Annotated in this window: 48 protein-coding genes, 1 tRNA gene and 1 pseudogene (2 of these 50 running past the window's edge); 25 read left to right on the top strand and 25 right to left on the bottom strand. The window is 71.2% G+C overall.

The features are described 5' to 3' along the window. From ABZ855_RS06125 to ABZ855_RS06135, 3 genes are all read left to right on the top strand, one after another. Positions 1-716, top strand: partial view of an MMPL family transporter gene (locus ABZ855_RS06125; protein WP_360801671.1) — the end only. It extends 1636 nt beyond the left edge of the window; the window shows 716 of its 2352 coding nt (coding positions 1637-2352); the start codon falls outside the window, past its left edge; it ends in the stop codon at positions 714-716. Positions 717-1017: 301 nt separating this feature from the next. Further along, positions 1018-1722, top strand: coding sequence for a DUF4232 domain-containing protein (locus tag ABZ855_RS06130; protein ID WP_360801674.1), 705 nt, complete (start codon positions 1018-1020; stop codon positions 1720-1722). Between the two features lie 89 nt (positions 1723-1811). Further along, positions 1812-4055 (top strand): PQQ-binding-like beta-propeller repeat protein, encoded by a 2244-nt coding sequence (locus tag ABZ855_RS06135; RefSeq protein WP_360801677.1) that lies wholly within the window; start codon positions 1812-1814, stop codon positions 4053-4055. 3 nt (positions 4056-4058) lie between these two features. On the opposite strand, the gene ABZ855_RS06140 is transcribed toward ABZ855_RS06135, so the two are convergent. Continuing rightward, complete coding sequence (locus ABZ855_RS06140) at positions 4059-4919, bottom strand: helix-turn-helix transcriptional regulator (protein ID WP_360801680.1); 861 nt, start codon at positions 4917-4919, stop codon at positions 4059-4061. 172 nt (positions 4920-5091) lie between these two features. Here ABZ855_RS06140 and ABZ855_RS06145 point away from each other — a divergent pair, with 172 nt between their 5' ends. The 5 genes and pseudogenes from ABZ855_RS06145 (at position 5092) to ABZ855_RS06165 (ending at position 8384) form a co-directional block, all read left to right on the top strand. Further along, positions 5092-5880, top strand: coding sequence for an SDR family oxidoreductase (locus tag ABZ855_RS06145; RefSeq protein ID WP_360801683.1), 789 nt, complete (start codon positions 5092-5094; stop codon positions 5878-5880). Between the two features lie 85 nt (positions 5881-5965). Further along, the gene (locus ABZ855_RS06150; protein ID WP_360801686.1) at positions 5966-6181 is read left to right on the top strand and encodes a 4-oxalocrotonate tautomerase family protein; all 216 of its coding nucleotides are present in this window, start codon (positions 5966-5968) and stop codon (positions 6179-6181) included. 330 nt (positions 6182-6511) lie between these two features. Then, positions 6512-7688, top strand: a pseudogene (locus tag ABZ855_RS06155) (RNA-guided endonuclease TnpB family protein). Between the two features lie 145 nt (positions 7689-7833). Beyond that, on the top strand, positions 7834-8148 hold the full coding sequence (locus ABZ855_RS06160) for a hypothetical protein (RefSeq protein WP_360801689.1): 315 nt from the start codon (positions 7834-7836) through the stop codon (positions 8146-8148). Beyond that, positions 8061-8384: a hypothetical protein gene (locus tag ABZ855_RS06165; RefSeq protein WP_360801692.1), complete on the top strand. Its 324-nt coding sequence runs from the start codon at positions 8061-8063 to the stop codon at positions 8382-8384. The genes ABZ855_RS06160 and ABZ855_RS06165 overlap by 88 nt, the downstream gene beginning before the upstream one ends. 68 nt (positions 8385-8452) lie before the next feature. On the opposite strand, the gene ABZ855_RS06170 is transcribed toward ABZ855_RS06165, so the two are convergent. After that, positions 8453-10381, bottom strand: a complete 1929-nt coding sequence (locus ABZ855_RS06170; protein WP_360801881.1) for an ABC transporter ATP-binding protein — start codon at positions 10379-10381, stop codon at positions 8453-8455. A gap of 176 nt (positions 10382-10557) precedes the next feature. On the opposite strand from ABZ855_RS06170, the gene ABZ855_RS06175 reads away from it, so the two are divergent. The 3 genes from ABZ855_RS06175 (at position 10558) to ABZ855_RS06185 (ending at position 14123) form a co-directional block, all read left to right on the top strand. Then, on the top strand, positions 10558-11520 hold the full coding sequence (locus ABZ855_RS06175) for a lysylphosphatidylglycerol synthase transmembrane domain-containing protein (RefSeq protein ID WP_360801695.1): 963 nt from the start codon (positions 10558-10560) through the stop codon (positions 11518-11520). 71 nt (positions 11521-11591) lie between these two features. Beyond that, positions 11592-12809: a GTP-binding protein gene (locus tag ABZ855_RS06180; protein WP_360801698.1), complete on the top strand. Its 1218-nt coding sequence runs from the start codon at positions 11592-11594 to the stop codon at positions 12807-12809. Between the two features lie 210 nt (positions 12810-13019). After that, on the top strand, positions 13020-14123 hold the full coding sequence (locus ABZ855_RS06185) for a mechanosensitive ion channel family protein (RefSeq protein ID WP_360801701.1): 1104 nt from the start codon (positions 13020-13022) through the stop codon (positions 14121-14123). Positions 14124-14130: 7 nt separating this feature from the next. Here ABZ855_RS06185 and ABZ855_RS06190 read toward each other — a convergent pair whose 3' ends face one another. Further along, positions 14131-15705 carry a M1 family metallopeptidase gene (locus ABZ855_RS06190; RefSeq protein ID WP_360801704.1) on the bottom strand — a complete coding sequence of 525 codons (1575 nt, stop codon included), beginning with the start codon at positions 15703-15705 and terminating at the stop codon, positions 14131-14133. A gap of 226 nt (positions 15706-15931) precedes the next feature. Between ABZ855_RS06190 and ABZ855_RS06195 the strand changes: the two genes are divergently transcribed. After that, positions 15932-18151: an NADP-dependent isocitrate dehydrogenase gene (locus tag ABZ855_RS06195; RefSeq protein WP_360801707.1), complete on the top strand. Its 2220-nt coding sequence runs from the start codon at positions 15932-15934 to the stop codon at positions 18149-18151. Positions 18152-18281: 130 nt separating this feature from the next. Here ABZ855_RS06195 and ABZ855_RS06200 read toward each other — a convergent pair whose 3' ends face one another. Then, positions 18282-19070: an FCD domain-containing protein gene (locus ABZ855_RS06200; RefSeq protein ID WP_360801710.1), complete on the bottom strand. Its 789-nt coding sequence runs from the start codon at positions 19068-19070 to the stop codon at positions 18282-18284. 248 nt (positions 19071-19318) lie between these two features. Here ABZ855_RS06200 and ABZ855_RS06205 point away from each other — a divergent pair, with 248 nt between their 5' ends. The 6 genes from ABZ855_RS06205 to ABZ855_RS06230 are packed head-to-tail and all read left to right on the top strand — an operon-like array spanning position 19319 to position 26039. Beyond that, positions 19319-20215, top strand: a complete 897-nt coding sequence (locus ABZ855_RS06205; protein ID WP_360801713.1) for a proline iminopeptidase-family hydrolase — start codon at positions 19319-19321, stop codon at positions 20213-20215. 55 nt (positions 20216-20270) lie between these two features. Next, positions 20271-22004 carry an ABC transporter substrate-binding protein gene (locus tag ABZ855_RS06210; RefSeq protein ID WP_360801716.1) on the top strand — a complete coding sequence of 578 codons (1734 nt, stop codon included), beginning with the start codon at positions 20271-20273 and terminating at the stop codon, positions 22002-22004. Then, positions 22001-23032, top strand: coding sequence for an ABC transporter permease (locus ABZ855_RS06215; protein ID WP_360801719.1), 1032 nt, complete (start codon positions 22001-22003; stop codon positions 23030-23032). Before ABZ855_RS06210 ends, ABZ855_RS06215 begins: the two co-directional genes overlap by 4 nt. A 4-nt stretch (positions 23033-23036) precedes the next feature. Next, positions 23037-24005 carry an ABC transporter permease gene (locus ABZ855_RS06220; RefSeq protein WP_360801722.1) on the top strand — a complete coding sequence of 323 codons (969 nt, stop codon included), beginning with the start codon at positions 23037-23039 and terminating at the stop codon, positions 24003-24005. Further along, on the top strand, positions 23998-25014 hold the full coding sequence (locus ABZ855_RS06225) for an ABC transporter ATP-binding protein (RefSeq protein ID WP_360801725.1): 1017 nt from the start codon (positions 23998-24000) through the stop codon (positions 25012-25014). Before ABZ855_RS06220 ends, ABZ855_RS06225 begins: the two co-directional genes overlap by 8 nt. A 2-nt stretch (positions 25015-25016) precedes the next feature. Continuing rightward, the gene (locus tag ABZ855_RS06230; RefSeq protein ID WP_360801884.1) at positions 25017-26039 is read left to right on the top strand and encodes an oligopeptide/dipeptide ABC transporter ATP-binding protein; all 1023 of its coding nucleotides are present in this window, start codon (positions 25017-25019) and stop codon (positions 26037-26039) included. Between the two features lie 155 nt (positions 26040-26194). Here the strand turns inward: ABZ855_RS06230 and ABZ855_RS06235 are convergent, their stop codons facing one another. Genes ABZ855_RS06235 through ABZ855_RS06245 form a run of 3 tightly spaced genes read right to left on the bottom strand, consistent with a single transcriptional unit; the run spans position 26195 to position 28933 of the window. Further along, entirely contained in the window at positions 26195-26794 is a 600-nt protein-coding gene (locus tag ABZ855_RS06235; protein ID WP_360801727.1) for a hypothetical protein, read from the bottom strand. Further along, positions 26791-27435 (bottom strand): sigma-70 family RNA polymerase sigma factor, encoded by a 645-nt coding sequence (locus tag ABZ855_RS06240; protein ID WP_360801729.1) that lies wholly within the window; start codon positions 27433-27435, stop codon positions 26791-26793. The genes ABZ855_RS06235 and ABZ855_RS06240 overlap by 4 nt, the downstream gene beginning before the upstream one ends. A 55-nt stretch (positions 27436-27490) precedes the next feature. Next, positions 27491-28933 carry a S8/S53 family peptidase gene (locus ABZ855_RS06245; protein WP_360801732.1) on the bottom strand — a complete coding sequence of 481 codons (1443 nt, stop codon included), beginning with the start codon at positions 28931-28933 and terminating at the stop codon, positions 27491-27493. Positions 28934-29147: 214 nt separating this feature from the next. Between ABZ855_RS06245 and ABZ855_RS06250 the strand changes: the two genes are divergently transcribed. Continuing rightward, the gene (locus tag ABZ855_RS06250; RefSeq protein ID WP_360801887.1) at positions 29148-31715 is read left to right on the top strand and encodes a CHAT domain-containing tetratricopeptide repeat protein; all 2568 of its coding nucleotides are present in this window, start codon (positions 29148-29150) and stop codon (positions 31713-31715) included. A gap of 651 nt (positions 31716-32366) precedes the next feature. Here the strand turns inward: ABZ855_RS06250 and ABZ855_RS06255 are convergent. Beyond that, positions 32367-34223, bottom strand: a complete 1857-nt coding sequence (locus ABZ855_RS06255; protein ID WP_360801735.1) for a LuxR family transcriptional regulator — start codon at positions 34221-34223, stop codon at positions 32367-32369. A 99-nt stretch (positions 34224-34322) separates the two neighbouring features. Between ABZ855_RS06255 and ABZ855_RS06260 the strand changes: the two genes are divergently transcribed. After that, positions 34323-35408: a M12 family metallopeptidase gene (locus ABZ855_RS06260; protein WP_360801738.1), complete on the top strand. Its 1086-nt coding sequence runs from the start codon at positions 34323-34325 to the stop codon at positions 35406-35408. Between the two features lie 136 nt (positions 35409-35544). Here the strand turns inward: ABZ855_RS06260 and ABZ855_RS06265 are convergent, their stop codons facing one another. The 5 genes from ABZ855_RS06265 to ABZ855_RS06285 form a co-directional block, all read right to left on the bottom strand. Next, a complete protein-coding gene (locus ABZ855_RS06265) occupies positions 35545-36921 on the bottom strand; it encodes an NtaA/DmoA family FMN-dependent monooxygenase (RefSeq protein WP_360801741.1) in 1377 nt (458 codons plus the stop codon). A gap of 20 nt (positions 36922-36941) precedes the next feature. Beyond that, positions 36942-38180 (bottom strand): LLM class flavin-dependent oxidoreductase, encoded by a 1239-nt coding sequence (locus tag ABZ855_RS06270; RefSeq protein ID WP_360801744.1) that lies wholly within the window; start codon positions 38178-38180, stop codon positions 36942-36944. A gap of 49 nt (positions 38181-38229) precedes the next feature. Continuing rightward, positions 38230-38484: a putative leader peptide gene (locus ABZ855_RS06275; protein WP_360801747.1), complete on the bottom strand. Its 255-nt coding sequence runs from the start codon at positions 38482-38484 to the stop codon at positions 38230-38232. Then, on the bottom strand, positions 38462-39340 hold the full coding sequence (locus ABZ855_RS06280; RefSeq protein ID WP_360801750.1) for a glutathione S-transferase C-terminal domain-containing protein: 879 nt from the start codon (positions 39338-39340) through the stop codon (positions 38462-38464). The genes ABZ855_RS06275 and ABZ855_RS06280 overlap by 23 nt, the downstream gene beginning before the upstream one ends. Positions 39341-39429: 89 nt before the next feature. After that, complete coding sequence (locus tag ABZ855_RS06285; RefSeq protein WP_319201754.1) at positions 39430-39549, bottom strand: putative leader peptide; 120 nt, start codon at positions 39547-39549, stop codon at positions 39430-39432. Positions 39550-39763: 214 nt separating this feature from the next. Between ABZ855_RS06285 and ABZ855_RS06290 the strand changes: the two genes are divergently transcribed. The 3 genes from ABZ855_RS06290 to ABZ855_RS06300 all read left to right on the top strand — a co-directional run bounded on the left by ABZ855_RS06290 (position 39764) and on the right by ABZ855_RS06300 (position 43430). Then, positions 39764-40903, top strand: coding sequence for an acyl-CoA dehydrogenase family protein (locus ABZ855_RS06290; protein ID WP_360801754.1), 1140 nt, complete (start codon positions 39764-39766; stop codon positions 40901-40903). 83 nt (positions 40904-40986) lie between these two features. Then, complete coding sequence (locus ABZ855_RS06295; RefSeq protein WP_360801757.1) at positions 40987-42135, top strand: SDR family oxidoreductase; 1149 nt, start codon at positions 40987-40989, stop codon at positions 42133-42135. Then, a complete protein-coding gene (locus tag ABZ855_RS06300; RefSeq protein ID WP_360801760.1) occupies positions 42132-43430 on the top strand; it encodes an aminotransferase class III-fold pyridoxal phosphate-dependent enzyme in 1299 nt (432 codons plus the stop codon). Before ABZ855_RS06295 ends, ABZ855_RS06300 begins: the two co-directional genes overlap by 4 nt. Positions 43431-43452: 22 nt before the next feature. On the opposite strand, the gene ABZ855_RS06305 is transcribed toward ABZ855_RS06300, so the two are convergent. The 7 genes from ABZ855_RS06305 to ABZ855_RS06335 form a co-directional block, all read right to left on the bottom strand. Further along, entirely contained in the window at positions 43453-45015 is a 1563-nt protein-coding gene (locus ABZ855_RS06305) for an AarF/UbiB family protein (protein WP_360801763.1), read from the bottom strand. Between the two features lie 193 nt (positions 45016-45208). After that, entirely contained in the window at positions 45209-45931 is a 723-nt protein-coding gene (locus tag ABZ855_RS06310) for a hypothetical protein (RefSeq protein ID WP_360801766.1), read from the bottom strand. Positions 45932-46021: 90 nt separating this feature from the next. Further along, positions 46022-46579 (bottom strand): sigma-70 family RNA polymerase sigma factor, encoded by a 558-nt coding sequence (locus tag ABZ855_RS06315; RefSeq protein WP_360801769.1) that lies wholly within the window; start codon positions 46577-46579, stop codon positions 46022-46024. A gap of 329 nt (positions 46580-46908) precedes the next feature. Further along, positions 46909-47370: a (2Fe-2S)-binding protein gene (locus tag ABZ855_RS06320; protein WP_360801772.1), complete on the bottom strand. Its 462-nt coding sequence runs from the start codon at positions 47368-47370 to the stop codon at positions 46909-46911. Between the two features lie 145 nt (positions 47371-47515). Then, the gene (locus ABZ855_RS06325; RefSeq protein WP_360801775.1) at positions 47516-49630 is read right to left on the bottom strand and encodes a molybdopterin cofactor-binding domain-containing protein; all 2115 of its coding nucleotides are present in this window, start codon (positions 49628-49630) and stop codon (positions 47516-47518) included. Positions 49631-49891: 261 nt separating this feature from the next. Further along, positions 49892-50206: a glyoxalase/bleomycin resistance/dioxygenase family protein gene (locus ABZ855_RS06330; RefSeq protein ID WP_360801778.1), complete on the bottom strand. Its 315-nt coding sequence runs from the start codon at positions 50204-50206 to the stop codon at positions 49892-49894. Between the two features lie 95 nt (positions 50207-50301). Then, positions 50302-50375, bottom strand: a tRNA-Pro gene (locus ABZ855_RS06335). A 168-nt stretch (positions 50376-50543) separates the two neighbouring features. Between ABZ855_RS06335 and ABZ855_RS06340 the strand changes: the two genes are divergently transcribed. Further along, complete coding sequence (locus tag ABZ855_RS06340; RefSeq protein ID WP_360801781.1) at positions 50544-51086, top strand: excalibur calcium-binding domain-containing protein; 543 nt, start codon at positions 50544-50546, stop codon at positions 51084-51086. A gap of 20 nt (positions 51087-51106) precedes the next feature. Here the strand turns inward: ABZ855_RS06340 and ABZ855_RS06345 are convergent, their stop codons facing one another. The 5 genes from ABZ855_RS06345 to ABZ855_RS06365 all read right to left on the bottom strand — a co-directional run bounded on the left by ABZ855_RS06345 (position 51107) and on the right by ABZ855_RS06365 (position 56785). After that, the gene (locus ABZ855_RS06345) at positions 51107-51892 is read right to left on the bottom strand and encodes an NPP1 family protein (RefSeq protein ID WP_360801784.1); all 786 of its coding nucleotides are present in this window, start codon (positions 51890-51892) and stop codon (positions 51107-51109) included. A gap of 72 nt (positions 51893-51964) precedes the next feature. After that, a complete protein-coding gene (locus ABZ855_RS06350; protein ID WP_360801787.1) occupies positions 51965-52876 on the bottom strand; it encodes a YceI family protein in 912 nt (303 codons plus the stop codon). An 80-nt stretch (positions 52877-52956) separates the two neighbouring features. After that, positions 52957-54042, bottom strand: coding sequence for a maleylacetate reductase (locus tag ABZ855_RS06355; protein ID WP_360801790.1), 1086 nt, complete (start codon positions 54040-54042; stop codon positions 52957-52959). After that, complete coding sequence (locus ABZ855_RS06360) at positions 54039-54878, bottom strand: intradiol ring-cleavage dioxygenase (protein ID WP_360801890.1); 840 nt, start codon at positions 54876-54878, stop codon at positions 54039-54041. Before ABZ855_RS06360 ends, ABZ855_RS06355 begins: the two co-directional genes overlap by 4 nt. Before the next feature lie 167 nt (positions 54879-55045). Further along, positions 55046-56785: an FAD-dependent monooxygenase gene (locus ABZ855_RS06365; RefSeq protein WP_360801793.1), complete on the bottom strand. Its 1740-nt coding sequence runs from the start codon at positions 56783-56785 to the stop codon at positions 55046-55048. A gap of 186 nt (positions 56786-56971) precedes the next feature. Here ABZ855_RS06365 and ABZ855_RS06370 point away from each other — a divergent pair, with 186 nt between their 5' ends. Next, positions 56972-57671: the start of a helix-turn-helix domain-containing protein gene (locus ABZ855_RS06370; protein ID WP_360801796.1), read on the top strand. The gene runs 1058 nt beyond the window's last position; only the first 700 of its 1758 coding nucleotides appear in the window; it begins with the start codon at positions 56972-56974; its stop codon lies off the right edge, out of view.

The raw sequence follows: 57671 nt of genomic DNA on the forward strand, positions 1-57671 counted from the left end.
TCGGCATCACCGGCTTCACCGCGCTCGCCATCGACGTCTCCGACCGGCTCGCCGACGTCCTGCCCCTCTATGTCGCGACCGTGCTCGGGCTCTCCCTGATCGTCCTGCTCCTGGTGTTCCGCTCCCTCATGGTCCCGGCGATGGCCACCCTCGGCTTCCTGCTGAGCATCGCGGCCACCTTCGGTCTCACCACGGCCGTGTTCCAGTGGGGCTGGCTGCAGGACCTGATCGGCCTCGACGCCACCGCACCCGTGGTGAGTCTGCTCCCGATCATCATCACCGGCGTTCTCTACGGGCTCGCCATGGACTACCAGATGTTCCTGGTCACCTCCATGCGCGAGGCACATGTGCACGGCGCCTCCGCACGGGATGCCACCACGACCGGTTTCGCCCGTGCCAGTTCCGTCGTCGTCGCGGCCGCGACCATCATGGTGTCCGTCTTCGCCGGCTTCGTCTTCAATCCCCAGCCCATGATCAAGCAGGCCGGCTTCGCGCTGGCGGCGGGCATCCTCATCGACGCCTTCGTCATCCGCATGACACTCATCCCGGCCACCATGGCGATCGCGCGGGAGAAGGCCTGGTGGATCCCCGCCTGGCTGGACCGGCTGCTTCCCGACCTCGATGTCGAGGGCGACAAGCTGACGCAGTCGATCCCGCTGTCCCACCCTGCGGCTTCCCGGGCGCGCGCCGACCAGGAGGCGGAGACCAAGGCCTGACCGTCGTCGCGGTCTCGTCCCGCCCCGCCCACAGGTACCGGCGCGGGACGAGGCCGCGACGGCAGAGCCGGACCACGGAAGCAACGGAAGCAACGGAAGCAACGGAAGCAACGAACGGTGCCTGAGCAGCAATTGAGCACGCGGTGAGCGGTTCCTCGATCCACTATGGTCTGGTGTGGTCCGCCCCCGGCGGTCAAGAACCTCCTGTCATGCGGTTGCGCATCTCCTTCCAGAGGCTTCCCGCAGGTGAACGGGATCCCTTCAGAAAGAGGTAACCAGCGTGCGCGCGCCCCGACTTGCCATGGCCGCAGCCAGTTCCGCCGTTCTGGCCCTGGCCCTCACCGCCTGCGGTGGAGGCGACGGAGAGTCGGAGTCCGGCGCGTCGGCGACGCCGGAGTCCACGGGCGTGACCGCTACGGCGTCCTCCACTCCCGCGTCGCCATCGGCCTCGGCATCGGCCACCGGCACGGAGGAAGCCACGCCGGACACGAGCTCAGAAGGGTCCGGCGAGGGTGGCGGCGCCGGAGCGGAGGCCACCAAGTCCTCGTCCACCGGCAAGGGCACCAGCACCGTCAAGCCCGTGGACTGCGCCACCAGTTCACTGAGGTTCGCCGTCAAGGCGGTGAGGAATCCCGTCAACCACGTGCTCATCACGGCGACCAACAACGGCACGAAGGCCTGCCACCTCTACAGCTACCCGGCACTGCGGATCAGCGAGAACTCGCAGTCCGTCACCGCCGTGATCGGCGAGAGCAAGCCGCAGGCGGTCGTCACCCTCGACCGCGGCGCCACCGCGTACGCGGGACTGATCACCGCGTCCTCCGACCGCAACAGTGAGATCAAGGTCACCACCCCCTCGATCGGGCTGAGCCTGTTCGGCCCCGACGAGGAAGGCACCGACGCCGAGGTGGAGGTCCCCGTCCCGGGCGGCTCCCTGTACGTCGAGGAGGACAACGCCCAGGTCACGTACTGGCAGGACACCCCGAACGACGCACTCACCTGGTGACCGGCGACCGGGGCCCAACCGGCTTGCGCGGCAATGGCCTTGGCCTAAGCTGAGCCGCTGATCCACGTACGAAGAGGGTGTGACCGTCCATGCCGTTGCGAGATGGTGATCCTGAGTCCGTCGGGGGCTACGCCCTGCTCGACAGGATCGGCGCCGGCGGTATGGGCACCGTGTTCCTGGGCCGCTCGGCCGCCGGACGCAGGGTCGCGGTGAAGCTGGTGCACCCCCAACTGTGCGAGGACGAAGAGTTCCGGGCGCGTTTCCGGCAGGAGGTCGCGGCGGTCCGCCGGGTCAGCGGCGCGTTCACGGCACCCGTCGTGGACGCCGACCCGGACGCCGAACAGCCGTGGATGGCCACGCTGTACGTACCGGGCCGGAGTCTGGCGGAGTGTGTGGACCGCGACGGCCCGCTGCCGGCGCCGGAGTTGCGGATCCTGGCCCTGGGACTCATCGAGGCGTTGCGCGAGATCCACCGGGCCGGGGTGGTGCACCGCGACCTGAAGCCGGGCAACGTACTGATGGCCGAAGACGGCCCACGTGTCATCGACTTCGGCATCTCCCGCGCCGCCGACAACCAGCAACTGACCGTCACCGGGCGGGTGATCGGCACACCGCCGTTCATGTCGCCGGAGCAACTGCGCTCACCGCGCGATGTCACCTCGGCCTCGGACGTGTTCTCGCTGGGCTCGTTGCTTGCCTACGCGGCGACGGGGAACGGCCCGTTCGACGCGGACACGCCCTACATGGCGGGCTATCAGGTGATGTACGAGCCGCCGGCGTTGGACGGGGTTCCGCAGCCACTGCGGGACATCGCCGCCCGCTGTCTGGACAAGGACCCGGCGGCGCGCCCCGGACTGACCGAACTGCACGACTGGTTCCGCGCGTTGCCCAAGACAGCGACCGTCGGCGTCGGCACCGATCTCATCACCGCTTCCCGAGAAGAGCAGGGTCGCCCAGACGATCCCGGACCCGCCGCCCCTGTCCCGGAAGGGTTCCCCGACGCCACCGCCGACGCCGACGCGGTTCTCACCGCAGGGAGCACAGCCCTCGGGGACCTCACCGCTCCCGTTCGCGCCCCCGTCGCCGACCGGCGCCCGCGTGGGAAGGGTCGCGCCCGACGGCTCCGGCTGCTCACGGCCGTCGCCACGGCGGTCGCCGTCACCGGGGTGAGTCTCGCGGCGGTCAACGCCTTCGACGGTGACGGGGCAAGCACCGGGCACACTGCCTCGCTGCCCGCGGGCTGGCGGCCCTGGCAGACGCCGCTGCGCTTCGGTGCCGCGTCCGACGCCACCATGGACTCCGGTCCGCCGGGATGCGTGCCCGCGGGCAGTGTCCTCTACTGCGGGGGCGAGGGATTCACCGTCGCCAAGGTCGACGCCGCCACGGGCCACGTCATCTGGCGCTCGGGTGACTCCGTACAGAATTCGACACCGTACGGCGTACGGGACGGGATCGTGTACGTGGCCGAGCAGACCCAGGGTGAGTTCCGGACCGCTGCCGTGGACACCGCGACCGGGAAGCGGCGGTGGGCCCGGGAGACCCCGAACGACGACTCGGTGGTCTTCAGCGGCGGGCTGCTGACCTCGACGGGTGACATCCAGGGCTTCAAGGCGTACGACAGGTCGGGCAGGCAGCTGTGGCAGTCGCCGAAGGCCGCGTTCTGCGAACCGCTCGCCCTGGCGGGTGTTCCGTACGGCGAGTGCACGATCGCCGGCGAGCCCGGTCACGTCCCCGTCACCCTGTTGCGGCTCGACCCCGCCGACGGCACGGCACGCAGACTCGCGACCCTGCCGATCGGGGCGAAGAACCTCGGGCTGTCCCGGGGTGAGCCGGTCTACACGCAGCCCGCGGCGGCCGCGAACCAGGACGGGCAGATCGACAGCGAGCGTCAGTACACCACGCTGCTGCGGGTCGACCCGCGCACCGGCACCGTCCGCCCCCTCCCGCTGCCCCGAACCCTGCGCGGCGCGCCTGCCCTGCTCGGCGACGTCGTGGTCTTCGCCCAGACCAACGGGACGGTCACCGCGGTGTCCGCCACCGACGGCAGGCAGTTGTGGCAACGAGCCACGGGCATGGAGGGCCTTTCGCAGCCGGTCCTGTCGGCGGCGTACGGGCGGATCTACTTCACCAACCGGATCGGCCGCGTGCTGGCCCTGGAGCTGAGCACCGGCACGGAACTCTGGCGCACCTCCGCCGTCGACATCCTCGGGGACGCGTCCCAGGACTGGGTCCCGAGCCTGACCCTCGTCCGGGACGAGATCGTGGCGATGGCGGGCAACACCCTTTTCTCCGTGGGCCCGCAGGGCCCCGAGAAGCAGACCGCCGAGAACTGAACCTCAGCGATGCGTGCTCTCGTCCGTGGACATGTCCTGGGTGCCGATGACCGAGAGCAGTTCCAGCTGGGCGGCGCCTTCCGTGCCGGGCGGGGCGCTGAACCACAGCAGTCGCTGGCGTCCGTCCTCGCTGAACAGGGTGTGGCAGTCGAGTTCGACGACGCCCAGCGTGGGATGGACGATGCGCTTGTGGTCGGTCCGCCGCAGGGCGACGTCGCGCGTGTCCCACAGGGCGGCGAACTCCTCGCTGCGGCGCCGTAGTTCGGCCACCACCGCGGCGACCTCCGTATCACGGCCGCGCCGGGCGGCGACGGCCTGGAGGTCGGCGACGAAGGCCCGGGAGTGCTGCGGGTGGTCGTCGGCGGGATAGATCTCCCGGGAGGCGGGGTCGGTGAACCACCGGTACACGAAGCTCGCCGCGACACCGCGCCGCTCGGGGGCACGGCCCACCAGGGCGGCGGCGAGCTCGTTCTGTACGAGGGTCTCGTGGAGGTCGGTGATGATCTGCGCGGGTGTCCTGGTGAGCCGGTCGAGCAGGCCGAGGAGGGCCGGCTGGGCGTGGGCGTTCGGGCTGTGGGCCGCCGAGGGGACGGGCCGGTCGGCGAGGTGAAACAGGTGGTCGCGTTCGTCGCCGCCCAGCCGTAGCGCCCGTGCCAGCGCGGCCAGCACCTGTGACGAGGGCTGGACGTCGCCTCCGCGTTCGAGCTCGGTGTAGTAGTCCGCCGACAGTCCGGCCAGCTGGGCGACCTCCTCGCGGCGCAGGCCCGGGACCCGGCGGCGGGGTCCGGTGGGCAGTCCGACGTCGGAGGGCCGCACGCGGTCGCGCCGGGACCTCAGGAACGCGGCGAGCTCAGGAAGGTTCACCTTCCCATCATCACTTGCGCCGAGGAGGCGCAGCCAGGGGACGCCAACCCCAGGGTGGGCGCAGCCCTGGCTGCGCCTCGCCGACCGGGCGACTGTGGTGTGGACGGCGGCCGAGCTGAGGGTTTCGATCCGCAGCCCCCGCCGGCCCTTCCTTCCTGCACCGGAGTTCTCCATGCCAAGTTCGAATGTCCTGGCCAGTGACACCGCGTCCGGCCTCGCCCCCGACCCCGACCGTCCGCGCGTCGCCGTCGTCACCGGCGGCTCCCGGGGAATCGGGCGCCGGACCGTGCACCGGCTGGCCGCCGACGGATTCGCGGTGGTGGTCGGCTACGCGGGCAGCAAGGACCTCGCCGAGTCGGCCGTCGAGGAGGTCATCGCCTCGGGCGGCCGGGCCGTCGCCGTACGCGCCGATGTCGCCGACGAGCAGGCGGTGGCCGAACTGTTCGCCGTCGCCGCGTCCGAGTACGGCGGTGTCGACGTCGTCGTCCACGCGGCCGGCCGCGCCCATACGGCGCTCATCGCCGACCTGGACATGACGGAACTGGACGCGCTGCACCGCACCAACATCCGCGGCACCTTCGTCGTCGCCCAGCAGGCCGCCCGTACGGTGCGCCGGGGCGGGGCGATCGTCACGTTCTCCACGTCCGTGGTGGGCCTGGCCTTCCCGGGTTACGGCGCCTACAGCGCGAGCAAGGGCGCGGTGGAGGCCGTGACACTCATCCTGGCTCGCGAACTGCGCGGCCGGGACGTGACCGTCAATGCCGTCGCGCCCGGTCCCACGGCCACCGACCTGTTCCTCGACGGCAAGGACGAGGAGACGGTGGCCCGGCTGGCGGCCCAGCCGCCGCTGGAACGGCTCGGCACCCCTGACGACATCGCCGAGACGGTCGCCTTCCTGGTGTCCCCGGCCGGTCACTGGATCAACGGCCAGGTCGTCCGCGCCAACGGCGGCATCGTCTGACCGGTCGGCCTCGTCCCTTCAGCAATCCCTTCAGCAATCCCCTCAGCATTCCCTTCGGCACCACACGCACAGAGAGAGAACCGAAATGCCGTTCGCGAACTTCAAGGTCCCCGCAGGCACCCTCACCGAGGAGCAGAAGGAACAGATCATCACCCGCGCCACCGAGCTCTACGTCGACGTGTACGGCGAACGCGCCCGCGCCACCACCCTCGTCCTGGTCGAGGAGGTCGCCGACGGCGGCTGGGGCATCGGCGGCAACGTGCTGACCCTTGCCAAACTCCAGCAGACCCCGGAGAGCTGACGGAAACGCAGTCCGGTGCCGGGGGCGGCCCGGGCCGGCCCGGCCGGTCAGGGATCAACGTACGGCCCACTGCGTCAACACCAACCGCAGTGGCCGGTGATGCCCCAGGCATACGGGACGACGCCCCCAGCGAACGGAGACAAGCATGTCCTTCGACGTTGCATTCGCAGTGCATCGGGTTTCAACCGGTGGTGAGGCGAATCTCGTGATGGCGGCGCGGAGCGTCGCCATGTCGTTCCGGTAGAGCCGGACAGTGCGGTCGCACGGGGGTGAGGTGGGGAACGGGTGTTCCCGGCGACAGGGGATGTCGCGTGTTCGTACGATCGGCGAATGCAGCTTCGGTATGCCTTCCGGTTGTACCCGGAGCCTGGTCAACGCGCTGCGTTGGCCAAGGCGTTCGGGTGCGCGCGTGTCGTGTTCAACGACGCGGTGCGCGCCCGCCAGGACGCCCACGCCGCCGAGTTGCCCTACCCGAAGGCTGCCGTCCTGTCCCAGCAGTTGATCACCCGTGCCAAGAACACTCCCGAGCGTTCCTGGCTGGGTGAGGTCTCGGCGGTTGTTCTGCAGCAGGCGTTGCGGGATGTGGAGGCCGCGTACCGGAACTTCTTCGCCTCGCTGAAGGGGGAGCGCAAGGGCCGAAAGGTGGGTGCGCCGCGTTTCAGGTCGCGCAAGGACCGTCGGCAGGCGATCCGGTTCACCGCGAACGCCCGCTGGAAGATCACCGACGGCGGGCGGCTGGCGTTGCCGAAGATCGGTGAGGTGAAGGTGAGGTGGTCGCGGGTCCTGCCGGTCGTGCCGTCGAGTGTGACGGTGATCGTGGATGCGGCGGGCCGTTACTTCGCGAGCTTCGTCATCGACACCGATACTGAGGTGGAGCGGGCCCGCTGGACGGAGCCGGACGCTGGGGCCGCGGTCGGTATCGACCTGGGCCTCACGCTCCCCCAGAGGGGGTACCCCCATTGCCGTCCTCTCCGACGGCACGAAGATCGACAGCCCACGGTTTCTGCGCCGAGCGGAAAAGAAGCTGAAGAAGTCGCAGCGGGAACTGTCCCGCAAGCGGAAGGGATCGAATAACCGGGAGAAGGCCCGCTCGAAGGTCGCCCGCGCGCACACCGCTGTGGCGGACGCGCGCAAAGAGTTCCACCACCAGCTCTCCACCCAGTTGATCCGCGATAACCAAGCCGTCGCGGTGGAGGACCTGGCGGTATCCGGACTCGCACGCACGAGGCTGGCCAAGAGCGTGCACGACGCTGGCTGGGCACAGTTCGTTGGCATGCTCGAATACAAGGCGAAAAGGTACGGCCGGACGTTCGTCAAGATCGGCCGGTTCGAGCCCACCAGCCAGGTGTGCTCCACCTGCGGGCACCAGGACGGGCCCAAACCCCTGCACGTACGGGAATGGACCTGCCCCGCCTGTTGCGGAGCGCCAGTAAGACCGGGACATGTCCCGGCACAGCGCGAAGAAACAGGAAGCCACGGAATCCCCACCCGAACCTGTGCTGCGTAGCAGCACAGCAACCGTCAGGGACGGCCAGAATCCTCGAGCTTCACTTCAGCCCGAGGAGCATGTCAAAACCCGGTGCATTCGGCCGTACGGGAGTTCCCCCGCCGCCCGGGACGACCCCTTCGCCGTACATCTCGCGGACTCGCCCGTGCTCAGCGCGCTGTACCTGGACGCGGAGTCGCAGGACGGCTATCACCGCGACCAGAACGTCTTCGGGCCCGGCGTGACCATCGAGGACGACATGGCGGTCCTGGTGCGGTACGCGAACGGCGCGACCCTGACGTACCACCTGACCGCCTACGCGCCCTGGGAGGGATACCGGATCGCCTTCAACGGCAGCGAAGGGCGGCTGGAGCTGCTGGTGGAGGAGTCGACGTGGACCCGCCCCGGGGCGCCGGCGAACACCGCCGGTCCCGTGCCGCACGGCACGGCGGTGGACGACACCGCCGGCCGTACCGACTGACGCTGCGGCGCTTCTGGGAGCGGCCGCGCGAGATCGAGGTCGCCACCGGCGAGGGCGGACACGGGGGCGGCGACGCGCGCATGCTGGAGGACGTCATCGGCACCCCGGCGCCTGACCCCCTGCACCGCGCGGCGGGCGCGGCCGACGGCGCCCGCTCCCTGGTCACGGGCCTGGCCGCGAACCGCTCCTTCGAGACCGGCCTGCCGGTGCGGACGCGGGACCTGCTGGAGGTCTGAGAAGCGTCCGAAACGGCAGTACACGGAAGGCCGGGGACCGGCCTCGCCGTGCCACTGCCGGGACCGGCCTATCGCACCGGCAGTACGGCGCTCTCCGCCGCGTCCTCCCCCGACCCGTCGGCCTCCGCCGGCTGCTCGCCGGACCGGTCGGCGAACTGGGTCCGGTACAGCTGCGCGTACCGCCCGTCCAGGGCCAGCAGTTCGTCGTGCGTGCCGCGTTCCAGGATCCGGCCCGCCTCCACCACGAGGATCAGGTCGGCCGCGCGGACCGTGGACAGCCGGTGGGCGATCACGACGGCGGTGCGGTCCGCGAGGGCCTCCGCCAACGCCTCCTGGACCGCCGCCTCCGAGGTGTTGTCCAGGTGGGCGGTCGCCTCGTCGAGGACGACGACGCGCTGCCGGGCCAGCAGCAGCCGGGCGATGGTCATGCGCTGGCGTTCGCCGCCGGAGAGGCGGTAGCCGCGTTCGCCGACCACCGTGTCCAGGCCGTCGGGCAGGTCGCGGACCAGTTCGTCGAGGCGGGCGCGGGTCAGGGCGGCCCACAGTTCGTCGTCCGTCGCCGTGGGGCGGGCCAGCAGCAGGTTGGCGCGCACGGTGTCGTGGAAGAGGTGACCGTCCTGGGTGACCATGCCGAGAGTGGCGCGCAGGGAGGCGGCGCTCAGGTCGCGGACGTCGACGCCGCCGATGCGTACGGCGCCCTCGTCGGTGTCGTACAGACGGGGCAGGAGTTGTCCGATGGTCGACTTTCCGGCGCCGGAGGAGCCGACCAGGGCGATGGTCTGACCGGGTTCGGCGCGGAAGCTGACTCCGTGCAGGACCTCCGTGCCGCCTCGGGTGTCCAGGGCGGCCACCTCCTCCAGGGAGGCGAGGGAGACGCGGTCGGCGGCGGGGTAGGCGAAGCGGACGTTGTCGAACTCCACGGCGACCGGGCCCTCGGGGGCCTCGCGGGCGTCCGGCTTCTCCTCGATGAGGGGCTTCAGGTCGAGCACCTCGAAGACACGCTCGAAGCTCACCAGGGCGCTCATGACTTCGACGCGCGCCCCCGCGAGCGACGTGAGCGGCGCGTACATGCGGGTCAGGAGCAGGGCGAGCGCGACGACCGCGCCCGGTTCCAGGGTGCCGCGCAGCGCGAACCAGCCGCCGAGCCCGTACACGAGGGCGAGCGCGAGGGCCGACACCAGGGTGAGGGCGGTGATGAAGACCGACTGCGCGAGTGCCGTCCGTACGCCGATGTCCCGGACCCGGCGGGCGCGGGCCGCGAACTGGACGGACTCCTCGTCGGGCCGCCCGAAGAGCTTGACGAGGGTGGCGCCGGGAGCCGAGAAGCGCTCGGTCATCCGGGTGCCCATCGACGCGTTGAGGTCGGCGGCCTCGCGCTGGAGTCTGGCCATCCGGCTGCCCATCCGCCGGGCCGGGACGACGAACACCGGCAGCAGCACCAGGGCGAGCAGGGTGATCTGCCAGGACAGGGTGAGCATCACGACGAGGGTGAGGACCAGGGTGACCAGGTTGCTCACCACGCCGGACAGGGTGTTGCTGAACGCGCGCTGCGCGCCGATGACGTCGTTGTTGAGCCGGGAGACGAGGGCTCCGGTGCGGGTCCGGGTGAAGAAGGCGACCGGCATGCGCTGCACATGGTCGAACACGGCCGTCCGCAGATCGAGGATGAGTCCTTCCCCGAGCGTCGCCGAGAGCCAGCGGCCGACGATCCCGAGGACGGCCTCGGCGACGGCGATGACCGCGATGAGCAGGGCGAGCCGGACGACTGTGCTCTCGTCGCCGCCCGAGACGATCGCGTCGACGACGCGGCCCGCGAGGACGGGCGTCGCGACGGCGAGCAGTGCGGTGAGCACGCTCAGCACGACGAACCGGATGATGCGGCGGCGGTGCGGGCGCGCGAACTCCGCGATACGGCGCAGGGTCGCCCGGTCGAAGGGGCGCCGTTCCTGCTGTGCGTTCATGACGCTGTGCAGCTGCATCCAGGCTGTGGTCTCCATACTCATGGCACCGACCGTACGACCTCAAGCGACCTTGAGGTCAAGGACGGGAATCACGGGTGGCTCCACGGCGGCCCTCGTGCCGTCGCCGGCTCGTCGGCCGTTGCCCGGTGTGTCGGCCGGTGGCCGTGCGCCCGCAACCCGGTGTTGGTGCGGTGCGGAGAACCTCTCCGGTTGTGACAGCGCTTCTCCTTTCCCCGGCCCGGCGCCGACGTGTCCCGGTGCGGCAGGTCCTGTGCCTGCTCCCGCTTCTCCTGGTCGCCGTGGTCGCGGTGCGCCACCGGCAGGTGCTCGCCGAGGGTTTCGGCCATCTCGCGTCGGCCAGGTGGCCCTGGTTGCTGGCCGCGGCCGGGGCGACCTGTCTGACCTGGGTGGCCGCCGCCGTCAGCAGGCAGGGGGCGGTCGTCGAGCGGTTGCCCGGGCTGCGGCTGCTCGCCACCCAGTTCGCGGCGGGCTCGGCCAACCATCTGCTGCCGACGGGGCTCGGCGCGGGCGCGGTCAATCTGCGCTTTCTGACGGTGTGCGGTCTGCCGTTGGCCCGCTCCTCGGCCGCCCTGGCCCTGTACATGCTCGCGGAGGCCGTCGGCAGGCTGGGCCTGCTGGCGGCGCTGCTGATCGCGTTCCCGCACGCGCTGCGGCTCGGAAGCGTTGTTCCGGCCACGGCTCTCGGCCCGCTGGTCATCGGCGTGTGCGCGGTGCTGTCGGCGGCGACGGTCGCCCTGGTATGCGTACGGCGGCTGCGTACGGCCGTCCTCTCCTTCCTGCGCGCGGCGCTCGGGGAGGCTCGTTCGGTGCACACGCGGCCGGCCCGGGCGCTGGCGTTGTGGGGCGGTTCGCTGGCGTTCCCGGCGCTGCAGGCCGCCGGGCTGGTCGCGGTGGGGACGGCGCTGGGGCTGCCGGTGCCGCCCTGGCACATGGCGCTCGCGTATCTCGCGGCGACGGTCGCCGTCGCGCTGATCCCGACGCCCGGCGGTATCGGTTCCGTGGAGGCGGCGCTGATCGTGGCCCTGGTGGCGGTGGGCGGGCCGGTGGCCGTCGCCACGGCGGTGGTGCTCGCGTTCCGGATCATCACCGTGTGGGTGCCGCTGCTGCCGGGGGCGTTGACGCTGGGGGCGCTGGTGCGGTTCAAGGTGATCTGAGGTCTGCCCCCGGGACGGCACCTCCGAAGCCGTTTGTGAAAATCGTTTCCAATAAGCTAGCGTGCGGACGCATGCCCACCACTACCACCACTTCCACTGACCCCCGCCTGCCCGTGACCGTGCTCTCCGGTTTCCTCGGCGCCGGAAAGACGACGCTGCTCAACCACGTTCTCGGCAACCGTCAGGGCCTCAGGGTCGCGGTCATCGTGAACGACATGAGCGAGATCAACATCGACGCGTCCCTCGTCCGGGACGGCGGCGCCCTCTCCCGTACGGAGGAGCGGCTGGTGGAGATGACCAACGGCTGCATCTGCTGCACGCTGCGCGACGACCTCCTCGAGGAGGTCGAGAAGCTGGCCCGCGCGGGCCGCTTCGACTATCTGCTCATCGAGTCGTCGGGCATCTCGGAACCCATGCCGGTCGCGGCCACCTTCGCCTTCGCCCGCGACGACGGCGCGAGCCTCCTCGACATCTCCCGCCTCGACACCATGGTGACCGTCGTGGACGCGGTGAACTTCCTGCCCGAACTGGACCGGGGCGACGATCTGCTGGAGCGCGGCATCACCCCGGTCGAGGGCGACGAACGCACGGTGAGCGATCTCCTCGTCGACCAGATCGAGTTCGCCGACGTCATCCTCCTCAACAAGACGGACCTGGTCACCGAGGAGGCCGCCGACCGTCTGGAGGCGACCCTGCGGCGCCTCAACCCGGCCGCCCGGGTACGCCGTACGGTCCGAGGCGTGATCGACCCCGCCGAACTCCTCGGCACCGGACTGTTCGATCTGGAGAAGGCCGAGCAAGCCCCCGGCTGGGTGGCCGAGTTGAACGGCGACCATGTGCCGGAGACGGAGGAGTACGGCATCTCCTCGCTCGTGCTGCGCGACCCTCGCCCCTTCCATCCCGGGCGCCTCTGGGACCTGCTCACCGGCCCGCTCGACACGGGCGCCTTCGGCCACGTCCTGCGCTCCAAGGGCTTCTTCACGCTGGCCTCGCGCCCCGGCACCACCGGCCTGTGGTCCCAGGCCGGCTCGGTGGCACGCTTCGAACCGATCGCCACCGGAAACAATGGGGATACCGCGGACGTCGAATCCCCGGCACAGGGACAGGAGTTGGTGTTCATCGGCATCGGTCTGCGCCGCCAGTCGCTGCGCCTCGCACTGTCCCGCTGTCTGTTGACGGAGGAGGAACTGGCCGCGTACGCAGCCGACTTGGCGCACACGGCCTACGAGGACCCCTTCCCCGCATGGGAGGTGCACTCGGCGGACGTCTGTGACGCGCTCCCCGTCTGAGCTGCTCAATGGCGGGTTTGCCACTGCTCGGTGCCGAGGGGCCGGCCGGATGCGGCAGGATGAGTGGTCGCCGGACTCCGTACAGACGTCCGGACATTGATCGCGCATTTCAAGGCTTGACGAACATTCGAACAGGTGGCAAGTGACGAGACTTCACATCCGGCCGTCGGTGGCGCGGGGCGCCGCGGAACCACTCCTCGGAGGTGACCGGTGAAGCGAGATCTCACCGTGGACGATCTGGTCGTGGCGGGCATCGCCCTGGCCGTGGGCCTGCTGGCGGCCGTCCTGCTGCGCATGCTGATGCGTTGGCTGGGCAGGCACGCGGACCGCACCCGCTGGAGCGGGGACGACGTCATCGTGGACGCGCTGCGCACGGTGGTGCCGTGGTCGGCGTTCACCGCGGGCGCGGCGGCCGCCGCGGCCGCGCTGCCGCTGACGAAAACGGTCGGCCACAACGTCAACCAGACGCTGACCGTGCTGCTGATCGCGGTCACGACGCTGACGACCGCGAGAGTGGTCAGCACCCTGGTGCGTACGGTCACCCAGTCCCGGTCGGCGGTCGCCGGATCGGCGACGATCTTCGTCAACATCATCAGGGTCGTCATCGTGGCCCTGGGCTTCCTGGTCGTCCTGCAGACGCTGGGCGTCTCCATAGCGCCGATGCTCACCGCCCTGGGAGTCGGCGGTCTGGCCGTCGCGCTCGCCCTCCAGGACACCCTCGCCAACCTCTTCGCGGGCATCCACATCCTCGCCTCGAAGACCGTCCAGCCCGGTGACTACATCAAGCTGAGCAGCGGTGAGGAGGGGTATGTCGAGGACATCAACTGGCGGCAGACGACCGTCCGTGCCCTGTCCAACAACCTGGTCGTCATCCCCAACGGGGAGCTCGCCAAGTCGAACATGACCAACTTCATGCGCCCCGAGCAGCAGTTGACGATCCTGGTCCAGGTCGGGGTGGCGTACGACAGCGACCTGGAGCACGTCGAGCGGGTGACCATCGAGGTCGTCGCCGAGGTGATGACCGAGATCACCGGCGCGGTTCCGGACCATGAGCCGCTCGTCCGCTTCCACACCTTCGGTGACTCCCGGATCGGGTTCACCGTCATCCTCGGCGTCGGCGAGTTCAGCGACCAGTTCCGGATCAAGCACGAGTTCATCAAGCGCCTGCACAGGCGCTACCGCGCGGAGGGCATCCGGATCCCGGCGCCCACCCGCACGGTGGCGCTGCAGCAGGGCGCGGTGGTGATACCGCAGCAGCGCGGCGCCGAGATCGAGGTCGAGCCGGGCGGGATGACCTCGGCCCGGCTCGACTGAGGGTGCGTCAGAGGGTCGCCGAGTTGTCGTGGTGACCGGCGGCCGTGCGGTTCTTCGGCGCGACCAGTGACGTGGGCACCGGGGTGACGGTCCAGTCCGGGTGACCCGGCATCCGCGGTGTCGTCGTCCCGTACAGCCAGTCCCGCAGGAAGCCGGAGAGATCCTGGCCGGCGATCTCGGAGGCGACCGAGATGTAGTTCTCGGTCGTCGCCGAGGCATTCCGGTAGCGGTCGAGGAAGGTGCGCTCGATCGCGTTGAACGTGGTCTCGCCGACCAGCTCGCGCAGCGCGTAGAGGACGAGGACGCCGCCCAGGTAGCGCTGGCTGTCGAAGAGGTTGGCCTCGTTGGGCGCCGCCACCGGCCCCGAGGTGCGGCGCCACTGGTCGCCGCGCGCGTACGTGTTCTTCATACGCGCTTCCATCGTGGTCAGGCCGAGGGAGTCGGTCCAGCCGCGCTCGTAGCGGTAGAGCAGCCCGTAGAAGTCGGCGTGGCCCTCGTTGAGCCACAGGTCGGCCCAGGTGCCGGGGCTGACGCTGTTGCCGAAGTAGGAGTGGACCAACTCGTGCATCATGTGCGAGCCGATGAACCTCTCCTCCTGGAGGAGGTAGTTCGGCTTGTACAGGGTGAGGGTCTGCGTCTCCAGGCCGGTGAAGTCGAAGGCGGCCGGGTCGTCGGAGTTGCACGGCAGCAGGCCGTACGTCTCGAACGGGAAGGCGCCGAGCCGCTGCTCGAGCCAGCTCACCAGGCCCGGGGTGAGCGCCAGCGCCGGTTCGAGGGCCGCAGCGCGCGCGACCGGGACGACATCCCGCAGCGGCAGCCCGTGCGGGCCCTGCCGGTCCTTGATCACGTAGTCGCCGACGGTGATCTGCACGAGCTCGGTCGCGATCGGCGAGCGCGAGCGGTAGCTGTACGCCGTCCGGTCGCCGTCCAGGGTCTCCGTGCGGACGAGCGTGCCACTGGCGACACCGCGCAGGGTGTTCGGCACGGTGATCCGGAACGTGAAGTCGGCCTTGTCGACCGGGTGGTCGTTGCACGGGAAGACGGTGTGCGCGGAGTTGGGCTGCGGGCACACCGCGAAGCCGTCGGGGGTGGGCACCCAGGCGGTGTGGGTGAGCGCGCGGCGCGGGTCGGCGCCGTACTCGACACAGATCGTCGTCCGGCTGTCCGCCCGCAGCGTACGGGCGGGCGTGATCCGCAGCTTCTCGTCGACCAGCTCGAACGTGGCCGGGCGGCCGGCCACCCGGACTGAGCGGATGTCGAGGCCGAGGGAGTCGAGGGAGAGGCGGCTGAGGTCCTGGGTGGTGCGGATGCGCAGGGTCGCCTCGCCGTCGACCAGCTTGGTCGTGGCGTCGTAGGCGAGGTCGAGGTGGTAGGAGGCGACGCGGTAGCCGTCGTTGCCCAGGCTCGGGTAGACGGGGTCTCCGAGAGTCTCGGCACCCGGCTCGGCGGCGTCCTTCCCCGTGGCGGTGGCAGTGCCGGACGTCCCCCCGGACGCCGCGTGGGCCGAGGGGGCCAGGGTGGTGGCCGCGGCCGTGCCGAGGAGGGCTGCCGCAGGGGCCGTCAGTCGGGTGCGATATCTCATGGTTCGCTTTCGCTGGGGCGCCGGGGGGTCAGGTCCGCCGCCGATCCGGTGTTGGTCTACCCCCTAGACCACGAGATCCGCGCGATCGGTTGCATCGGTCCGGACCGAATTTGATCGAGTCCTGTCAGGGCGGGTGTCGAGTTCCGTACGGACCCCTGTCGAGTGAGACCCGAGCACGAGATATCTTGATGTCGAGCAATGTTGCAGACGTGGAGCGGAGCACCCGGTGACTGACTCGACCATCATTTACACGCACACTGACGAGGCGCCCGCCCTGGCGACCCACTCGTTCCTGCCCGTCATCCAGGCGTACGCCTCGCAGGCCGGGGTGAACGTCGAGACCCGGGACATCTCGCTGGCCGGCCGCATCATCGCCGTCTTCCCCGAGTTCCTGGAGGAGGGCCAGCGCATCGCGGACGCCCTGTCCGAGCTGGGCGAGCTGGCGAAGACGCCCGAGGCGAACATCATCAAGCTGCCCAACGTGTCGGCCTCGATCCCGCAGCTCAAGGCCGCGATCGCCGAGCTGCAGGGCCAGGGCTACGCGCTGCCGGACTACCCGGACGACCCGAAGTCGGACGAGGAGCGCGACATCCGCGCCCGCTACGACAAGATCAAGGGTTCCGCCGTGAACCCGGTGCTGCGCGAGGGCAACTCCGACCGCCGCGCCCCCGCCTCGGTGAAGAACTACGCCAAGACCCACCCGCACCGCATGGGCGCCTGGACCCCCGAGTCCAAGACCAACGTGGCGACGATGGGCGAGAACGACTTCCGCTCCACCGAGAAGTCCGCGGTGATCTCCGAGGCCGGTTCGCTGCGCATTGAGCTGGTGGGCGAGGACGGTTCGACCACCGTCCTGCGCGAGTCCGTACCGGTCCTCGCGGACGAGGTCGTCGACGCCTCCGTCCTGCACGTCGCCGCGCTGCGCGAGTTCCTCACCGCGCAGATCGCCCGTGCCAAGGCCGAGGGCGTGCTGTTCTCCGTGCACCTCAAGGCCACGATGATGAAGGTCTCGGACCCGATCATCTTCGGCCACGTCGTACGCGCGTTCTTCCCGAAGACGTTCGCCCAGTACGGCGAGACGCTCGCCGCGGCCGGGCTGTCCCCGAACGACGGTCTCGGCGGCATCTACAAGGGCCTCGAGTCGCTGCCCGAGGGCGCCGCGATCAAGGCGTCCTTCGACGCCGAGCTGGCGGAGGGCCCGGAACTGGCCATGGTCGACTCCGACAAGGGCATCACCAACCTGCACGTGCCCTCGGACGTCATCGTCGACGCGTCGATGCCGGCCATGATCCGCACCTCCGGTCACATGTGGGGCCCGGACGGCCAGGAGGCCGACACCCTGGCGGTCCTCCCGGACTCCTCGTACTCCGGTGTCTACCAGGTCGTCATCGACGACTGCCGCGCCAACGGCGCCTACGACCCGTCGACCATGGGCTCCGTCCCGAACGTCGGTCTGATGGCGCAGAAGGCCGAGGAGTACGGCAGCCACGACAAGACCTTCGAGATCCCCGCCGCCGGTACGGTCCGCCTCGTCGACCAGGCCGGCAACGTGGTCATCGAGCAGCCCGTCGCCGCCGGTGACATCTTCCGCGCCTGCCAGACCAAGGACGCCCCGATCAAGGACTGGGTGAAGCTGGCCGTCACCCGCGCCCGCGCCACCGGCGACCCGGCGGTGTTCTGGCTGGACGAGACCCGCGCGCACGACGCCAACCTGATCGCCAAGGTCAACGCGTACCTGCCGGAGCACGACACCGAGGGTCTGGACATCCGCGTCCTGACGCCGGTCGAGGCGACCAAGCTGTCGGTGGAGCGCATCCGGCGCGGCGAGAACACGATCTCCGTCACCGGCAACGTGCTGCGCGACTACCTGACCGACCTGTTCCCGATCCTGGAGCTGGGCACCAGCGCCAAGATGCTGTCGGTCGTCCCGCTGATGGCGGGCGGCGGCCTGTTCGAGACGGGCGCCGGCGGTTCCGCGCCGAAGCACGTCCAGCAGCTCGTCAAGGAGAACTACCTGCGCTGGGACAGCCTGGGCGAGTTCTTCGCGCTGGCGGCCAGCTTCGAGCACCTCGCCACGACCACGGGCAACGCGCGGGCGCAGGTCCTCGCGGACACGCTCGACCGCGCCACGGCGACCTTCCTCAACGAGGACAAGTCGCCGACCCGCCGTGTCGGCGGAATCGACAACCGGGGCAGCCACTTCTTCCTGTCCCTGTACTGGGCGCAGGAGCTGGCGGCGCAGACGGATGACGCGGAGCTGGCGAAGGCGTTCGCCTCGTTCGCGTCGGCGCTCACCGCCAACGCGGACGCGATTGTCGCTGAGCTGATCGCCGTTCAGGGCAAGCCTGCGGACATCGGGGGGTACTACCAGCCTGACGTTGAGAAGGCGAAGACAGTCATGCGTCCTTCTGCTACCTGGAACTCGACGTTGGCGACCCTGAGCTAGGACTGTTCGTCGGCTGCCGGCCGGTGGGGGCTGGTCGCGCAGTTCCCCGCGCCCCTGAAGGGGCGCGTTCCGCACCGGAGTTCGAGCTGTACCGATCGGCCCCCGGGATTCTTGTCCCGGGGGCCGATCGTCATGACCGGCCGACGTCCCTGACCCTCGCCAGTACGTCGCGGATCATGTCCGCGCTGATTGTGAAGTGGGCCCGGGCGATTTCCTCCGCTCGGGTCGGGTCGCCGGAGGCGATTGCCTCGTAGAGGGCCTTGTGGTCCTCGCCGCCGCGGTGGAAGTGGGTGCGTTCGCCCTTGCCCCAGGGTTCGACCGGGAAGCCCAGGCTGGCGCGGGCCAGCAGGTCCCGGCTGAGCATGGCGATCTGCGGGTTGTGCGTGGCGTCGCAGACCGCGCGGTGGAAGGCGCTGTCGGCGGCGTGTTCCTCGCGCGGATCGCTCGCGGACAGGTAGGCCGTCAGGGCGTCGCGCATGGGTACGAGGTCCTCGGGGCGCCGGCGTCGGGCCGCCGTCGCCGCCACCATCCCCTCCACCAGGCCGCGCAGGTCGAAGAGTTGCTCGAACTCGGCCCAGCGCGGCACCAGGGTGCGCCGGACGGCGGCGCCGGACGACTCGGTCCAGGCGTCGCGCACAAAGGCACCGCCGTTGCGGCCCCGGCGGATCTCGATGACGCCCACGGCCTGGAGCCGGCCGATCGCCTCGCGCACCGTGGGCCGGCTCACCCCCAGCAGGGTGATCAGCTCGCGTTCGACAGGCAGCCGCTCCCCCGGCAGGAAGTCGCCCACGGCGATCGCGGTGAGCAGCCGGTCGGAGACCTCGTCGACCGCCGAGGCCACGCGCACCGGACGCAGTTCGGGCGAGGGTGCGCCGCCTCCGGACAGGGCACGGTCGAGCACCCGCGTGAACTCGTCCACGGCGCCCGGTCTCTCCGGCGGCTCGGGTGGTTGTGGTGACTCCGGTGCGACGGTCAGCGGTCCTCCCCGGTCGATCGCGGATTCCGGGCGCGTGAACGCGCAGTTACTTCTGCCGGGCCACCGCTAAAAGGTCTTAAAAGGTCTTGTGGACTGAGCATTTACCCAAACAGTATGTCAGCCATCCACAGACGCCCAAGCGATTCAAGACATGGACTGGCTTGATTCCGCCTGCCCCCGGAGGCTCTCCAGTGGCGATTCCCGAACCGAACCACACCGGGACCATCGACTTCAACGGCTGGTCCACCTGGTACCGGATCACCGGCGAACCCGGCAGGACACCGCTGGTGGTCCTGCACGGCGGCCCCGGCGCCGGGCACGACTACACACTGCGCATCGCCGGCATCGCCCGGCAGGGCCGCCCGGTCGTGCACTACGACCAGCTCGGCATCGGACGGTCCACCCATCTGCCCGACAAGGGCGCCGACTTCTGGACCGTTCAGCTCTTCCTCGACGAACTCGACAACCTGCTGCGGAAGTTGGACCTCGCCGACGGCTACCACCTGCTCGGCCAGTCGTGGGGCGGCATGCTCGCCGCCGAGCACGCCGTGCGCCGCCCGGCCGGACTTCGCGGTCTGGTCATCGCCAACTCCCCCGCCTCCATGGAACTCTGGCTCGCGGGCGCCGCCGAACTCCGCTCCGCGCTGCCGCCCGAGGTCCAGCAGACCCTGTCCGCCCACGAGGCGGCCGGGACCACCGACCACCCCGACTATCACGCCGCCGAGCAGGTCTTCTACGAGCGCCATGTGTGCCGTACGGTCCCCGTGCCCGCCGAGGTCCAGGCGACCTGGGACAACATCGCGGCCGACCCGACCGTCTACCACACGATGAACGGGCCGAACGAGTTCCATGTCGTCGGGACCATGAAGGACTGGTCGGTCGTCGACCGGCTGCACCTGATCGACGTGCCGACCCTGCTGGTGTCCGGCCGCCACGACGAGGCCACGCCCGACACACTCCGGCCCTTCGCCGACCTCGTCCCCGATGTGCGCTGGCACATGTTCGAGCACTCCAGCCATATGCCGCACGTCGAGGAGGAGGAGCTGTACCTCCAGATCGTCGGCGACTTCCTCGACTCCACCGACTGAGTCCCCCACTCCCCCTGATCACATCAACACCCGCTGCACCGACGGGAGTTACCCGATGTCCCGGATCACCAGTCGCACCACGTTCGCCGCCGTGACCGCCGCCCTCGCCCTCACCGCGACCGCCTGTTCGTCGTCCGACGACGGTGGCGGCGGCACGTCGAACCCGACCTCCACCACCACCGGTGGCGCCCAGTCGACCGCGTTCCAGCCCGCGCACAAGGGCGGCACGCTGAAGCTGGTCGCCCACGCGGCCGCCGGGTCCTTCGATCCTCAGGTCAACTACACCCTCCAGTACTGGCAGTTGTACCAGTCGATGTACGACGGCCTGCTCGCGTTCAAGAAGACCGGCGGCCAGGAGTCGTTCACCGTCGTCCCCGATCTTGCGGCGGCCATGCCAGTGGTCAGCAACGGCGGGAAGACGTACACCTTCACGCTCCGCAAGGGCATCAAGTTCTCCACCGGGAAGCCGGTGACCACCGACGACGTCGTGGCGTCCTTCCAGCGGATCTTCAAGGTGTCCAGCCCGACCGCCGGCACCTTCTACAACGGGATCGTCGGCGCGGACGCCTGTCTCAAGACCCCGGCGTCCTGCACCCTCGCCAAGGGCGTCGTCGGTGACGCGGCGGCCGGCACGGTCACCGTGAACCTGACGGCGCCGGACCCGGAGTTCCCGTACAAACTGGCCGTTCCGCACGCCAGCATCCTGCCGAAGGACTCGCCGGCCAAGGACGCGGGCACCAAGCCCCTGCCGACGACCGGCCCGTACATGGCGGCCTCCTACGACCCGAACCGGGCGCTGAAGCTGGTGCGCAACCCGTACTTCAAGGAGTGGTCCCGCGAGGCGCAGCCGCAGGCCTACGCCGACGACGTCGACTACACCTTCGGGCAGACCGTCGAGTCCGAGGTGACCGCCGTGCAGAACGGTCAGGCGGACTGGATGTTCGACCCGCCGCCCGCCGACCGGCTGAGCGAGATCGGCACGACGTACGCCTCCCAGGCGCACGTCAATCCGCTGACCGCGTTCTGGTACGTCACGCTGAACGTCAACTCGGCCCCGTTCAACAACAAGTTGGCGCGGCAGGCCATCAACTGGGCGGTCGACCGGAACGCGGTGGTCGGGCTGTACGGCGGCAAGAACCTCGCCTCGCCCGCGTGCACGATCCTGCCGCCGGGCTTCCCGGGACACGTCGACAAGTGCCAGTACACGAAGGGCGGCGGGAAGACCTGGTCGGCGCCCGACCTCGCCAAGGCGAAGGCGCTGGTCAAGCAGTCGGGGACGGCAGGGCAGGAGGTCGGCATCGTCGTGCAGGACGACGAGGTCAACAAATCGATCGGGCAGTACCTGCAGAGTCTGCTGACCCAGCTCGGCTACAAGGCGACCCTCAAGCCGCTGTCGGCGAACATCCAGTTCACGTACATCCAGAACACCAAGAACAAGGTGCAGTTGGCCCTGACCTCCTGGTACCAGGACTATCCGGCCGCCTCCGACTTCCTCAACGTGCTGCTGTCCTGCGCCTCGTTCCACCCGGGCAGCGACTCCAGCATCAACATCTCCGGGTTCTGTGACAAGGGCATCGAGGGCCGGATGCAGACCGCGCTGAAGACCGGCCAGACCGACCAGAAGGCAGCGGACCAGCAGTGGGCGACGATCGACCAGGACATCATGGCCCAGTCCCCGGTGGTCCCGGTGATCAACCCGAAGATCATCGACTTCACGTCGAAGCGGGTCGGCAACTACCGGTTCAGCAAGCAGTTCTACATGCTCGTCGGGCAGTTGTGGGTCAAGTGAGCGGCATCGCGACCCAGTTGGCCGTCCCCGAGGCCCGGCGACGTTCGCCGGGCCCCTGGCGGACCGCCGCCGCCGACCTGCTGCGCAACAGGTCGGCGGTGGCCGCGGCCCTCGTCCTGCTCGCCGTCGTCACCGTGACCCTGTGCGCACCGCTGTACGCCGACCACATCGCGCACACCGACCCGTTCCAGTCCCATGTCTCCGGAACGACGGTCGTGGAGGGAAGAACCGTGCCGGTGCTCACCCCCAGCACCACCGGCCTCGGCCTCGGTGTCACGCCCATCGGCCCCACCTGGGACTTCGGTCACTACTTCCTCGGCGCCGACAACCAGGGCCGGGACGTCATGGCCCGACTGCTGTACGGCGGCCGGACCAGCCTGTTCATCGGGGTCACGGCGGCACTGCTGTGCTGTGTCCTCGGTACGGCCGTCGGGGTCATCGCGGGATACGCGGGCGGGGTCGTCGACGCGGTCATCTCCCGTGTCCTGGACGTCATCTGGGCCTTCCCGGTCTATCTGCTGGCCATCTGTCTGTCCGTCGTCCTGCTCACCGACGGGCTCAGCCTCGGACCGCTCACAGTCGAGGCCGGGAGCCTGTGGCTGCCGGTGGTGATCATCGCGGCGATCTACGTCCCGTACGTGGCCCGGCCCATGCGCGGACAGGTGCTGGTGCTGCGGAACAAGGAGTTCATCCAGGCGTCCATCGGGTCGGGCGCGCCCGCGCTGCGCGTGATGCGCCGGGAGGTCCTGCCGAACGTGCTGCCCACGGCGATCGTGTTCCTGCCGCTGATGACCGCGCTCGCGATGCTCACGGAGTCGGCGCTGTCCTTCCTGTCGGTCGGCGTCCAGGCTCCCGACGCCAGTTGGGGCACGATCATCGAGGACGGACTCGGCCTGCTGTACACCCGCCCGACCGTGACCGTCGCCCCCGGGCTGCTCATCGCGCTGACGACGGCGGCCCTCAACGTCCTCGGCGACGGGGTGCGCGACGCCCTCGACCCGAGCGCCCGGCTCCGGGGAGGGGTGTGATCCGATGCTGTACTTCGCGCTGCGGCGCTTCCTCTCCGCGCTGCTGGTGATGTTCGCGATCAGTGTGCTGGTGTTCCTGATCTTCTTCGCCACCCCGGGAGTCGACCCCGCCGCCCGGATCGCGGGCCGCAACGCCGACCCGGCCACCCTCGCGCAGGTACGGCACTCCTTCGGCCTCGACCGGCCGTTGCCCGTGCGCTACCTCCTGATGATGCGGCATCTGCTGATCGACCGGGACCTGGAGTCGTTCGTCAACCGCGGCTCGAAGGTCATCCCGCAGATCACGCAGGCCATGCCCGTGACGCTGTCGCTGGTGATCGGGGCGGCGGTCATCTGGATGACGGTCGGCATCCTCATGGGCACGGTGGCCGCCGCCCTGCGCGGCACGGCCGCCGACCCGCTGATCATGCTGGTCGGAGTCGTCGGCGTCTCGCTGCCCGCCTACTGGCTCGGCGAGGTCGTCAACCTGCTCACCCAGAAGCGCCTGCACGACTCGGTGTTCTCCTGGGTACCGCCGCCCGGCTATGTCGAACTGGGCAAGGACCCCGGCCAGTGGGCGCTGCACCTGCTGTTCCCCTGGCTGACCCTGGCCCTGCTGTACGCCGGTATCTACGCCCGGCTGCTGCGCGGCGAGATCGTCAGCGCGCTGAACGAGGACTACGTGCGTACGGCGCGGGCCAAGGGGCTGTCCGAGCGGCGGATCCTCGTCCGGCACGCGCTGCGCTGCTCGCTCATTCCGATCGTGTCGCTGTTCGGCCTGGACTTCGGCGCGCTCGTGGGCGGGGCCGCCCTGCTCACCGAGGTCGTCTTCGGCCTGCCGGGCGTCGGCAAGCTCACCTTCGACGCGCTGCAGAACCTGGATCTGCCCGTGATCATGGGGACGGTCCTGTACGCGGCGTTCTTCGTGGTCCTCGCCAACGCCCTGGTCGACATCCTGTACGCGCGACTCGATCCGAGGGCCCGCCATGTCTGAACCCCTGCTGGACGTACGGGATCTGCGGATCTCCTTCCGCACCCGCACCGGTGCGGTCACAGCCGTGGACGGGCTCTCCTTCTCGGTCGCGCCCGGCGAGATCCTGGGCGTGGTCGGCGAGTCGGGTTCCGGCAAGAGCGTCTCGATGCTGGCCGTGCTGCGGCTGCTGACCAGCCCGAACGTCACCGTCACGGGCGAAGTCCGCTTCCGTGGGCGGGACTTGCTCACCCTCCCCGACAAGGAGATGCGGTCGGTGCGCGGCCGGGAGATCGCCATGGTCTTCCAGGACCCGATGACCGCGCTGACCCCGGTCTACACGGTCGGCCGGCAGATCGCCGAGCAGATCCGGACGCACGAGAAGGTGTCCCGGAAGGAGGCGCTCGCCCGGGCGGTCGGGCTGCTGTCGGACGTGGGCATCCCGGACGCGGGTTCGCGCGTCGACGCCTACCCGCACGAGTTCTCGGGCGGGATGCGGCAGCGGGCGGTCATCGCGATGGCCCTCGCCTGCGGTCCTGCGCTGCTGATCGCCGACGAGCCGACCACCGCGCTCGATGTGACGATCCAGGCCCAGATCCTCGACCTGATGCGGGAGTTGAACGGGCGCGGTTCGGCGGTGGTGCTCATCACGCACGACATGGGTGTGGTGTCCGAGATCGCCGACCGGGTGCTGGTCATGTACGGCGGCCGCGCGGCCGAGGAGGGCCCGCGCGAGGCCGTGTTCCACGGTCCCCGGCATCCGTACACCTGGGGGCTGCTCGACTCGGTGCCCCGGGTCGGCGGGCCCCGGCTGCGCCGGCTGCCCACCATCGCGGGCGTGCCCGTGTCGCCGGACGACGTGCCGGAGGGGTGCGCGTTCGCGCCGCGTTGCCCGGCGCGGCACGACCGGTGCGACGAACGCCCGGTCCTCAGCGGCGAGTCGGGGCACCGGGACGCCTGCTGGCTGCCGCCCGGGGAGCGGGCATCGGCCCGTACGGCGCACTCGACACCGGACAGAAGGGCGGCACCGTGACCATGGACGCACAGACCGCGACCGGCGGCGCCGAGGTGCTGCTGCGCGCCACGGACGTCACCAAGCACTACCCCCTGCGCGGCGACTCCTTCACCCGCCACCGCAAGGTGCTGCGGGCCGTGGACGGGGTCTCGCTGGAGGTGCGCGCGGGTGAAACCCTCGGCATCGTCGGCGAGTCCGGCTGCGGCAAGTCCACCCTGGGCCGCTGTCTGGTCCGGCTGACCGACATCACCGCTGGGCGGGTCGAGTTCGACGGGCAGGACATCACCACTCTGTCCGCGCGCCGCCTGCGTCCCGTACGGCCAGGGATGCAGTTGGTCTTCCAGGATCCGCAGGCCTCCCTCAACCCGCGTCGCCGGGCCGGGGAGATCGTCGCCGAGCCACTGCTCATCCACCGGTACGGGGATGCCGCCGCCGTCCGGCGCAGGGTGGCCGAGCTGTTCGACGTGGTGGGGCTCGCGGCGGCCCATCTGGACCGGTACCCGCACGAGTTCTCGGGCGGCCAGCGGCAACGCATCGGTATCGCCCGGGCGTTGGCGACCAACCCGAAGCTGGTCGTCGCCGACGAACCGGTGTCCGCGCTCGATGTGTCGATCCAGGCGCAGGTGCTGAACCTGTTCGCCGACCTCCAGGACGAGTTCGGGCTGACGTACGTCTTCATCGCGCACGACCTGGGCGTGGTCCGTCATGTCTCGGACCGGATCGCCGTCATGTATCTCGGCGAGATCGTGGAACTCGCCGACACGGAGACGCTGTACGGGGCTCCCGCGCACCCGTACACCGAGGCGCTGATGTCGGCCGTCCCGGAGATCGACGACGGGACCGGCGCCGCTGACGCGCCCCGCCGGGAGCGGATCGTGCTCAGCGGGGACGTGCCCGACCCGGTGGCCAAACCGGCCGGCTGCGCCTTCCACACACGGTGTCCGTACGCGCGGGAGGTGTGCGCGGTGGAGCGGCCCCGGCTGGTCGAGGTGGCGCCCGGTCGTGCGGTCGCCTGCCACCATCCGCTCGTGGCGCCGAGTTGACGACGCCCGGGGGCAGGGCCGCGGCGGAACGGCCCCGGCTGATCGAGACAGCGCCGGGACGCGCGGTCGCCTGCCATCATCCCCTGGTGGCGGCGGGTTGACGGCGTCCGGGGGCGGGTCCGCGGTGGAGCCGCCCCCGGTGGCCGTCGGTCGTGTCAGGCGCGCAGCCACTCCGTCATGACGACCTCCGCGTCCGTCCGCAGCCGGAGCGCGAACGGGCCGGTGACGTGCAGGTCTCCGGCGAAGCGGCCCATGTCGTCCGCGGTGAGGGCGGGCGGGGAGGCGAGCTGCGGGCCGTTCAGCACCTCGATCCTGGCTCCCTGCGGTGGCAGCAGCTGGCCCATCAGACCGTGCGCGGTCACCTCGATGTCGACCGTCAGCTCGTCCGTGCGGAAGGTCAGCATGCGGGGTGCGTCGACGGCGCCTCTGACCGGGATGCCGTGGACGAGCGAGTCGAAGGTCAGCTCGGCCAGCTGAATGTCGAGCGAGTACAGGGCGTAGGCCTCGACGGCGGTCTGCTGGAGCTGCGCCGGTACCGGATCCATGATCGCGGCGGCCTGGCGGAGCGTCTCCTCCAGGAGGTCGTTGTCCAGCGAGTCGTCGCCCTCCAACCCGGCCAGGTCGTCGGTCTCGCCGTCGAGTTCGTCGTCCGCGTCGTCGAAGGCACCCGTGTCGTCAGCGCTGTTCATGTCGGCCGTGCCGTCCAGGTCGTCGGAGTCGTGGGGTGATCCGTCGTGATCGTGTGCGTTGTTCACAGCACCCCCCGGGCGGCGAGCCGTACCCGCAGCCGGCGCAGGCAGCGCTGGCGGAGGGGGCCGATACTGCCGACGGCGATGCCGAGTGCGGCGGAGATCTCCTGGTAGCTCGGTGGCGGCGCGGACATCAGGACGCGCAGCAACTGCCTGCATCGGGCGCCCAGTTCCTCGAACTCCTGCCATAACCTCCGGATGCGCTCGGCCTCGGTGGAGGCCTCCTCGGACTCGATCACCCACTGCTCGGGCGTACGGTCGTCGCTGATCCGGTCGAGCAGTTGGGCGTCGTCCGTCGGTGTCATCCGGTGCGCGCTCTTGATGACCTTGAGGCACTCGTGCCGTGCGGTGCTGGCGAGCCACGAGCCGGCCTTCTCCGGTTCACGGATCCGGCCCAGGTGCTGGGCGAAACGGAACCAGACGGTCGAGTAGACCTCATGCGCGTCCGCGTCGGACAGCCGGTGGGCGCGCGCCACCGACCACACCAGCGGGCTCAGCCCCTCCACCAGCGCCTTCCAGCCCGCGGCGTCACCGTCGACGGCGGACTGGACCAACGCGCCGACCGCAGCTCGCTCCACGTCCCCACCCCTCGTGTACGGCCAGTCATCGTACGCCGTGGAAGGGGGTGCTCCACTCGTCCTGCGCATGGTCCTCACTCGATATGTCCTTTTGCGAAGGCCTGTTCATGAAGGCCTGTCGGCCTCATGGGGCGGGCGGGATGTTCACGACCGGAACCGGGGTCCAGGTGGGTGGGATCAGCGCCGGTACGACCGCGCCCCGGACCTCCGCGAACTCGGTGTTCGCCGCGAGGAGTTGCTGCCTGGCGGCGCGCGGGTCGGTCTCCTTGTGGGCGGTCATGTGGGCGGCGATCAGCGCCGCGACCACCGGCGTGGCGAAGGAGGTGCCGCTCCACTGGGCGAACCCGTCGAACATCACCTGGTCCGGGGTGCCGGAGGTGGTCTCGTTGTCCCCCGAGAGCACACCGAGGTGCTGGGGGGTCTGGCAGGTGCAGGCGTAGGTGAAGTGGTGGCGGCAGGTGGCGTACGTGCTGTGCTGGTAGATGTACGGCACCGGGGCGTCGAAGCCGGTGAGGGCGCCGGTGAGACGCTCGCCGGGGGCGTAGACTTTCACCCACGCGCCGTGGTTGGTGAAGCAGGCGCCGAACTCGCCGTCGCTGCGCAGGGCGCCCACGGAGATCACGGACTGGGCGTACTCGGGCTGGTCGGCGTAGGCGGCGGGCCAGAAGGGGGTGGCGCTGGCGTTGTTGCCCGCGGCGGCGACCAGCAGGGTGCCCGGCTGCTCGCGCAGGGCCTCCATGAAGGCGGCGAGGCCGAGCAGGCCCTCCGTACTGCCGTTGGAGGTGCCGGCGGAGAGACTGATGATGGCCGGCCAGCCGTCGCGTTCGACGGCCTCGAAGAGCTTGTCGCCGAACTCGGACTCCAGGATCGCGCCGGCGTCGTTGAGCGTGTTGCGGGAGACGATGTTCGTGTTGGGGGCGACGGCCGCGACGAGTCCCGAGATGAACGTGCCGTGCCCCGCGTACTGCTGGAGCACGCCGGCCGCGTCGCACTCGTCGATCTGGGTGTCGCCCTGGACGTGGGCCATCGCCGGGTAGGACGCGAAGTCGTGCATGAGGCCGGTGTCGACGACCAGGACCGCCACCGCGCTGTCCGCGTCGTAACCGCCCTCCGACACCGCCGGGTTGGGTCCCGCGCTGAACGGGACGGGGACCGGCTCGTCGCCGGGGCAGGCGTTGACGGGGGCGATGTGCACGACGTGGTTGCGGCTGACCAGGCGCCGCCCCGCGTTGCCCTCGGTCTGCCTGAGCGCGCGCAGGGCGCCCGCCACCGCGCGGTCGCCGCGCCGGCCGCCCTCGCCGGGGTCGCCGACCCGGATGCGGGTGATGCCCGACCGGTTGGTCTCCGGGCTCGCCCGGCGCACGTCGTCGGCGGTCAGGCCGGCGAACGTGGTGAAGTGCGCGCGTACGGTGTCCTCGACGATCCGCGCCTCCTCGCCGTCGCGGGCCAGGACGACGCCCTTCTCGTAGATGAACTCGGCCGCGTCGTCCGGACCCATCGCCAGTTCGACGCCGGGCATGGAGCGCTGGATCTGGTCGAACTGCTCCTGGAAACGCTGAGGTGCCATGAATGTCCTCCCCCTCGAACCGATCCCCTGTTGCCTCTATGAAGAGCCGCCGGGACGCCGCGTGATACAGGTGCCGCTTCACGTTTGTTGATACAGGGATCGATCAGCGATGGACAGCGAGTTATCCATGGCCAAACCTGTGTGACGGGGGTCGCGGAGCACTACCATCCGTTGGGTGACAGCGGGAAGTGACACGGTTCTCGAACTGCTTCCGATGGTGTTCGCCCGCCCGAAGGACGCCCTCGCGCGCGCGGAGAACGTCCTGGGCGACGATCCGACGCCGTTGCACGCCTCCGTCGCCCATCAGGTGATCGGGATGTGGCAGCGGGACTTCGGCGACATGCGCGTCGCCCTGCGTCATCTGCGGCGCGCCCGCGATCTCGCGGCGGACGCCGGGTCCGCGGAGCGCGAGGCGGACGTCCTCGGCACACTGGGCGTGGCGCTGGTCCACGCGGGCCGCACCCGGCAGGGCCTGGCCGCCTTCGAACAGGGCGTGGACCGGGGTACGGGCCATACACGCGCGCGCGTGCTGTACCGGCGGGCCTACGCCTGGTGGGTGCTCGGGCATCACCGCGAGGCCCTCGACGACGTACGTCGGGCCATTCCCGTGCTGCGGCAGGCGGACGACACCATCTGGACGGCTCGGGCGCTGACCCTGCGGGCCACCGTGCATCTGGCGCTCGGGCGCCCCGAGCGCGCCGACGCCGACTTCACCGCCGCCGAGCAGATGTGGGACACCACCGGCCAGGAGCACGACAAGGCCGACGTCGTGGAGAGCCGCGCGCTGGCCGCGTACCGGGCGGGCGACATCCCGGCGGCGCTGCGCCTGTTCGACGAGGCGGCGGAGCGGTACGACCGGCTGGGCACGCCGATCTTCATGTTCTACATCCGGCGCTGCGAAGTGCTGATGGCCGCCGGGCTGGCCCGCGAGGCGGTCGCGGAGGCCGACGCGGCGCTCGGTGTGCTCGACGGCATCGGCGGACAGAGCACCCGCAAGGCGGAGTTGCTGCTGACCGCGGCGAAGGCCGCGCGGCTCGCGGACGATCCGCAGACCGCGATCGCCCGCGCGGCCGTCGCCGTACGCCTGTTCGCCGGGCAGCGGCGCAGCTGGTGGGAGGCGCACGCCCGGCTGGTGCTGCTCGAGGCGCGGGTGGCGACCGGGCGGAAGTCGGGGCGGCTCGTCGCGGACGCGGCGGCGGTGGCCGACCGGCTCGCCGCCTTCGGTTCGCCGGCCGCCCCCGAGGCGTCGCTGCTGGCGGGGCGGATCGCGCTCGAGCTGGGCTGGCGGGAGGACGCGGAGAAGCATCTGCGGGTCGCCGCCCGCAGCCGGCGCGTCGGGCCGCCGCTGGCGCGGATGACGGGGTGGGCGGCGCAGGCGCTGCGCGCGGAGGCGGCCGGATCGGGGCGGGGCGTGCTGGAGGCCTGCCGGCGGGGGCTGGCCGTCCTGGACGACCACCGGATGACGCTCGGCGCGTCGGAGCTGCGGGCCCGGGCGACCGCGCAGGGTGCCGAACTGGCGGCCCTGGCTCAGCGGGCGACCCTGGTCTCGGGTGGGTCGCGGCGGTTGCTGGTGTGGAGCGAGCGGTGGCGGGCGACGGTCCTCACGGCGCCGCCCGCCCGGCCGCCGGACGATCCGGCGCTCGTCCAGAGCCTGACCGCGTTCCGGGAGATCGCCGCGCGGGCGGAGGAGGCCCGGATCGACGGCCGTCCGGTGCCCGCGCTGGAGCGGGAACAACGGCGCCTGGAACGGGAGGTGCGCTCCCGTACCCTCCACATCCGTGGCGAGTCCCCGGGGGCCGAACGGCGCTTCGACCCCGCCCGGCTGCTGGAACGCCTGGGCGGTGGTGGGCGGTTGATCGAGATCGCGGTCGTCGACGGCCGGGTGCAGGTGCTGCTGTGCGGCGAGGGGCGGGTGCGCCGTTTCGAGGCGGGGCTGCTCGCGGACGCGGTGATCGAGGCGGAGCATGTACAGGCCGGGCTGCGGCGGCTCGCGCATCCCGGGGCGGAGGGCAGGCTTGCGGTCCTGGAGGCTTCGGGGCGCCGGCTCGAGGAACTGCTGCTGGGCGCGGCGGTACCACATCTGGGGTCCGGCCCCGTGGTCGTGGTCCCGCCCGGGCGGCTGCACCGGGTCCCCTGGGCCCTCCTTCCCTCCCTCCGGGAGCGGGTGCTCAGCGTGTCCCCGTCGGCGAGCAGCTGGCTGCGCGCCCAGGAGACCGGGCCCCCGCCGGGCGGGCGGCACGTCCTGGTCCGGGGACCGGGTCTGGCGAGCGGCGGGGCGGAGGTGCCCGACCTGGTCGACCGGTACGGCAGGCCGACGGTCCTCGAACACGAGGGGGCGCGGGTACCCGCGGTGCTGGACGCGCTCGACGGGGCCGCGCTCGCCCATATCGCGGCCCACGGCACGTTCCGGGCGGACAGTCCGCTCTTCTCGTCGCTGCGGATGGCCGACGGTCCGCTGATCGTGCACGACTTCGAACGCCTGGGTCGCAGCCCGTACCGGATCATCCTCTCCAGCTGCGACACCGGCCGCCTGGCCAACGTCGGCGCCGACGAACTCCTGGGCCTGGTCACGGCGTTGCTGCCGCTGGGCACGGCGGGCGTGGTGGCGAGCAGCGCCCCGGTCAACGACGCGGCGGTGGTCCCCCTGATGCTGGCCCTCCACAAGGGCCTCACCGTGGGCCTCTCCCTGGCCGAGGCCCTCCGAGACGCCCGAGCGGCCCTACCGGGCGACGCGACCCACCAGGCAACAGGATGGGCATTCTCGGCGTTCGGCTCCGCCTGAAGCCGCCGGGAGGCTCCAGTGCCCGCACGGTGGGCATGAGCACGGTGGCCGGCGATGTCACGCCCTGCCCCCGGTCCCGGACCGCATGGCCGCCGATGCCTCGGGCGCCCACGGCAAGACACCGGTCAACGACGAACGCAGGTCCCTGCCGGGGACTCGACGTCCGACGCCAAGGGCGAGCCCCTCGGCCCTCGTGAGCCAAGGCCCCCGCGATCACACTGATCGCACCGCCGGCCCTGCCTCCGACGGCGTTCGGCAACGCGCCCGTCGACGACGGGACGAAGTCCCTCCGACACCGGCCCGCCCACGCCTCCGTGGACTCAGGCACCGCCCGCCCGGACCTGCCCAACACGCGACGTCCGGCGCCAGGGCTGCCTCTCGACGTTGATGGCGGCCGAGCCGGCCCCGGCGGCCGCACCCACTGCATGACCGACCCTGCCTCCAGCCACCCCTCAACCCGGAACTCGGGCCCCCACCCGCTCGGCCCCGCCGACCAGGCGACATCCGGTGACGAGCAGGCGCCCTCGGCCCTCGGGGGTGGCCAGGCCCTCCCTGGCGGCCACACCGACCATGCCGCTGGGCAACGTAGGGCGAGCCGTCATCCGGTGGGCGCTCGAACACCTGACGTCGCCGCCCCCCCTCCCCCTGCCATCACGCCGACCGTGTCGCCGCCTGCCCCTCCGCCAGGAGCCACGGCAGTGCGGCCCTGTCGTTTTCGCCGAGGCGGGTGTAGGCGCTGTAGAGGTGGTTGCCGACCGTGCGGATCGACAGGGTCAGGCGGTCCGCGATCTGGCGGTTGGTCAGGCCTGCGGCTGCCAGGGTGACGATCTGGCGTTGGCGGGCGGTGAGTTCACCCAGCACCAGGCCGGAGAGGGCCGGGGTACGGGCGCCCTGGCAGCGGCGGGCCAGGGTCATCGCCCGGGAGCGGGATCTGCGGGCGGCGCGGGGGTCTCGGTGGGCCGGGACGGCCTGGGCGTGGGCCTCGGCGGCGAAGAGCAACAGGCCTCGTCGTTCGAGGAGTTCGGCGGCGCGGTCCAGTGCCGGGCCGTCCTGGCGGACGAGTGCGTCGGCGTGCCGGGCCAGGGGTTCGGCCTTCTCGCCGGGGAGTTGGGCGAGCCGGTCCGCGACCAGGTGTGGGGCTCCGAGGCGTACGGCTTCGTAGAGGACGTACGCCTCTCCCTCGCCCGATGCCTCGTCGGTGACGTCGCCGTGTGCCGGCCTTGGCCAGGTGGTCGCCCGGTCGGGGGACGCGTGGCCGGCGAGGGCCTCGGCCGCGGTGGCGACCTCGCTCAACTGGGCCGCCGCCAGCGCCAGTTCCGTACGGCAGGACAGGTCGTCCGGGGTGCCACGGAGGCCTTCCCTGGCCCAGGACAGGGCCTCGCGCAGTTCGCCGCGCAGTCGGGCGAAGCGGGCCCGTACGGTCGCGTAGTCGGCCGGTACGGCCGGGTGCGGGGCCGTGCTCTCGGCCGTCAGCCAGTCGCCGATGGGGCCCGCCGGTTCCTGGACGTCGGCGCGTTCGATCCGCTCGGCCAGTTCCGCGCGCTCCGAGTCCAGGGCCGACGCGCAGTCGGCCGGAGGGCGGGACAGCCGCCGGGCCCGCAGCTGCCCGGCGCCCGCGCGCAGGACGGGGCCGTGCAGGGGGTGGGCGAGGCGCACCTCGGACAGGGCGTCGACACGGATCAGGCCGTCCGCTTCGAGGGACTCAAGCGCGTCCAGGTCGAGGTCGGCGAGATCGAGTGGAAGGGGTTCGCTGAACGCCAGGCGTTCCAGGGTGTCCCGCTTGTCGGCGTGGGCGCGGGCCGGGTCCAGGGCCTGTGCGGTTCGTTCGCGGATCGCCGCCGTCACGGGTACGGGGCCGCGCCAGAGCAACTCGTCCGATTCCAGGGTGAGTTCGCCGTGTGCGCGCACCGCGCCGATCAGGTCGCGCAGCAGTCGCAGGTCACCCTGGCAGAGGTGGTGCAGTCGGCGGGCGGTGAGCGTCTCGACCGGGCCACCGGCACCGGCCGCGATCAGCGGGGCCGTGTCCGCGAGGGGCAGCGGCGCGAGGGCGAGCCGCGGCAGCACCTCGCCGGTCCACAGCCGGGACACCGCACCGGGAGCGGACGCCCCGTCCGTCGCCACCACGAGCAGCCGGGTACGTCCGTGCACCGCGAGCTGGTGGACGAGGGCGGCCGAGGAGTCGTCGAGCAGATGGGCGTCGTCGACCAGCAGGGACCGTACGCCGGTGAGGAGTTGGACCGCGCGGTGCAGCGAGACCTGCTCCGGGAGGAGGTGGGCGAACGCGGCGAAGGCGATGCCCCGGGTCTCGGGCGTGCCGATCACCTTCGCGCAGTCGGTGCCCCGGACGGCCTCCGTGACGAGTCGGGTCTTGCCGTGCCCGGCCGGGCCCGTCACCACGACGCCGTGCCGTTCGCCCGCCAATGACCGGCGGACCAGCTCCAGTTCGTCGTCCCGTCCGGTGAACGGCCAGCTCGGTTCCAGGGCCTCGGCGTCCCGTAGCGAAGTCATCACGTGAACTAGAGCAGGGCTACTCAGCTTTGATACAGGCCGACTTGAGTAGCCCCCGACTCAGGCGCCCGCACGCCCGTGGGCCGCAACCTGTTCCCCATGAACGCACGGTTCTGCTCACTCCCGCAGCAGCCGGCCCCCACGTTCCCACCGGGGTTGCCGGCCGAGCGGCTCAGCGCGCTCCTGGCGGGGCGGCTGAAATGGGTGAACGGCACCGTGCTCCACTACTACTTCTTCGACCGGGACGGCGACGGCTCGGTCATCCCCCTGCCGGGGACCGGGGAGACCCGGTGGGAGTCGTGGGTCGGCGCCGAGGCACAGCGCGACGTCGTCCGCGACTGCTTCGGGGAGTGGCTCGGCCTGGGGATCGGGCTCTCCTTCGTGGAGGTGCGCGACCGTTCGGAGGCAGAACTGCGCATCGGTTTCCAGACCGGTGACGGTTCGTACTCCACGGTCGGACGGGACGCACTCTCGGTGGGCCTGGGGCGGCGCACGATGAACTTCGGCTGGGACCTGACCGCGCCCGGGGAGCGCGCGACGGCCCTGCACGAGATCGGGCACGCCCTGGGCCTGCTGCACGAGCACCAGAGCCCGTTCGCAGGCCTCCACTGGGACGACGAGGCGGTGTACGACGATCTGGCGGGGCCGCCGAACTTCTGGGGCCGCGACAGGACGTACGCCAATGTGCTGCGCAAGCTCGACCCGGACGAGGTCAACGGCTCCGTCTGGGACCCGCTGTCGATCATGGAGTTTCCGTTCGCGGCGGGGCTGATCCTCGAACCGGAGCAGTTCCGGTCCGGGGTACGGCCGCCGGGGACCCTCTCCCCGGCGGACAAGGAGGTCGTGCTCCGCTGGTATCCGCCGACGGGCACGCACCGGCCGGCCGAACTCGTGCCGTTCCGGTCCGCTCCCCTGTGCCTCGGCGCGGGCGAGCAGGCCGACTTCGCGATCGCGCCGCCGGAGACCCGCGACTACACCGTGGGCACCTTCGGGGAGAGCGACACGGTCGTGGCGGTCTTCGAGGAGATCGACGGCGAGCCGCGCTATCTCGCCGCCGGGGACGACGGCGGCACTCCGCACAACGCCCAGGTCAGGGTCCGGCTCGTCAAGGGCCGCAACTACTTCGTCCGGGTACGCCTCTATTCCACCTGGGGATCGGGGGAAACGGCCGTCATGTGCTGGTGAAGCTGGGGGCAGAGACCAGCACATGACGGCCGCGGACGAATCGAACCAACCGTCGGGCACTCGGGGGAGCGGTCGAGGACGTCACCTTCTGGGGGAGGGTGACGTCCTCGACCACGCCATGCGGGTACGGGAACTGTCAGGACGCCGCCCGCTCCCCCGCCTTCTCGGCGTCGGGGTGGGCGAGGCCGAGGTGGTCGCGCAATGTCGTGCCCTCGTACTCGGTGCGGAAGACGCCGCGTTCCTGGAGGAGCGGGACGACCTTGTCGGCGAACGGGTCGAGGCCGGTCGGGGTGATGTGCGGGACGAGGATGAAGCCGTCGCTGGCGTCGGCCTGAACGAAATCGTTGATGGTCGCGGCGACGGTGGCCGGGGAGCCGACGAAGTTCTGCCGGTTGCTGGTCTCGATCACAAGGTCACGGATGGACCAGTTGTTGGCCTCCGCGCGCTCGCGCCATTCGCGGGCGGTGGCCAGCGGGTCGCGGTACATCCGCACCTGGGCCCGCCCCCGGGCGATGGTGTGTTCGCCGAGGTCGGGGTCGATGTCGGGCAGCGGCCCGTCGGGGTCGTACCCGGAGAGGTCGCGGTTCCACACGAACTCGAGGTGCTTGATGGCGGTGGCACCGCTGACCTGCTGACGGCGTACCTCGTGGGCGAGTTCCTCCGCCTCGGCGTCGGTGTCGCCCAGGACGAAGCTCGCGGCGGGCAGGATCTTCAGCTCGTCCGCGTGGCGGCCGTACTTGGCGAGGCGGTTCTTGACGTCCGTGTAGAAGGCCTGGCCCTCGGTGAGGGTGGCGTAGCGGCTGAAGATGGCGTCGGCGGTGGAGGCGGCGAACTCTCGGCCCTCGTCGGAGTCACCGGCCTGGAAGATCACCGGGCGGCCCTGCGGGGAGCGGGGCACGTTGAACTGTCCCTCGATGTCGAAGTGCTGCCCGTGGTGGACGAAGGCGCCGGCCTTCGCGTCCCGCAGGAAGGTGCCGCTCTGCTGGTCGGCGAGGATCTCCTCGCCCTGCCAGGAGTCGAAGAGCTCGCCCGCGGTCTGGAGGAACTCCTTGGCCCGCGAGTAGCGCTCCTCCTGGGGGAGGAAGCCGCCGCGGCGGAAGTTCTCGCCGGTGAAGGCGTCCCAGGAGGTGACGACGTTCCAGGCGGCACGCCCGTCGGAGAGGTGGTCGAGGCTGGCGAACTGGCGGGCCACCTCGTAGGGCTCGTTGAAGGTGGAGTTGATGGTGCCGGTGAGCCCGAGGTGCTCGGTGACGGCGGCGAGCGCGGCCAGGACGGTGAAGGTGTCGGGGCGTCCGACAACGTCCAAGTCGTAGATTTTTCCGCCCTGTTCACGCAGTCGCAGGCCCTCGGCGAGGAACAGGAAGTCGAACTTGGCGCGTTCGGCGGTCCGCGCGAAGTGCGCGAAGGAGCTGAACTCGATATGGCTGCCGGCCTGCGGGTCGCTCCACACGGTGGTGTTGTTGACCCCGGGGAAGTGCGCGGCCAGATGGATCTGCTTCAGCGGCTTGCTCATGGTCGTACGGTCCTTCCGGCTCAGGCGCTGACAGAGGCAGTGGCGGTGGCGTAGCGGTTGGCCGGACGGCCCAGGCCCAGCAGCCCGCGCAGGGTGTCGGCCTCGTACGCCTGCCGGAAGACGCCCCGGCGCTGGAGTTCGGGGACCAGCCCCTGGGTGATGGCGGGCAGATCGTGCCCGGCGACAGCCGGCCGCAGCCGGAAGCCGGACAGTCCGGCCGACGCCAACTCCTGGAGCAGGTCGGCGAGTTGGCCGGGCGTACCGGCGAATATCCGGGCGTCGCTGGTGTATTCGTACCCGGCGAGGGCGTCCAGCCGCTCCCGGCGGGCCGCCGCGGCCTCCGGGGTCTCGTCGAGAAAGACCACCAGGTCGCCGAAGACGTGCAGGAGTTCACCGGCGCGGCCGGCCGCCGACTGCTCGGCTCGGATCTCCTCGACGATGGCGCGCGCCTGGGCCGCGTCGTGCGGGGTGACATAGCCGACGTCGGCCGAGCGGGCCACCAGGCGGTACGGGACGGTCGCATGGGCCAGCGCGGTGACCACCGGCTGTCCCTGCGGCGGGCGAGGGGTGATCGAGGGGCCCTTGACACTGAAGTGCGGGCCCTCGAAGTCGATGTAGTGCAGCTTCTCCCGGTCGACGAACCGGCCGGTGGCGGTGGAGCGGATCTCCGCGTCGTCCTCCCAGCTGTCCCAGAGCCGGCGCACCACCTCGACGTAGTCGGCGGCCTCGTCGAAGAGGGCGGCCGCCGACTCCCAGGCCCGCGGGTCGGTCACCGAGGCGACGTCCGGCACGGAGCGGCGGCCGAAGTGGGCGGTCTCGTTCTGCCGGGCGGTGATCTGGACGCGCAGTCCCGCGCGGCCGGTGCTCACATAGTCGAGAGTGGCGATCGCCTTGGAGATGTGGAACGGCTCGGTGTGCGTGGCCACCACGGTCGGCACCACACCGATGTGCCGGCTGAGGGGAGCGACGCGGGCGGCGATCAGGACCGCGTCGAGGCGGCCCCGGACCTGGTCGGTTCGCCCGTCCTGCTCGAGCGGGTGCGAGGACTGGAGGCCGAGGCCGTCCTCGATGGTCACGAAGTCGAGCAGTCCGCGCTCGGCCTCGGCGACCAGATCGGCCCAGTAGCGGGCGGTGAACAACTCCCCCGGCCTGGCGACGGGTTCACGCCAGGCGGCCGGGTGCCAGCCGGCGCCGTCCAGGGCGACGGCGAGGTGGAGGGGGGCAGAGGAAGAGGAATGGGGCGAAGCTGATGCGGACACGACGAGGTGCCTTCCTGATCGACCGTACGGGAGAAAACCGAGACAGCGATCAGGGACGACAGAGCGCACCGGCCACCCGCAGGAGGTCGATGTGCCGCCGCGAGAACAACCTCGGACGGCATGGAATGGGCTTCAACACAACCAGGTCAACAACCACCCAGCCCCACGTCTTCCACCCTTTCGTGACAGCCAGATGAACACTGACCGCCCGCGAAACGCGCCCCATGGGGGCGCGGGGAACTGCGCGACAAGCCCCCACCGGAGCCGCAGCCAAAAACCGCCTAACCCGCGGAGCGCTTCGCATGGGCGGCCCAGTCCAGGATCTGCACCGCCGCCCCCGCGGCCTCCAGCCCCTGGCAGTGGGCGTGATGCCGGCGCGCGATGGCGTCGAGGTCGAGGTGGGGGCCGAACGCCGGGTGGGCGGCGAGCCGGCGGGCATAGGCCCACAGCGCGGGGTGGTCGGCGATGCGGTGCACGGCGGCGGCGTCCAGGTGCCAGCGGTGCACGGTGTCGAGGCGCACCAGGGCGACCCAGAGTTCCACGTCGGCGGCGGTCAGCCGGTCGCCGAGCAGATACGGGTCGGCGGCCAGCCGTGCGTCGAGCGAGCCCAGGGTACGCAGCAGGGAGGCGAGCGCCTCGGCGCGGTCGGTGTCGTCGGCGTCGGCGTCTCCGGCGCGCTGCGCGGTGGACGCGGGCCCGCCGAAGTGCTGGGCGCACAGCCGCTCGACGGCCTCGATCTCCGCTTCCTGACCGCACGGGTACAGCGTGGGACGGCCGCCGCCGAAGTGCTTGGCCAGGTCGCGCAGGATGTCCGGGGTGTGCGTGCTGACGATGCGCCCCGACCAGTCGTCGCTGAGCACGGGGGCGGTGGCGGCGCCGGAGTAGCGGTGCGCGCTCGCCTCGTACAGCGGGCGCAGTGCGGAGTGTCCGCCGCCGGGGGCGTCGGGGACGGCGGGCAGTTCGGTCACCGGACAGGCCGCGTCGAGGCCGAGGAGGCTGTGGGTGACGGCGATCCGCAGACAGTCGGGGTCGGCCGGGGACAGGTGGAGGCGGTAGCGGCGCGGCACGGCGTAGTGGCCGCTGCGCGAGTCCCGGCCGAGCCGGCCACGGAAGGCGGGGCCCGGACGGGCGGAGCCGGCGGCCAGTGGTGTGACGGACATGAGTCTCCCCAGGTGTGGTGCGCAGACGTACGCGCGGCGGAAGGCGTAGTCGGGTGGCCGCCGGTATGGCGCGGGGTGGGCGGCCGGGTTCAGCGCGGGCGGCTGATGGAGCTGCAGACTCGCTGCAGGTCGATGTGCCGGCGGGAGGTCAGCAGCGGGGTCGGCCGGGGTGGGTGAGCCACCCGAGGGGCCTTCGACTCCACGCGCATCACGTTTCCCTACCTTTTCACTAGGATTCCCAAATGGAGTGTCGATCCGCTCGCGGCACACGTCAAGGGCGTCTCGTACGGCGGACGCCCGGGGCGCCGGGCCGCGTCCGCCCCGCCCCTTCGGCGAGGGGTCCACACGGTGGGCTCGTAAAGCTCGTGACGAGACGAACGACGACGCCGGCGGCCTTCGCGGACCGAGGAAGCAGGGGACGACATGAGATTCCTGGAGCGCGAGCGCGCGGCCCTCACGAAGTTGCTGCCCGGCCTCGACGACGGGCTGCGGGCCCTGCCGCTGATGGTGCTGGAGAGCACGGAGAGTCCGGGCATCGGGCTGTTCAGGGAGTGCGGCGGCCCGGGGCTGCTGGCGCCGACGGCCCTCCAGGGGCGGGGCGCGACCGCTCTCGAAGCGGTACGGGTGCAGCGGGCACTCGGCAGCCGCTCCCCCTCGCTGGCGGTGGCGACGACCATGCACCACTTCTCGATGGCCACGCTGGTCGGGCTGAGCGAAGCCGGTGGGGGTGAGGGTCTGGAGTGGATGCTCGTCCAGGGCGTCGCGGCCGACAACCGCCTCATGGCGTCCGGCTTCGCGGAGGGCCGCAGCGGCACCGGCATCCTCTCCCCCGCCATGACCGCCACGGTGACCGCCGACGGCGTACGCGTCACCGGGGTGAAACGGCCGTGCAGTCTGGCCCGGTCGATGGATCTGCTCACGGCCAGCGTGATGGTGCCGCGCGAGGACGGCGAGGGCGAGGAACTGGCCGTGGCCCTGGTGCCCGCCGAGTCCGAGGGCCTGAGTGTCAGCGCCTTCTGGGCGAGCAGCTTCCTCGCGGGCGCCGAGAGCGACCAGGTCACCCTGGACGACGTCCTGGTACCGCCGGAACTGCTGGTGCGCACCGCGTCCCCGGCGGGCGCCCGGCTGGACGAGGTGCAGACCGCCGGGCTCATCTGGTTCGAACTGCTGATGACCGGCAGCTATCTCGGCGCCGCGAGCGCCCTGGTGGAGCGGGTGCTGCGCAAGGACCGGGTGCCCGACGCCGAACGGGTGCGGCTGCTGGTGGAGACGGAGGGCGCGATGGCCGCCGTGGAGGGCCTGGCCAGGCGGGTGGACGAGGCGACCCCCGACGAGTCCGCTCTCGCCGACTCCCTGTACGTGCGCTACACCGTGCAGGACACGCTCGCCCGGATCGTCCCGCGCGCGGTGGAACTGCTGGGCGGGCTCGGCTTCATGGCCTCGGACGAGATCGGCTACCTCGCCGCCTGCGTCAACGGCCTCGCCCTGCATCCGCCGTCGAGGTCACGGATGACGGGCCCACTGGCCGCGTATCTGGACGAGGCACCGCTGACGGTCGCCTGAGGGTTTTTCAGGCAGTACGAGACCCACGGCGCCGTACGACCCGACGCCGACCGTCGCCCATCCGACCGAGGGGGAACTTCGCCATGCCCGAAACCATGCCCGGGACGCGGCCAGACATCCGGCCCGACATCCGGCCCGGTACCCGGCCCACCGTCCTGCTCACCGGTGGCACCGGAGTGCTCGGCAGAGCTCTGATCGACGAACTCCTGCCCCACTTCCGCATCATCTGCCCGCGCCATCGCACCCCGGTGGACGATCCCCGGGTGCGGGAGTTCCACGCCGATCTGATGCAGCCCCGACTCGGCCTGTCCACAGCCGAGTTCACCGGTCTCGCCGCCGAGGTGGACGTCGTGCTCCACTCGGCCGCCGCCACCAACTGGCAGTGGGAACCCGACCTGATCCGGCGCGCCAATCTCGGCGGCACCCGCACGATGCTCGACCTCGCCGCCCTCGCCGACGCACCCTTCTTCCACATGAGCACCGCGTTCGTCGCCAACCCGCTGGCCCCGGAGGAACAGGAGCGCTTTCCCGGGGCCGCCGCGTATCTCGCCTCGAAGACGGAGGCCGAACAGGCGGTCCGGGAAGCGCCGGTGCCCGGGGTGATCATGCGGCCGTCGGTGGTGATGGGCGACTCGGTGACCGGCCGGATCGCCGGGGTGCAGGGGCTGACGCGGGCACTGGGGGCCATCGTCAAGGGCCAGGTTCCGGTCATGCCGGGTGGGCCGGACTCGCGCATCGACATGGTGCCCCAGGATGTCGTGGCCCGTGCGGTGGGCGACCTCATGCGCGGCGGGGTGACCGGGGGCGAGTACTGGCTGACGGCCGGCTCGGAGGTGCTGCCGCAGACCGAAGTCATCGACATCTGCCTGGAGTTCGCCGACCGGTACGGGCCCCGGCCGCATCCGCCCCGGCTGATTCCGCTGGAGTCCGTGCACCGGCTGCTGCTGCCGCTGATCGAGGGCCCCACGTTCCCGGAGTCGCTGCGCCGCCGCTTCCACACGTACGCGGAACTGCTGCTGGTCTTCCAGCGGGCACTGCCCTTCGAGTCGTCCCTCGGTACCCCGCACTGCGGCCGGGCGGTGACGAAGGCGGAGCTGCGCCGGGCCCTGGTGCGCAACCTGGTCGCCTGGGCAGCCCGCCCCGGCGGAATGCGCGGGCGGCAACGCGTCCCGTCGGCCACCACCTCCGCGAAACCCCAACAGTCGGTCCAGGAAACGGAGTTGGCGTCATGACGACGGTACCGATCGACTCCGGGATCCGCCCGGACAGCCGCGCGCACGTCGCTCACCTCTACCGCGAGCATCTCTCCTCCGGCCGGGCCGTCATGGGCACCGTGCTCGGCGGCATGCTGGAGACCGCGTCCGACGGGGCGTGGATCTTCACCGAGGACGGGCGCCGCTATCTCGACTTCGGCGGGTACGGGGTCTTCATCCTCGGCCACCGGCACCCCGCGGTGACAGCGGCCGTGCACTGCCAGGTGGACGCCCATCCGCTGGCCTCCCGGGTCTTCCTGGAGCCGGTCGCGGCCCGCGCCGCCGAGGCCCTCGCCGCCCGCACCCCGGCCGGTCTCGACCGGGTGCATTTCGTCAACTCCGGTGCCGAGGCGACCGAGGCGGCCCTCAAACTGGCGCGTGCCCACGGGCACACCGCGCTGGTCAGCATGGCCGGCGGCTACCACGGCAAGACCCTGGGCGCGCTCTCGGCGACCGCCAACGCCAAGTACCAGGAGCCCTTCCGCCCGCTGCTGCCGGACAGCCACGTCGTCCCCTACGGCGACGCGGACGCCCTGAAGGAGACGCTCGCCCTGCTCGGCGAACGGGCCTGCGTCATCGTCGAACCGGTGCAGGGCGAGGGCGGGGTGCGGATTCCGCCGCCGGGCCATCTGGCGGAGGTAAGCCGACTGTGCCGGGCGTACGGGGCGTTCCTGATCGTCGACGAGATCCAGACGGGCCTCGGGCGGCTGGGCTCGTGGTGGGGGCTGGACGGGGAGGGGCAGGAGGGCGTCGAGACCGCCGGGGAGGTCGCGCCGGACGTCCTCCTCGTCGGCAAAGGGCTGAGCGGCGGGGTGGTGCCCGTCGCGGCGATGGTCGCGACCGGGGCGGCGTATGGGCCGTTCTCCCGGGACCCCTATCTGCACACCTCGACGTTCGCCGCCTCGCCGATCGCCTGTGCGGCGGCGCGGGCGGCGGTCGAGGCGCTGGCCCGGGAGGATGTCGTCGCCAGGGCGCGGGCGATCGGTGCGGGGCTGCTCACGGGGGTTCGCGCGGTGTGCGCGCCGTACGTCGGCGGGCTTGTCCACGAGGTGCGCGGGCGGGGGCTGTTGATCGGCCTGGAGTTCACCGAGGAACGGTTCGTCGGTGAACTCGTCCTCGAGCTGGTCGGCCGGGGCGTCCTGGTCAACCACTCCCTCAACGCCTCCCGGGTGCTGCGTCTGACACCGCCCGCGATCATCGGCGACGACGAGGTGGGGCTCTTCCTGACGACTCTGGGGCAGGCGCTGCGGGACGTGGCACGACGGGTGGGCTGACGCCCGCGAAGGGGAAGAGGGGTCAGTGATGCGGGCGGCGGCGGTCGAAGAGGAGGGCGGCGGCGCCGAGCGCCATCAGTCCCCGCGAGGGGGTCCAGGGCCGCTGCCCGCCCATACCGGCGGGGGTATGCGGTTCATGGAGCTGGAGGGCGAACTGCCGGTTCGCGGCGTCGGAGAGGAGGCCGCGCAGCTGTTCGGGGGCGGACACGGCGAAGGACAGGAAGTCCATCGTGTTGCGGGCCGCCTGGTCGAGGGAGAAGTACTCGCGCAGCAGGGCCATGACGATCCCGCGCGCCTCCGCCTTGAACACCTCCGCGAGGGCGATGTCCGGGGCCAGGCAGCGCACCGAACCCTCCAGGTTGGCGAAGGACTTGCCCAGCAGCGAGATGGCGGGCGCCGAGCCGATGCCCCGCTTCGTCGCCTTCTCCAGCACGGTCGTCAGGGACACCCCGAAGTTGATGTCCTCCAGGGAGGCCGTGGCGACCTTGGGCACCAGGGCGGCCATGTCGGCGGCGAACGCCGGGAGGTTGGACCACGGGGTGACCCGGCCCATGTCCGCCCAGGCCCGGGCGAGGCCGTGGCCGTCGTTCTGGGCGAGCGCCATGAGAAGGGGCAGCAGTTGCAGGCTCGTACGCCGGTCGAGGCGGCCGATCATGCCCCAGTCGATGAGCGTGGCCGGGCCGCCGGGCAGCGCGAAGACGTTGCCGGCGTGCGGGTCGGCGTGGAACATGCGGTCGACGAAGTAGCCCCGGTACATGAAGCGCAGCAGGTCCTTGCCGATGTCCGTGCGCTCCCGGTCGCTGAACGAGCCGCGGTCGAGATGCCGTACGGAGGAGCCGGGCGCGAGCGACTGCACCAGCAGTTTCGGGGTGGCGTGGACGACCGTCGGCACGGCGAGGGTGGGATAGCGCCGGATGTGTTCACGGGCCTCGTCCATGTTGCGGGCCTCGCCGGTGAAGTCGAGTTCCGGTTCCATGGCGTCGAAGATGGAGCCGAGCATCGCCTCCATGTCGATGACCTCGTTGAAGCGGGGCGCGGTGCGGGCGAGGATCTTGGACGCCCTGCGCATCAGGGCCATGTCCGCGCGGACCGCGTCCCGGATGCCGGGGCGCTGCACCTTCACCACCGCCGGGTGCCCGCCGGGCAGGGTGACCCGGTACACCTGGGCGAGGGAGGCCGCGCCCAGCGGTCGTACGGTGTCGATGTCGTCGAAACGGCGCTTCCAGTCCGGTCCGAGCTGCTCCCTGAGGACGGGTTCGAAGACCGCGAAGGGCTGGACGTCGACCTGGTCGTGCAGGTTCTGCAGCTCCGCGATCATCGAGGGCGGCACCATGTCGGGCCGGGTGGAGAGGATCTGACCCAGCTTCACGTAGAAGGGGCCGAGACTCTCGAGCGCGTGCCGTACGGCCCTGGCGCGCCGGGTTCCGTCGCCCTCCCCTGCGCCTTCTCCCCCGTCGTCCTCGCCGTCGGCTCCGCGCCGGGAGCGGCGGCGGTCCCGGGCCAGCCGGCCGGCCTCTTCGGCCGCGAGGCTTCCCAGGACCTTCACGACCAGCCGAAGCCGGCTGCCGAGCAGGGCACTGCCCATGTGTCACGACCTTCTGTGTGTGCCGCGTTTCCTCGCAGCGCGTGCGAACGGGTGCCTATGCGGTGCGGGAGTGGGCGGTGGCCGACCCGGCGGGGCGGGACCGGCCCCGCCCCGCCGTCGGCTGCCGTGGTCAGCCGTCTGTCGGCTAGCGTGGTCAGCCGTCTGTCGGCTGCCCCGCGTCAGCCGGTGAGCGTCAGCCGCTCTTCCTCGCCGCCGGTGCCCGGCCGCCACCGCCCGTCACCGCTCCGGCGACCCCCTGGACGCTCTCCAGGACGCCGACCAGGTTCGCGACGAGTTCGGAGAGCTGGGCGATCTGGCGGGGCAGCGCCGCCAGCCCCTCCGCCATGTCGGCCGCTCCCGACACGGCCGACGACGCCCCGCCCGCCACCTGTCCGAGCACGGCCAGCGGATTGGCGCCCCCGCCCGCGAGCGCGGCGAGGGGGTTCGGGGCAGCTCCGGCGAGAGCGGCCAGCGGATTCGGGGCCGCCCCGGTCAGAGCGGCCAGCGGGTTGGGAGCCGCTCCGGTGAGGGCGGCCAGCGGGTTCGGGGCCGCGCCGGTCAGAGCGGCCAGCGGGTTGGGAGCCGCTCCGGTGAGGGCGGCCAGCGGGTTCGGGGCCGCGCCGGTCAGAGCGGCCAGCGGATTCGCGGCGCCGACTCCGGCGGCGGCGCCTGCCGCATTCGCCAGTGCGGCCACGGGATTTGCCACCCCGCCGAGCGCGGAGAGAGCACTGACGGTTCGCAGTACGTCGCCCGGCAATCCGTTCAGTGCCTGGTAGGGATTTCCCGCGGAGATCCAGTCCCCGGCACGGTATTCGTCACCCCTTCGGTCGAGAATGTCGTCGAAGGCCTTCTTGGTACTGTCGGCGATATCGCCGATGAAATCCTTGATCGTGTCCTGTGTATTGTTCCTGCCCACTACGATGCCTTCCTTGTCGACTGAACTCCCGTAACCCGGAAGTCGTTCACAAGAGGCCGGACGCACACCGAATCGCATTTCGGCCGTCCGTTACCTGTGGTGCGCCGGGGCCCCGTCCAGCGTCTGGGCGCACACGAGCCGCAGCCGTGCCCGCCCCCGGGTGAACGCGCCCTCGGCCGCCTTCAGGGAGATCTGGTGCATCCGGGCGAACTCCATCGTGGAGATACCGTCGGCGCGGGCCAGCATGACCTGGCGCTCACGGCCCCGCAGCTGCTGGACCTGGCGCAGCAGCCAGCGTCCGAAGTCCTCGTCGCACACGTCCTCGTCCGGCAGCACAGGCCTGCTGACGTGCGCGGTACGGCCCACCAGCCGTCGCCTGCGCTCCAGTTCGCGATAGTGGTCGACGCACAATCGCAGCGCGACCGAGGTCAGAAAGGGCCCGATCCGCTCCCGGTCGAGGTTGTCGTGGGCCGCCGCCCTGAGCATCGCCTCCTGGACGCAGTCCTCCGCGTCCTGGGCGGTCGGCAGCCGCCGGCGGACCAGTCTCATCAGTCGTTCCCGGTGGCCGGCGATCTCCGCCCAGGACAACTCCCGAAGAATTTTCCCATCGCCGATGACGAACTCGTTTGCACAGTCTTCCGAATTCATGCAGTACACGGCCCCGAAATGATCCCTTGGGTGCGAATCCAGAATATTCGCACGGCCTATCCCCAAACCCGACGGGAAAGGACTGTCCGGGTCAACTCACGGACAAACCGAGCCGATTGGCTACCACTCGTCCGAATGGAAAACCAGGGAATCACATCCACCGCACAGCACAACGTGCTATAAAACCCCTACGTCTATCGGGGCGGTGTTTTTACGCAGAAACGTCACATCATGATCAGGCCGATGGAATCTTCCACGGAAGCATACCCATATCGGCCACAGAGGAACTGAACTCGCCAATACCGGCCGACCTGCTTTCGCCCCGCGGGTCAGCCCTCGGTCCTGGCGGCGGCCTGTTTGATGGCCTCGCGGATCCGGCAGTACGTGCCGCAGCGGCAGACGTTCTCGATGGCGTCGATGTCCGCGTCGGTCGGCTCGGACGTGCGCTGGAGCAGGGCCGCGGCGGCCATGATCTGCCCCGGCTGGCAGAAGCCGCACTGCGCGACATCCTGGTCGAGCCACGCCTGTTGCACGGGGTGCAGGGTCTCGCCGTCGGCCAGCCCCTCGATGGTGGTGACGCTGCGGTCCGCGCACTCGGCGACGGGCACGACGCAGGGCTGGATCTCCGCGCCGTCGAGATGGCTGGTGCAGGCGCGACAGACGCCGACCCCGCAGCCGTACTTGGGGCCGGTCACGTCCAGCAGGTCGCGCAGCACCCACAGCAGCGGCATGTCGGCCGGGGCCTCGACGGTGACCGGTTTGCCGTTGAGGACGAAGGTGTAGCGGGGCATCGGAACCCTCTCGGAGGCGAGGTCGGGGTGGGGGGTGGGGCGGAGACGGGGACGGGGTTGGCGGCCGGAGGGAGGGGACGGGGGTAGCGGCGGGAGGGAGCGGGACGGGGGCAGGGGCGGGAGGGAAGCGGGACAGGGGCAGGTGTCAGAAGTTGAGGGGGAATCGCCGGGGCTTGGTGCCGGTGGCCCGGGCGTACGCGTTGGCGACCGCGCCCGCCGCAGCCGGCACCCCCAGCTCCCCGGCCCCGCCGGGCTCCCCCTTGGACGGCATGATGTGCGCCTCGAAGTGCAGGGGTGCGTGCCGCTGGCGGGCATAGTGGAAGTCGGCGAAGCTGCCCTCGCGCACCGCGCCCCGGTCGATGTGGAGGCCGGCCCGCAGGACGGTGGAGATGCCGTCGATCGTGGTGCCCATGAGCTGGGCCTCAAGTCCGCGCGGATTCACGGCGGTTCCGACGTCGGCCGCCATCACCGCCCTGGTGACCCGCGGGTTCTTCGGGTCGGTGGCGTCGATCTCGATCAGGCAGGCGACGCAGGAGCCGTACTCCTCGTGGACGGCCATGCCCTGCCCGTGTCCGGCGGGCATGGTCCGACCCCAACTCCCGGCGGACGCGGCCTTGTCGAGCACGGCGCGCACGGCCCTGCTGCGGAGTGCGGTGCGCCGGAAGGCGACCGGGTCCTTGCCGAGGCTGCGGGCGATCTCGTCGACCATGATCTCCTCGACGGTCCTGGTCGTCCCGGAGTCCACCGAGCGCCAGGCGCCGAGCGGTATCGCCGCCAGCTCCACCCCGCCCGAATCCCCGGACAGCCGGCCGAAGTTGTAGAGCCCGCTGTCGCTGGGCAGCGGACCCGCCTCCCGGATGCGTCCCGTCGGCGCGACCACTGACGTCACCCCGCCCTGCGCGGAGGTGCCCTCCCGCTCCCAGGCCTCGCTCACCGAAGCCGTCGCGTGGGCGAAGGCCACCACCCGGCCGCTCTTGTGGCTGGCTCTGATCCGGTGGTGGGTGGCCGGGCGCATGGCGCCGTGCCGCAGGTCGTCGCCTCGGCTCCACATCAGCTTGACCGGCCGACGGGCCGCCTTGGCGACCAGGGCGGCCTCGATGGCGAAGTCGTAGCTCAGCCGCCGCCCGAACGAGCCGCCGCCCCGCATCACATGGACCTTGACCTTCGACGGCGGCAGTCCGACCGCCGAGGCGATGGAGTCCCGCGCGTCCATCGGGGTCTGGGTGGAGAACCACAGCTCGGCGCGGTCCACGCGGACGTCCGCCACCGCGGTCAGCACCTCCATCGGGGCGTGTCCGACAAACGCGAACTCGAACTCGCCCGTCACCTGCGTCGATCCGCTCGGCGCCGCGCCCAGACGCGGGACGGCGGCGCGCAGCCGGGACCTGATGACCGCGTCGGAGAGCGCGGCCAGCGGGCCCGGCGCCCAGGTGATGCGCAGGGCGTCGCGGGCCTTGAAGGCGTGGTGGAAGGTGTCCGCGACCACGGCGACGCCGCCCGCGACCCGTACGACCGCGCGGACGCCCGGCATGGCGCGGGCCGCGCGGTCGTCGATCGTGCGGATCTTCCCGCCGAGCGTCGGCGGCCGGGCCACCACGGTCGGTTTCGCGCCGGCCACCTTCAGGTCGCCCGCGTACCGCGCCTTGCCGGTGATGATGTCCCGTGCGTCGATCCGGGTCGTCGGCTTCCCGATCACCCGGTGCCGGGAGGCGGGTTTGGGCTTGCTGGACACCCTGGGCCGGGTGACCTTCGCGGCGACCGCCGTCAGCGATCCGAAGGTGGCGCTGCGCCCGTCCGGTGCGACCACCATGGTGTTGCGGGTCCGCAGTGTGCGCGCAGGCAGCCGCCAGCGCTGGGCGGCGGCGGTCACCAGGCGGGCGCGCGCGGTGGCGGCCAGCGCGCGGGCCGGTCCGTAGAGCGAACTGACGGAGCTGGAACCGCCGGTGTACTGGTTGCCCTTGGTGCGGGCGTCGGCGAGCGGGATGTCGACGTCGGCCAGCCGGGCGTCGAGTTCCTCGGCGATCATCATGGCGACCGCGGTGGTGACCCCCTGGCCCACCTCGACACGCGGCAGCCGCACGACGACCCGGTTCGCCGCGGTGACCTCCAGGACCAGCATCTCGTCGTCGTCACCGGTCACCACGACGCCGGGCCGGGCGCCCGGGCCGGCGGCCCGGCGCTCGGCGCCCTCCGCCGACGACGTGTCGCAGCCGATCGGCGCGGCCACGGTCAGGGTGGTCGCGGCCAGCGAGTAAACCATGAACCTTCGACGGGACCACTGCCGCTCCATCGCCACCCCTGTCGTTCCGCGCGCTGTCTGTGCCTCTCCTGTGTATGAGGGGTCGGAGGACGCGGCGGTTGCGTGCGGCGCGAGGGTTTCGCCGCTCGTCGGCGGGAGAACAGCGGACGTGAACGCCCCTTCACCCGCGAGTTGTTGGCGGCCGTTCCCCGCGAGGGACGGCGCCCGGTCCGCCGTGCGGTCAACGATGAAGGTGGCCGCTCGTAACGTGGTCCTCGCCGTTCAGTCGCAGTGGACCTCGACGGTGCGGCCGTCCGGATCGGTGAGCAGATGGCGCCCTCGGACGAGCGGTTCGGCAGCCCGTGAGCCGTCGATCGTCAGGCCCAGACGCAGGGCGCCGGTCTGCTTGTCCGGGCCGGCCGGATACAGCTCGAACACCGCGCCGTCGCCCAGGACGGCGGCATAGTGCTCGGGGCCCTGGCCGTGTCGCTCCGCCGTGAAGCGCAGGCCGAGGCCCTCGTAGAAGCGCCGGCATTCCTCGAGCCGGGGCGAGTACAGCACCAGCAGGGTCACGCGCGCCGAGTTCGAGTCGGTCATGAGCTCCCTGTCTCCTCTAGGACGACGACCACAACATGATCAAGGGGCGGTCTCGGATTTCTCCGAAACCGCCCCTGATCTGCGACTCGTTCGAGTCGGGACGACAGGATTTGAACCTGCGACCCCTTGACCCCCAGTCAAGTGCGCTACCAAGCTGCGCCACGTCCCGTTGTGTCGACCCGCGGTCGCCCCGCGTGATCGCACAGAGAAACCCTACCGCACGCCCGCGTGGGCGTCCGAGCGGTCACGGAACGGTCACCGGCGCATCAAGGACCGCTTATCACCTCATCCGACGCTCTAACGTCGTCCCACCTGAAACGCAACAGGGGGGACGAGCATGAGCAACCCGTACAACACTCCCGGCATCCCGCCCGGCAACACGCCCCAGGGGCCGATACCGGGCCCGGGACCGGACCGGCAGGGCCCCAGATGGGCGCGCAAGAGATTCGTACTGCCCGCCATCGGGCTCGCGTTCATCATCGGGCTCGGCATCGGCGACGGCGGCCAAGGGGACGGGAAGGACCCGGTGTCCGCCGAACCGAAGCCCACCGCGACCGTCACCACCACCGCGACCGCCACGGTCACGGCCACCGCCACGGCGACCGAGACGGCGACGCCCGAACCCGCGGCCACGGTCACCGTGCTGGCGACGAAAACGGTGACGGCCGAACCGGCGCCGGACACCCGATCCGACACCGGCTCCGACAGCGGATCCGACGGTGGTTCCGGATCGGACGGGGGCTCCGACTCCGGTGGCGGCGACGTGTACTACCGGAACTGCGCGGCGGCCCGCGCGGCCGGAGCCGCCCCGGTGCATGTGGGTGATCCCGGCTATGGACGGCATCTCGACCGGGACGGCGACGGCGTCGGCTGCGAATGACGGGGACGATGACGGTGACGTCAGGCGTTCGGGTCGAAGGGGATGCCCGCCGGCATGGCCGCCGCCAGGTGGGAGTTGAAGTTTCCGTCCTTGAGGCCGAAGTTGGCGCTGCCCCAGTCGGCGGAGGTCAACTTGTCGCGGATGCCTGACGGGTAGCCGTTCCAGCCGACCAGCGCCGGGAACTGCCAGGTTCCCTTGTGGTTCTCCGGCGGCTCGTCGTTGGTGCCCGCGAGGCGGAAGCAGTGCGTCCTGATGCCGTCCTTGTGGTAGACGATCTTGGGATGCGTGCCGTCCCAGCGGACCTGGTCCCGGGTGTGGATGCTGAAGCTGCCGTGGTTGGAGGTCGAGACGTACTGCGCCACGCCGTCCCGCACCCACACCACCACGTGCTCCCAGTCGTGCCGATGCCCGCCGATGCTGCTTCCCGCGAGGGCCTGGTCCTTCTCGAAGTAGAGGCCGTAGATGATCGCGCACCAGCCGTTGTTGCACTTGTAGCGGGAGTAGCCGTTGGTGTTGTCGAGGTCGGAGGCGTCCCTGCACTGCCCGTTGAGAGAGCCGGTCGGCTTCAGGCCGCCGTTGAGGGTGCCCGTGGACCCGATGGCGGGGCTGGAGTAGCAGCCGTCGGTGTCGTAGTCGTAGGCCGGCTGGTACGTCTGTTCGGTGCTGTCCGCGTTGGCCGGCAGGGCCCCGGGCGGATCGGCCAGGGCCGTGCCGGGAAAGGCGACGACCAGCGCGACCGCGCTGCCGAGGACGAGCGAGGCTCTGCGGGTGCGCGTACGTCTCTTCGCGGGAGCGGCTTGGGTCATGAGTGCCTCCTGATCGATGACGTCCCGGGAACGGGCGCTCGGTCAGATTGGCATGCCCATATCATAGATGGGTCACTCGGGAGGCGTGGGGGTGTCGTGAGTCCGGTACATCGCCTGTACGTCCAGCTCGAGTTGGACCGTCGGACCGACCACCGCGATGCCCCGCGCCAGCATGGAACGCCAGTTGAGGGTGTAGTCCTCCCGGTGCAGTTCGGCCCTGGCGTGGGCAGCGCAGCGCAACTCCTCGCCGTAGCCGCCGTTGACCGATCCCAGGTAGGTCGTGTCCAGCGATATCGAGCGGCTCACGCCGTGCATCGAGAGCGAGCCCTGCACCGCCCACTTCGCGCCGGCCCGGTAGGAGAAACGCGAGCTGACGAAGTCGATGTACGGGAAGCGCTCGACGTCCAGGAAGTCCGGCGACCGCAGATGGTCGTCCCGGGTCCGGTTGCCGGTCGTGATGCTCGACGCGTCGATACGGACCTGGACCCGCGACTCGGTCATCGTCCGCGCCACCTGGATCCCGCCCTCGAACCGCTCGAAGCGACCGTGCACATGGCCCATGCCGACGTGCTTGGCGATGAACCGGATCGCCGTGTGCGGCGGGTCGAACAGCCAGGTGCCGGGCACCGGCAGGTCCAGCGGCCGGGCCGGCTCCAGCCGGACAGGTTGGGCCGGGAGTATCTCACCGGCGAGCAGATCGACCGCCTCACGGTACGGCGTCAGCCCCTCGGCGCTGACCATGAGGCTGTAGCGGCCTGCCGGCAGCACGGCGAGAAAGTAGCCGTACGGGTCCGTCGTACCGCGTGCCACCACCTGGTGGGCGTCGGTCGCGCTCACCGTCACCTCGGCGCCGCCCATCGGCTGGCCCAGCGGGTCGAGGACCTCGCAGTTGAGGGCCCCGGCCCCGGCGGGCAGGGGTAGTGCGAGGCCCGCGCGACCGGGGGCGCCTTTGGACCGCAGACGCCTGAGCAGTGCGAGGGCCATGGGAAATGCCTTTCTGTTGTCATATCTGTTGTGTATTCAGTTGTGTTTTAAGTTTTGGGTTCTTTTATCTTTTTTGGTTCTCAGTCCGTCGTCCCGGGCGCCGCGCCCCGGAACGCCGCGCGCAGCAGGGCAAGCACTCCCTCCTGCGTGACCTCGCGCGGGTTGGCGTAAGGCCGTTGAGCGGTGAGCTGGGTCGCCGCCACCTCCACATCGCCCTCCGTCAGGCCGAGTTCGGCGAGGGAGCGTGGTGCGCCAAGGCGTCCGGCCAGTTCCCAGAGGGCTGTCGGTGCGTCGGGCGCTCCGCCCAGCGCACGGGCGACGGCGTCGGCCGCGTCCGGGGCGGCGGGCGCGTTGTAGGCCAGGGCGTGCGGCAGGACCACCGTGTGGGTCTCGGCGTGCGGCAGGCCGAAGGTGCCGCCGAGGACATGGCACAGCTTGTGGTGCAGGCCCATGGTGGTGGCGCCGAGGCAGGAGCCGCACAGCCACGCCCCGTACAGGGCCCGGCCGCGGGCGTCGAGGGACGCCGGGTCGGCGGCCACGTCCGGGAGTGCCTCGGCCATCGCCCGTACACCTTCCCGGGCCATCAGGGAGACGAGCGGGGAGGCATCCGGGGCGTACAGGGCTTCCACCGCGTGCGCGATGGCGTTGATGCCGCTGGTCACCGAGAGCGGGACGGGAAGGGAGAGGGTCAGCTCGGGGTCGTACACCACACTGCGCGGCAGGACGGAGCGGTCGCGGCCGGTGCGTTTGACGCCCTGTTCGGTCAGGCCCCAGACGGGGGTCATCTCCGAGCCGGAGTAGGTGGAGGGCACGGCGATCAGCGGCAGGCCGGTGCGCAGCGCGATCGCCTTCCCCAGGCCGATCGCGCTGCCGCCGCCGACCGCCACGCACCCGTCGGCGCCCACTTCGAGCGCCACCGCCACGGCCCGTTCGGCGACTTCGACGGGTACGTGCATCCGCGCCTGGTCGTGCAGGCCGGCCAGGGCCGGTCCGAGTGCGTCGGCGACCGCCCGCGCGGTGTCCTTCCCGCGTGCGCCGCACACCACCAACAGCCGCCGCAGGCCGAGCCGTTCGGCCTCACCGGGCGTCGCGGTGACAGCCGCTCCGGCACGCAGGACGACCCGCATCGGCTGGGCCTCGTAGACGAAGTCCGGTGCGCCGCTCACGACTTACTCCCCACCGACTTCTCGGACTTTTCCAGTACGAGGTCGAAGCGCGCGTGGCGGAAGGGGTTCGGAACGCCGAACTCGGCTGCCAGGGGCGGGTCGTCGGTCTCGGCGAAGTCCTGAACCAGGCTCTCCTTCACGGCGAACACGGCGTCCGAGTCGAGGTAGTCGCTGCCCGCGACGAAGATGTGGGTGGTGACGGGTTCATGGCCCTCGGCCGTGGCGATGAAGTGGATGTGGGCGGGGCGGTAGGGGTGCCGGCCGGTGGCGTTCAGGAGGTCGCCGACCGGGCCGTCCGTCGGGATCGGGTACGGGCTCGGCACGCAGGTGCGGAACCAGAAGCGGCCCTCCGCGTCCGCGGTGAAGAGCCCGCGGCCGTTGCCCGGCGGCTGGATGTCGGGCTGCTGGACGTCGTAGTAGCCCTCGGTGTCGGCCTGCCAGACGTCGAGTACCGCGCCGGGCAGCGGAGTTCCGTCCCGGTCGAGCACCCGTCCGCTGACCACGCACGGCTCACCGGCGCCCACCAGGTCGATGTCGGCGCCGAGTTCCCGTACCGGCGACTCGGTCATGTGGAAGGGGCCGAGCACGGTCGACTCGGTCGCGCCCGGGTCACCGTGGCCGTTGAGGGTCTCCACGAGCATCGAGACGCCGAGGACGTCCGACAGGAGGATGAACTCCTGCCGGGTGTCGGTGCAGGTCTGCCCGGTCGCCGTCAGGAAGCCGATGGCCCGCTCCCACTCGCGCATCGTCGGCTCGGTCTCCCGGACGAAGGCGTGGAGGTGCCGGGTGAGGGCGGTGAGCAGCTCGCGCAGACGCGGGTCGGGGGTTTCGCTCATGCTGTCGACGACGGCCTCGGTGACGGCGGTCGTGAACCCGGCGGTCGTGAACCTGGCGCCCGCACCGCCTTCGCTCGCGCCGCCCCCTTCTCCCGCACCGCCTTCGCCCGCACCGTCTTCGCTCGCTCCGGCTTCAGTGGTCATGTCGTGCTCCTCGTCCCGTCCGGTCAGGCATGTCCGAGGATCTGTCGCAGGGCGTCCGTCAGCAACTGTTCGGCGTTCTCGGCCGCTTCGGCGTGTCGGAAGGCGACGAACCCGTCCGGGCGTACGAGGAGCACGCCCGCGTCGGCGATCTCGCTGAGGCCGGCCCAGTCGCCGTACGGGTCCTCGTACTCCTGGCCGGGGCCGATGACGACCGTGGCGATGTCGAGGGGCTGTGCCTTCGCGGCGCGTACCCAGGCGTCGCCGCCGATGCCGGTGAGGAGGGTGAAGCGGCCCCGGCCCACGGTGTCGAGGGTGGACAGGGTGCGGGTTCCCGAGGTGAGCCAGGCGTGCGGGATTCTGGCGCCGGGGCGGGTGGAGGGCTGGTGGTGCAGCTCGTGGTCGCGGGCGAAGCCGGGGACGGGGGTGCCGTCGGGGACGATCGCGGCGGACTCGTAGCGCTGGTTGAGGTCGACCCCGTGGGCGTTGAACTCGTACACCTTGGCGGCGATCGCCGCGCGCAGCCGGGCGCGCTGGCCGGCGGCGGCCTCGGTGGCGTCCTTGCGGGCGGCGATGTTGGCCCAGAGTTCCTCGGGGGTCTGCGGGGAGAGCCCGTCGAGGGCCTCGAAGATCGGGGCGGTCTCGGCGATGGACTTGTTGGCGCGGGTGACGATCTGCTTGCCGACGGGGGCGCGTTCGGCCGTGTAGCTGTCGAGCAGCGTGGGGGCGGCGACGCCTTCGAGGACCAGTTTCAGCTTCCAGGCGAGGTTGTAGGCGTCCTGGATGGAGGTGTTCGAGCCGAGGCCGTTGGACGGCGGGTGGCGGTGGACGGCGTCGCCGGCGCAGAAGACGCGCCCGTTGGCGTATGTCTCGGCGTACATCTCGTTGACCGTCCAGGCCGAGGACGACTTGACGGTCACGGGGATGTCGTCGTCGCCGACGAGCCTGCGGACGATGGATTCCGCGTACTCGGTGGTGAGGTCGGGGGCGCCGGCGGTCACGTCGTAGCCCCAGACGATCATCCACTCGTTCCAGGGGCGGACGTTGCGGACGAGGCCCGCGCCGATGCCGCCGACGGTGGCGCCGGGAGCGAGGACCCAGTAGAGGGTGGAGGGGCGGTGGGCCGTGTACCGGGTGAGGTCGGCGTCGAAGACGATGTTGATGCTGCCGGCGACGCCCATCTGGCCGCCCATGGGCAGCCCGGCGTCCTCGGCGACCTTGGAACGGCCGCCGTCGGCGCCGATCAGATAGCGGGCGCGGATCTCGTACGTGTCGCCGCGCAGCCGGTCGCGGACGGTGGCCGTGACTCCGGACGCGTCCTGAGTATGCGTCAGATACTCGGTCTGGAAACGGAGTTGGGTGCCTCGTGCGACGGCCGCGTCGACGAGGACGGGTTCCATCAGATGCTGCGGGAGGTCGCACATACGGGTGGGGCTGGCCAGTTCGTGAGCCGCCTGGACGAGCGGGTCGTTGCCCCAGGAGCGCACCCGGCCCAGTTCCTCGCCGGCCAGGCTGGTGCAGAAGGTGGTGTTGCCCATGAGGTGCTGGGGCGTGGCCCTGGCGACCACGTCGTCCTCCACGCCGAGGTCGCGCAGGACCTCCATCGTGCGCTGGTTGGTGATGTGCGCGCGGGGCGTGTCGGCGAGGCTCGCGTACCGGGTGACGACGATGTTGGGCACACCGTAGGTGCTGAGCGCGAGCGCGGCCGACGCCCCGGCCGGGCCGCTGCCCACGATCAGTACGTCGGTCTCGACAACGGTGGGCATGGGCTGCACTCCAGACGCTGGGCATGCCGCGCGCGGGAACAGTAGGCGGCCATGGGTGATCGTGGAGCGGTACGGCCGTCCATGGGTGTCTCAATACGAGACACCACGCGCCTCTCTGTGTCCCCCTCCATATCCCCGTACCTCCACGACGGGCTCCGGATGCGGCCCGATACCGTGAGTCGTGCCATGACCACAGCTGAAGAATCCCCCGCCCTCCTCCTGCTCAGTCAGGCACGCCAGCGGTTCCTGACCGGGCGTCCGCTGCCCGCCGACATCCCTGCCGAGACCGTCGCGGCCTGGCGGCGCGCCCGCTTCCTCGGCGTACGGCACGACGTGCGCCGGGCCGATTCCCTGGACGGGCGGTCCGCCGGATCGGCGCTGCTGGCGGCGGCCCTGCCCGTCCTCGAACGGCTCGCCCCGGCGCTCGGCGGCCACTCGGTGCTGCTGCTCACCGACGAACGGCTGCGGGTGCTGTGGGTGGGGGGCGACGCGCCCGAGGGCCGGTTGCGCCGCGATCTGGCCGAGCGGGAGGTCGGGCACAACAGCGCGGCGCTTGCCCTGCGCGTCCGGCGGCGGGCCGAGGTGCACGGCCCCGAGCATTTTCTCGACGTGTGGCAGGACGTGTCGGCGGTGAGTGTGCCGGTGTTCGCGCCGGACTCCGGCCGGCCCCTCGGCACGATCACCGTCGCCTCGAAACTGTGCACCGGCGAGGGCCCGCATCCCGGAGCGGCCCTCGCGGAGGCGGCTGTGGTCGCGGTGGAGGCGGAGTTGCTGGCCCGGTCCCACTCGGCCGAGCGGACCCTGCTGGCCGCGTACGCGCGGGCGGCGCGGGGCCGGGACGGCGGGCCCGGCGGCGGCCAGGAGCGTGCGGTGGTGGCCCTGGACG

The sequence above is a fragment of the Streptomyces sp. NPDC047042 genome, assembly GCF_040644035.1.
Taxonomy (GTDB): Bacteria; Actinomycetota; Actinomycetes; order Streptomycetales; family Streptomycetaceae; genus Streptomyces.

Coding starts and splice junctions, on each gene's coding strand:
- ABZ855_RS06220 (WP_360801722.1), top strand. CDS start 23,037: ATGCTGTACTTCGCGCTGCGGCGCTTCCTCTCCGCGCTGCTGGTGATG.
- ABZ855_RS06365 (WP_360801793.1), bottom strand. CDS start 56,785: ATGCCCACCGTTGTCGAGACCGACGTACTGATCGTGGGCAGCGGCCCG.
- ABZ855_RS06280 (WP_360801750.1), bottom strand. CDS start 39,340: ATGTCCGTCACACCACTGGCCGCCGGCTCCGCCCGTCCGGGCCCCGCC.
- ABZ855_RS06360 (WP_360801890.1), bottom strand. CDS start 54,878: ATGAGCGAAACCCCCGACCCGCGTCTGCGCGAGCTGCTCACCGCCCTC.
- ABZ855_RS06210 (WP_360801716.1), top strand. CDS start 20,271: ATGTCCCGGATCACCAGTCGCACCACGTTCGCCGCCGTGACCGCCGCC.
- ABZ855_RS06290 (WP_360801754.1), top strand. CDS start 39,764: ATGAGATTCCTGGAGCGCGAGCGCGCGGCCCTCACGAAGTTGCTGCCC.
- ABZ855_RS06170 (WP_360801881.1), bottom strand. CDS start 10,381: ATGGAGACCACAGCCTGGATGCAGCTGCACAGCGTCATGAACGCACAG.
- ABZ855_RS06230 (WP_360801884.1), top strand. CDS start 25,017: ATGGACGCACAGACCGCGACCGGCGGCGCCGAGGTGCTGCTGCGCGCC.
- ABZ855_RS06320 (WP_360801772.1), bottom strand. CDS start 47,370: ATGCCCCGCTACACCTTCGTCCTCAACGGCAAACCGGTCACCGTCGAG.
- ABZ855_RS06145 (WP_360801683.1), top strand. CDS start 5,092: ATGCCAAGTTCGAATGTCCTGGCCAGTGACACCGCGTCCGGCCTCGCC.
- ABZ855_RS06285 (WP_319201754.1), bottom strand. CDS start 39,549: ATGCGCGTGGAGTCGAAGGCCCCTCGGGTGGCTCACCCACCCCGGCCG.
- ABZ855_RS06350 (WP_360801787.1), bottom strand. CDS start 52,876: ATGGCCCTCGCACTGCTCAGGCGTCTGCGGTCCAAAGGCGCCCCCGGT.
- ABZ855_RS06265 (WP_360801741.1), bottom strand. CDS start 36,921: ATGAGCAAGCCGCTGAAGCAGATCCATCTGGCCGCGCACTTCCCCGGG.
- ABZ855_RS06255 (WP_360801735.1), bottom strand. CDS start 34,223: ATGACTTCGCTACGGGACGCCGAGGCCCTGGAACCGAGCTGGCCGTTC.
- ABZ855_RS06245 (WP_360801732.1), bottom strand. CDS start 28,933: ATGGCACCTCAGCGTTTCCAGGAGCAGTTCGACCAGATCCAGCGCTCC.
- ABZ855_RS06305 (WP_360801763.1), bottom strand. CDS start 45,015: ATGGGCAGTGCCCTGCTCGGCAGCCGGCTTCGGCTGGTCGTGAAGGTC.
- ABZ855_RS06275 (WP_360801747.1), bottom strand. CDS start 38,484: ATGCGAAGCGCTCCGCGGGTTAGGCGGTTTTTGGCTGCGGCTCCGGTG.
- ABZ855_RS06190 (WP_360801704.1), bottom strand. CDS start 15,705: ATGAGATATCGCACCCGACTGACGGCCCCTGCGGCAGCCCTCCTCGGC.
- ABZ855_RS06325 (WP_360801775.1), bottom strand. CDS start 49,630: ATGGTTTACTCGCTGGCCGCGACCACCCTGACCGTGGCCGCGCCGATC.
- ABZ855_RS06225 (WP_360801725.1), top strand. CDS start 23,998: ATGTCTGAACCCCTGCTGGACGTACGGGATCTGCGGATCTCCTTCCGC.
- ABZ855_RS06330 (WP_360801778.1), bottom strand. CDS start 50,206: ATGACCGACTCGAACTCGGCGCGCGTGACCCTGCTGGTGCTGTACTCG.
- ABZ855_RS06315 (WP_360801769.1), bottom strand. CDS start 46,579: ATGAATTCGGAAGACTGTGCAAACGAGTTCGTCATCGGCGATGGGAAA.
- ABZ855_RS06260 (WP_360801738.1), top strand. CDS start 34,323: ATGAACGCACGGTTCTGCTCACTCCCGCAGCAGCCGGCCCCCACGTTC.
- ABZ855_RS06130 (WP_360801674.1), top strand. CDS start 1,018: ATGGCCGCAGCCAGTTCCGCCGTTCTGGCCCTGGCCCTCACCGCCTGC.
- ABZ855_RS06150 (WP_360801686.1), top strand. CDS start 5,966: ATGCCGTTCGCGAACTTCAAGGTCCCCGCAGGCACCCTCACCGAGGAG.
- ABZ855_RS06340 (WP_360801781.1), top strand. CDS start 50,544: ATGAGCAACCCGTACAACACTCCCGGCATCCCGCCCGGCAACACGCCC.
- ABZ855_RS06180 (WP_360801698.1), top strand. CDS start 11,592: ATGCCCACCACTACCACCACTTCCACTGACCCCCGCCTGCCCGTGACC.
- ABZ855_RS06295 (WP_360801757.1), top strand. CDS start 40,987: ATGCCCGAAACCATGCCCGGGACGCGGCCAGACATCCGGCCCGACATC.
- ABZ855_RS06240 (WP_360801729.1), bottom strand. CDS start 27,435: ATGCGCAGGACGAGTGGAGCACCCCCTTCCACGGCGTACGATGACTGG.
- ABZ855_RS06300 (WP_360801760.1), top strand. CDS start 42,132: ATGACGACGGTACCGATCGACTCCGGGATCCGCCCGGACAGCCGCGCG.
- ABZ855_RS06135 (WP_360801677.1), top strand. CDS start 1,812: ATGCCGTTGCGAGATGGTGATCCTGAGTCCGTCGGGGGCTACGCCCTG.
- ABZ855_RS06250 (WP_360801887.1), top strand. CDS start 29,148: ATGGTGTTCGCCCGCCCGAAGGACGCCCTCGCGCGCGCGGAGAACGTC.
- ABZ855_RS06345 (WP_360801784.1), bottom strand. CDS start 51,892: ATGACCCAAGCCGCTCCCGCGAAGAGACGTACGCGCACCCGCAGAGCC.